The organism is Acinetobacter colistiniresistens (genome assembly GCF_000413935.1).
Lineage (GTDB): Bacteria > Pseudomonadota > Gammaproteobacteria > Pseudomonadales > Moraxellaceae > Acinetobacter > Acinetobacter colistiniresistens.
On sequence record NZ_KE340376.1, the window covers coordinates 4091 to 61761 of the forward strand.

Here is a 57671-nt window from a genome sequence, read left to right on the forward strand (position 1 = left end):
GTCGTGACTGTGCTGCTATTGCCTGCTGCATCTGTAAACTTAACATTGGCATCAATCGTTTTATCTGCATCTGCGACTAAACCACTGCCCGGAACACTGACACTCCAGGTGCCATTGGCCGCATTGACTGTAGCGGTATAACTGACCCCATTAACAACAACGGTCACTACGGTGGTCGCTGCATCAGCAGGTACACCAGTTAATGTCCCAGTCAAAGTGACATTGCCTGTAGATTCTGCTGCATTCAACACGTTGTCCGCAGTGACTGCGTTGATGTTAAATTTTACACCATCTATATTAGGCGGCGTGGTATCCGTATTATTGTCCCTGCCACCTCCGTCACTTCCACCACTTGCCGCAGCAGCAATACCACCAATAGCAAGCACAGGTAAGGCCCACAACCATGGACTAAAACCACTTGCCGCAGCACCTCCTGCATAAAGTAAAGGGTCCACAGCCTGAATTGGTTGTAACGCAGCTGCTTCAACAGGCGCCGCCGCCGCCGCTGGTACAACAGCAGGCGTTTCTTCTAAATAAACAGCCCCTTCATGATCATCATCTGAATCTGAATCTGCGTCAGCATCTGCGTCGGCATCTGCATCACTTTCCGCATCTTTAAAATGTGCCCATACTAATTGATTATCTTCACCTTGGAGCACCAGACTATTATCCGCTACTTCACCATTATTGAAGAAATCCTTAATAATAATTGTTTCTCCATTTTTTAATACTACAACTGCATTTACACCATCTCTCTTAACAACTGAAATATCATTTGCAGAGACCTTAATTAATACAACTGAAGGTTCAGAGGGTAATGTGGCTGTTTTTCCCGTTATATTTACAAGGGTTTGGTGACTTTCCTTGGAAATAATTTGTATTTGAGACATGGTTATATTCCTCATTATAAATTATTAATATTTAATCAGTTCTTAATTACATTATTAACTTAAGTTTAAATTATTGTTTCTAAGTGATAGAGTTCACAGCACCACTTTAATGCAAACAAAATAAATGTTAAATAGAGCACAAAACAAAAAGATAAAATAACATTTAAATATTTTCCCACCAACATAACAAACCAATGATTTAAAAGAACAAAAAAACAAATAATCTCTTATTAAGTTTTTTTAATTTACATTTTTAAACAAATGAAAAGCAGGTAGTAAATAAATTCCAAAAAGGTATTTAAATTAAACTTAATAAAAAATTTAAATAAATTATAAAAATTTAAATAATATTAAAACCACTAAAAACAATTAAAAAAACTAAATAATAATTTTATTATTTTTATGAAATAAAAAAGCCTTTATTTAAAAAGGCTTTTTTAACAACAAACAAAGTATAAGATTAAAAATTATCTGGATTCTCCAATCGCTTCACCTCTTCTCTCTTATTCGGATGATGCATTGTTGCAACACCATCTTCAGTCTTCTGATCCAGTAAAATCTCTGGATTATAGATCGTAATGGTCTCTCTACCCACAGCATCCTCACCTACAATATATTTAAAGCCACGGCGGTTCATCTTATTACACATACGTTGATAGAAGCCTTTCAACCCTTGGGTCTCTTCACTCGGGTTGTAGTAGAACGCATTCATCATAGCAGGTAAGCCTAAACCACAGACTACGCCAGACAGCAATACACTAATAAAGGTATAACCAATCAAGATGCTACTATATTGGCTTAATTCAGGAATATTCGCGACAGCAAGAATTAGAGCAAGTGAAATCCCGCCACGGACTCCACCCCAAGATAAAATTGCTAAACTCCCGTTATAGCTTTTTTTACGGAAAGATGGGAACAAGGCAAAAGCGGCAAAATTTGCAGCAAATCGAGATAAGTGCAGAATAATAAAGGCAATGATTCCCCCAATAATCAGATTCGCACTCAAATCAAGAATAAACAGTTCCAAGCCGATCAAAGTGAATAAGAATGAATTAATGATCCCCTCAACCGTATGCCAAAAATGATTGACCTCACGGATTTCTCGCTGCTCACGAATTTCCTGCCATTTATTCCCGACGATGAGTCCACCAATCACACAGGCAATCGGTGCAGAGGCATGTGCAAATAAAGCCACGAGATATGAACCACTGGCAAGTAAGGCGGTGGTTAAAATCAGAGATTCCATCTCATGTTTACCACGCAGTAAACGTAAGATCGCAAAACCAAATGCAAAACCGATAATTACTGCAACAAAAATCTCGTATAATAGCGTTTCAACTGTTGCCAATAATGAGAAATGCTCTCCTTGTAAAACTTTTAATAAGGTCATAAATAAGGCAATACACATTGCATCATTAAATAATGACTCTCCTTCCAGTTTTACAATAAGATGATGTGGTGCCCGAATAGAACTTAATACCCCTTTAACACCGATTGGATCCGTTGCCCCCAATGCTGCACCTAACAATAACAGCACACCAATAGGTACGGGATAACCAACCAGCCATTGGAATAAATATAACAATCCTGCATAAAATCCGGCACATAGTACCAATGCAATCGTAGCTAAGATACTAATTGGCTTCCAATGATTTCTTAAATCTGAAATTTTAAACTTCAAAGCAGAAGAAGTTAAAATAAAACAAATAACACCATTAATAAGAAAATCATAAAAATCAATATTTCTTACAGCTGCTTCAATATTCTGAATATTAATGGTAATGAATTGATTTCCATTGAGAAGGCTTGCCCCCCACTGTAAAATAAAGACAAAAATAGCAGAAACAATTGGAACACCAATTGCTTGAGGAAAACCTAGTATCCTTTTATTAAAAATTGTAGTGGCAATGGATAAAGCAAAAATCACAGTTAATGCTTGTAAAAGAAAATAATTACCCATACAACCTCTTTATTTATTTCATTTTTAACACAAAGACTTTATTTAAACTTTATAATCCCAATCAATTATAAAATCTAAAAGCGAATTGTTTTGCAATTGAATAAGAAATGAAGGCCTATGCTGCAATTTAACTATCTCATATTTTAATTTTTATTCATAAATGATTTAGATACAGTAATAAACCAATCATCCTCAACTCAGCATAGACCTCATTATTTTACGTTAATTCTTCTTGTGATTCGTATATCTTCCGTATAAAAATCAAGGACAAATATCCACCAACCCTACTTAAAGGTATTACATTGATTGATATCTCCTGATTTGAAACCCGTTTGGAACCACTGCATTCGTTGTTCACTGGTTCCATGGGTAAAACTATCAGGAACGACCTGACCTGTTGCACGACGTTGTAAATAATCATCGCCGATCTTCTCTGCAGCGTCCATCGCTTCCTCAATATCCCCCTGCTCTAAAAACTGAGTTCGTTTTTGGTTTTGATGTGCCCAAATTCCGGCAAAGCAATCCGCTTGTAGCTCTAGCCGAACAGAAAGTTGATTACCTTGAGTCTGGCTCACCTGCGCACGTGCCTGCTGCACTTGCCCAGAAATACCTAATAAGTTCTGGATATGATGTCCCACTTCATGGGCAATCACATAAGCCTGCGCGAAATCCCCAGCCTGATCTTGACGAGAAAGCTCAGTTTGATTCTTCTCACCAGAAATCCCCATTTGCTGACGCATATCTTTAAAGAAAGAAGTATCGATATAAACTTTTTGGTCCGCAGGACAGTAGAAAGGCCCCATAGCAGCCTGTGCTGTACCACAACCTGATCGAACCACACCACTAAACAGCACCAGCCGAGGTGGTTTGTAGGTCATCCCCATTTGTTTAAAAATAGGCGTCCAAGTATCTTCTGTATCTGCCAACACCGTTCCAACAAAATCACTGGCCTCTTTCTGCTCAGCAGTCAAGTTTTGTGGTGCACTGCCCAGTTGAGAAGATTGTGCATTGGTGACCGCCTGTGTTGCTTGATAGGCTTGTTGAGGATCGACCCCAAAAAACTTCCAGGCTACAAAAGCCACCACCAGACCAATAATACTAATCCCACCTGCTTTTGCACCGCCACCGCCGCGACGGTCTTCAACATTGGTACTGACTCGACGATCTTTCCAACGCATAGCTACCTCATATCATATAATGCTGATGATGACGATCTAGGTTTAAGCGGATGCCTTCGGCCAAACTTTCTGAATCAGATTAATAATCATCAAAACCACAATGCCTGCAACTAAGCCAACACCTAAATTAATCAACATTGGTGTTACTGCACCAATAATTGAACCAATATTCGGGATTAACTCTAAATGATCAACCGTTTCTTCAGTAAAGTGATGCAATAAAGGGATGGTATGACTAATAATGCCTCCACCCACTAAAAACATTGCAACCGTTCCGACAATAGACAATATTTTCATTAAAATTGGAGCAAATGCCAGTAAACCTTGACCTATTTTATTTTTGAATTCAGAAGCTTGTTGGGTTAAATATAAACCTAAATCGTCAATTTTCACAATCATTGCAACCAGACCATACACCCCGATCGTCATTATAATTGCAATAATACTTAACACTGTCACTTTAGTCATAAATGCAGCTGTTGCAACCGTACCTAACGAAATCACCACAATTTCAGCCGAAAGAATAAAGTCTGTGCGAATTGCGCCCTTTACTTTTTCTTTTTCAAATTTGGCGAGATCCACCTCGATTTCCTGTAAATTTTCGCTCGCCGCTTCACTGGTATTTGCCTTTTTATGTAGCAACATATGAATGACTTTCTCTGCACCTTCATAACATAGAAACAGGCCACCAATCATTAACAATGGATTAATCAACCAAGGAGCAACCACGCTAATTAATAAGGCCAATGGGACTAGGATCAGCTTATTTACAAATGAACCTTTGGCAACACTCCAGACCACAGGCAATTCCCGATCAGCACGTACACCACTCACCTGTTGAGCATTAAGCGCCAGATCATCGCCCAGTACCCCAGCTGTCTTCTTTGCTGCCATTTTACTCATCAGTGCAACATCATCTAAAATTGTTGCAATATCATCTAATAGTAGTAATAAACCACTCGCCATTTTTATTCCTTAGCTTTGTATTTATACGGCTATTGTAGAATTACATGGTGAAAGCACAATACGATTTTTAGAAAAAGTTAAAATAATCGCTGACGAAAAAAATTTATTTCTCGTACAATAATATCAATCTTATATCTATGAAATAACTGAATCTTGGAACATAGCATGAGTAATATTGATCAACGTCCTATCATTTTGACAGGCGACCGTCCAACCGGACAACTTCATCTGGGACACTTTGTCGGTTCATTACGTTCTCGTGTAGGTCTACAAGACAGTCATCACCAACATCTGTTATTGGCTGATGCACAAGCAATGACAGACAATGCTGATAATCCAGATAAAGTACGCAACAATATTCTTCAAGTAGCGCTCGACTATCTTGCTGTTGGGATTGACCCAACTAAAACCACCATTTGTGTGCAATCATGCTTACCTGCACTGAATGAATTGACCATGCTTTACCTCAACTATGTGACGGTGGCTCGCTTAGAACGTAACCCAACCATTAAATCTGAAATTCAAATGCGTGGTTTTGAACGTGATATCCCTGCAGGCTTCTTATGCTACCCAATTGCACAAGCCGCAGACATTACTGCATTTAAAGCCACTGTCGTACCTGTTGGGGAAGATCAAATCCCAATGATCGAGCAAACCAACGAAGTCGTACGTCGTGTGAATCGTCAAATTGGCCATGATCTCCTCCCAGAATGTAAAGCCCTGTTATCAAATATGGCACGCTTACCAGGTTTTGATGGTAAAGCCAAAATGTCGAAATCATTGGGTAATACCATTGTGCTGAATGCTTCGGATAAAGACATCAAAAAAGCAGTCAATGCGATGTATACCGATCCAAACCATTTACGTATTGAAGATCCAGGTCAGGTTGAAGGCAATATTGTATTTACTTATCTCGATGCCTTCGATCCAAACAAAGAAGAAGTGGAAGAGTTAAAAGTACATTATCGTCGTGGTGGTCTAGGTGATGGTACTGTGAAAAAACGTTTAGAAGGCGTACTTAAAGAATTGATCACGCCGATTCGTGAACGTCGTGCGGAACTAGAAAAAGATCCAGATTACATCATGGATATTTTAAAACATGGTACCGACAAATGCCGTGATATTACGCAACAAACACTGGATGAAGTAAAAGCTGGATTAGGTTTATTTAAATTTTAATTTACGTTACTTTTCTCATAAAAAGCCCATAGTTGGGCTTTTTTTTATTTTAACACTTTGATTTAAGTTTAATTTTGGAACTCTATAAAAAAATGCAAAACTAACAATTTTCGTCACTTATTAACATCAATTAACAGTAGTTAACATGAATACCTATGAACTTAGTCAGGTTTTTTAATAGTATGACCTTGTAGGTTAGCTAACACTAATCTCATGACATTTCTCCTTTCAACCGAAACTGTTTTAAACAGATTCGTTGTTCAACGCAATGACAACCCCAATCATTGCGTTTTTTTTCATCTATAAGAAAATGAATGATTTAGATTGAAATTTAAACAAAATCTCTTTACTCTTATAACTGTTTTATTTTTATAAAAAATTTATTAACTAGCTCTAAAAGAAATAAGAGTAATCGTGATGATCTTGGATCTTTTAACACATCCTTCTAATCTTGTTTTTAGCATTGCTTTAATGCTGTGCCTATTTATCGGTATTCTTGAATTTATACTGCTGTTATTTGGCGGGAGTTCCAGCTTTCTAGAACAGTTCTTACCTGACAGTCTGACCGATGTTGATCATGCAAATGTGTCCTTAGAACAGCCTGAAAATGTACTGACCCAACTTCTGGAATGGCTCTATCTAGGCAAAGTTCCCTTACTGGTCTGGTTAATTATCTTCTTAACCCTTTATGCACTAACGGGCTTAATTATTCAGGATCTTTTTTTCCAGTTCACTGAACAATATCTATCTGCCTGGATCATTGCACCAGCGTGCCTATTCCTCTGTATGCCACTGGTACGTTATAGCGCTGCGCTGATTGCCAAAATTATTCCAAAAGATGAAACCACTGCAATTCGAAGCGATGATTTAATTGGTAGAACAGCACATATCATTCTCGGGGAGGCAAAACCAAACTCCCCTGCACAAGCCAAAGTGAAAGATCAATTTGGCCAGACCCATTACGTCTTGGTTGAGCCTGAATTTGATCTGGTTTTTCATCAAGGCCAAGACGTTATTTTAACGCAAAGAACCAAAATTGGATTCCAAGCGATTGCAGCTTAGTTTTATATCAATTACTACATGAGGGTGTTTACATGTTGAGTTCAGCATTGACTGAAATTTTAATTATTACTGGTGTTATTTTTGCAGCACTTATTTTTATTGGCTTCATCATCGCACGTTTATATACCCGTTCGAGCAAGGAAGTTTCTTTTGTTCGTACAGGTTTTGGCGGTGAAAAGGTCATTTTAAATGGCGGCGCAATTGTTCTCCCCGTGTTGCATGAAATTATTCCAGTCAATATGAATACTTTACGTTTGGAAGTGAAACGTGCTGCAGATCAAGCTTTGATTACCCGTGATCGCATGCGTGTTGACGTCATGGCCGAGTTCTATGTTCGCGTCAAACCGATTGCCGAATCAATTGCAACCGCAGCCCAAACTTTGGGACGTAAAACCATGTCTCCACCCGAATTAAAAGATTTGGTTGAAGGTAAATTTGTCGACTCTCTTCGTGCCGTTGCTGCTGAAATGGCGATGGAAGAGCTACATGAAAAACGCGTCGACTTTGTTCAGAAAGTGCAACAAGTCGTGTCAGAGGATTTATCGAAGAACGGTTTAGAATTAGAAACGGTTTGTTTAACGGGTTTAGACCAAACCAGCTTTAAATTCTTTAATCCACAAAATGCCTTCGATGCCGAGGGTTTAACCAAGCTGACCGAAACCATTGAAGATCGTCGTAAAAAGCGCAATGACATTGAACAGGATGCAGATTTGGCAATCCGCGCCAAGAACTTGGAAGCAGAACGTGCCCGTTTAGGGATTTCTCGCGAAGAGGAATATGCCAAACTAGAACAAGAGCGTGAAATCTCGATTCGTAAAGCGGAACAACTCGCTGAAATTGCTTCACAAGAAGCAGGCAAAAAACGTGAAGCAGAAGAAGCACGTATTGCGGCAGAACGTGAAGTCGAAATTAAACGTATTGCCTCTGCACGTGATGTGGAAAACGAAAATATTCAAAAAGCGCAGTTGATTCAGAAAGCTCAAGTTGAGCAGAAGAAAACCATCGAACTGGCAGAACAAGATCGTGCCATTGCGATTGCTGAAAAATCTCGTGCTGAATCTGAGGCAAAAGCACATGCAGACAAAGCCCGTGCTGAAGCCGTGAAGGCAGAAGAAGAAGTGGTAACTGTCCGCGAAACACAACGCGCTGAGCGTCAAAAAGCAGTTGAACTGGTTGCTGCAAAACAAACGGCTGAAAAAGAAGCGATTGCAATTACGGTTGCTGCTGATGCAGGTAAAAAAGCTGCTGCCGATGAAGCTGAAGCTGTACGTATTGCAGCAGAAGCGGAAGCTGAAAAGATTCGTTTAAAAGCCAAAGGTGAAGCAGATGCAAAAATCTTATTTGCTCAAGCTTTAGAAAAACAATATCAAGTCGATGCTGAGGGTACCCGTGCAGTCAATGAAGCATCGAATGTACTTTCTGCCGAGCAGGTTGAAATGCAAGTCCGTTTGGCCTTGTTAAAGCATTTACCAGAGATCATTCGTGAAAGCGTAAAACCAATGGAAAATATTGATGACATCAAGATTTTACAAGTCAATGGTTTAAATGGCTTTGCAGGTGGTTCTGCCGTTTCAGCTGAAAATGCAGAACATGGCACAACGGCTTCATTATCCGATCAGGTTGTGAATAGTGCCCTACGCTACCGCTCACAAGCGCCATTGATTGATAGCTTAATGAATGAATTAGGCTTACAGGGTGGCGATATCAATGGTTTGACCCAAGGACTTAAACCTAAAAATGAAATCTAAAGCGTAGATTCAAAAGCTTAGGGCTAAAGCGCTGTAAATCATTTCAAAAATCGGTTGCCTTGCAGCCGATTTTTCATTTTTATAAAGCCAATCGGCACTTACGGTTTTATCCAAAAATTCAAATGATGCTGTCATCATTCATTCACTTCGGCTTCTCATACTGCAAAATCTCCACCTCAGCAAATAAATGAGATGTCAATATGTCGCAGTTTATCCAAAGCCGTCGTCGTTTCTTGATTAATAGTGGGAAATTAGCGGTCGGCGTTGCATCCTTCTCAACACTGGCTGCCTGCGGCCTAAGTGACAGCAAAACTCCAGCAATTATTCTTCCAGAACATGCCAGACCTAAGCTGCCTTCTGGGATTCAAATTGGTGATGTCCGCAATGGCAATGCAACCATTTGGGCACAAGCGGATCGAGCTGCGAAACTACGTGTAGAATATGACTTTACTGACCGTTTTAAACAACCCAAAGTTATATCGGGTCCAGTAGTAACCGCAGCCAGTGACTATACAGGGCGAGTGAACCTGACGGGCTTACCCAATGATCAACATATTTTTTTGCGGGTTAGCTTTGAAGATGCGACTCAAAACAATGCCATCAGTGAAACCTATACCGGTAGTTTCCGTACAATGACAACAGGCACCTCCCCCATTCGTTTTGTGTGGGGTGGCGATGTTGCGGGACAAGGTTGGGGCATTAATCCCGATATTGGAGGTATGAGAATCTGGGAAACGATGCGCCTACGTCAGCCAGACTTTTTTATTCATAGTGGCGACACCATTTACGCAGATGGACCGATCCAAAATACCGTGACTTTACAAGCAGGACAATCATTAAAACCAGATGAGCAACGCATCTGGAAAAATATTGTCACAGAAGAAGTTAGTAAAGTCGCCGAAAGCCTGAAAGAATTCCGTGGTCGCTATCGTTATAATTTTATGGATGAAAACTTACGCAGATTCGCTGCCGAAGTCCCCCAAATTTGGCAATGGGATGACCATGAAATTACCAATAACTGGTCTTCAACGAAAGACCTCAGCAAAAATAATGCTTATACCGAAAAAGACATTAATACGCTGAGTTTTCGCGGTAAACAGGCGTTTTTAGAATACTCTCCTATGTCTTGGACAAGCGAGGCTCTCAGCGATCAACGCATTTACCGTAAAATCAGTTATGGCCCATTACTCGATGTGTTTGTACTGGATATGCGCTCGTATCGTGGAGGTAATAGTACCAATTTGCAGACGACTTTAAATGCAGACTCCGCATTTCTAGGTGAAACACAAGTCAACTGGCTGGTAAATGAATTATCAAATTCAAAAGCCGTATGGAAAGTGATTGCAGCGGATATGCCCATCGGCTTAAATGTGCAAGATAATTTTGGCGTCGCTGACGGTATTGCTAAAACCTGGGAGGCAATTGCCAATGGCAACAATGGAACTCCTCTCGGTCGTGAACTGGAAATTGCAGGCTTACTCCGTCGTATTAAAGCAGTAAAAAATATAGTCTGGCTGACTGCAGATGTTCATTATTGCGCCGCACATTATTATGATAATACTCAAGCTCAATTTACTGATTTTTCGCCCTTCTGGGAATTTGTAGCAGGACCACTCAATGCGGGTACTTTTGGCCCTAATGAAATGGATGCAACGTTTGGTGGGCAAGTGATCTTTGAAAAAACCCCACCTGCGGGTAAAGCGAATCTCTCGCCTTTGGATGGTTACCAGTTCTTCGGTGAAGTGAATATTGATCCTCAAAGTAAAGCGTTGAAAGTCGAATTTTTTAATCTGGATGGTATTTCTCAATATACCCAAGAATTAACAGCTGTCTTGGGTTAAAAGAAAGTGCTGTAAAACAAAATTGAATAACCCTACAACTCAATAAAAAAACCCCAATGTTTCCATTGGGGTTTTTTAAAGATTAAAATCTAACGTATTACGCTAAACCTTTCTCTTTTAAAACTTGCAACATAGTAGAACCAAGCTCAGCTGGGCTACGTGTGTAAGCCATTCCCGCACGTTCAAATGCAGCAAATTTCTCTTCAGCAGTACCTTGACCGCCAGAAATGATCGCACCAGCGTGACCCATACGCTTGCCTTTAGGCGCAGTTACACCAGCGATGTAACCGACTACAGGCTTAGTCACGTTTGATTTGATGAATTCAGCAGCTTCTTCTTCCGCTGTACCACCGATCTCACCGATCATGATGATTGCATCAGTATCTGGATCGTCTTGGAACAATTGAAGTGCTTCAATCTGGTTCATACCTGGGATTGGGTCACCACCAATACCGATACAAGTAGACTGACCTAAACCAAGCTTAGTTGTTTGAGCAACAGCTTCATAAGTCAATGTACCTGAACGTGAGATGATACCAATACGACCTGGTTGGTGGATGTGACCAGGCATAATACCAATCTTACATTCACCTGGAGTGATCACGCCTGGGCAGTTAGGACCAACTAAACGAGTACCGTTACCGTTAGTTTCTAAGTAGCGTTTAGCTTTAAGCATGTCGATTGTTGGAACACCTTCAGTGATCACAACGATCAGGCCAACACCTGAATCAACCGCTTCAACGATTGAGTCTAAAACGAATGGAGCTGGTACATAGATAACAGATGCGTCTGCATTTGTTTCACGTACTGCTTCTTTCATTGTGTTGAATACTGGTAGGTCAAGGTGAGTTGTACCACCTTTACCTGGAGTAACACCACCAACAACTTTTGTACCGTAGTCTAAAGCTTGTGCAGAGTGGAAAGTACCGTTTTTACCAGTAAAACCTTGTACCAATACTTTAGTGTCTTTATTAATTAATACGCTCATGATTGATACTCCTTACGCTTTAACTGCAGCTACAACTTTTTCTGCGGCATCAGATAAACCGTTCGCAGAAATTAATTTCAAACCTGATTCATCAAGTAATTTAGCACCTAACTCAGCGTTGTTACCTTCTAAACGAACAACAACTGGTACAGTTACGTTTACTTCTTGAACCGCTGCAATAATTGCTTCAGCAATCATGTCACAACGTACGATACCACCGAAGATGTTGATTAAAACACCTTGTACAGACGTATCAGCAAGGATGATTTTGAACGCTTCGATTACGCGCTCTTTCGTAGCACCGCCACCAACGTCAAGGAAGTTTGCAGGCTGACCACCATAAAGTTTGATGATGTCCATAGTTGCCATTGCAAGACCAGCACCATTCACCATACAACCAATGTTACCTTCTAAAGCAACATAGTTAAGGTCAAATTCAGATGCTTTCAATTCACGCTCATTCTCTTGAGATTTGTCACGTAAAGCAGCAACTTTAGGTAAACGGTAAAGCGCGTTAGAGTCGATACCTACTTTCGCATCTACACATAAAATATCGCCATTTTCACGAACTGAAAGTGGGTTAATTTCAAATAATGCAAAGTCATTTTCAACAAATGCTTGGTAAGCAGCAGCCATAATTTTTACAAATTGACCTACTTGCTTGTCTTTCAAACCTAAAGCAAACGCAACTTCACGTGCTTGGAATGGTTGTAAGCCAACTAAAGGATCAACTTCAACTTTGATAATTTTTTCAGGCGTTTCTTCCGCAACTTTCTCGATTTCTACACCACCTTCGGTAGAAGCCATGAAAGTAATACGACGGCTAGAACGGTCTACAACCGCGCCTAAGTAAAGCTCACGCTCAACTGGGTAAACATCTTCAGCAACGATGATGCTGTTTACTGGCTGACCATTTGCATCTGTTTGATACGTTACAAGACGAGTACCAATGATGTTGTTAGCAAATTCGATGACATCTTCTTTAGATTTTGCAACTTTAACGCCGCCAGCCTTACCACGGCCACCAGCATGAACTTGCGCTTTCATTACTGCGAATTTACCACCAAGCTGTTCAAATGCAGCAACTGCTTCGTCTGCATTTGTTGCCAAGATACCTTCTTGTACTGGCATGCCATATTCTTTCAATAATGCTTTAGCTTGATACTCATGTAAGTTCATTTAGTTACCTACTATGTTGTTTGTGTGATACAGCCCAGATCTTCTTAAAATCAGACTGCTACATATTGAATAAATGATTGCCTGAACCAGACAATCATCATCATTCAAAAAAGTGTGGCGAACCACACTTTATGTTTTATTTACGCTTGCGTTGAATCGCGTGGATTGCACGACCGTCAACAGAAAGCGCTGCTTCATGTACAACTTCAGAGAATGTTGGGTGACCAAAAGTCATCAACTGTAAGTCTTCAACTGAAGAAACAAACTCAAGCGCGATCATACCTTGGTGTACGATATCAGATGCATTAGGACCCACAACGTGCATACCTAAAAGACGATCTGTTTTCGCATCAGCAACGAATTTAACAAAACCAGCAGTATCACCAGCAGCCAACGCACGACCATTCACCGCAAACGGGAATTGACCAGCTTTAACTTCGTGACCTTTTTCAGCGGCTTGTTCTTCAGTTAAACCAACCCAAGCAGCTTCTGGATGTGTATAGATAACGCTGATGATGGTGTCATAGTTCACTTGAGCAGCATGACCGTGGATACGTTCAACTGCCATTACACCCTCTTCCATTGCTTTATGAGCAAGCATTGGACCGCGTACCAAGTCACCAATCGCGTAAACACCTTCAACAGATGTTTGACATTGATCATTAACATCAACCAAACCACGTTCAGTGAGTTTAATGCCTGAATCTTCTGCCAATAAACCTTCTGCATATGCTTTACGGCCTACACAAACGATTAACTTGTCAAAAACTTGTTCTTTGTCTTCGCCAGCTTGGTTATATTTAACCGTTACTTCGCGACCATTGGTTTCAGCACCAGAAACTTTTGCACCGATACGGATATCTAAACCTTGTTTTTTCAAGATTTTTTGATATTCCTTCGCCAACCCTTTGTCGGCCATTGGCAAGAATGCATCTAATGCTTCAAACACAACAACTTCTGAACCAAGACGACGCCATACCGAACCAAGCTCTAGACCAATAACACCCGCACCGATCACACCAAGACGCTTAGGAACTTCTGGGAATTTCAATGCACCAGTAGAGTCAACAATTAAGTCTTCATCAACAGGAGCGACTGGAATATTGACAGGTACAGAACCCGTCGCAAGGATTACGTACTTCGGTTCTAAAACCTGTACATCACCTTCAAATGGTGTGAATTCTACTTTTTTACCTGCAAGTAATTTACCAGTACCTTGTAACCACTCGATACCATTACCTTTTAGTAATTGAGCTACACCACCCGTCAATTGATCTACAACTTTGTCTTTACGTGCCAACAAAGTGTCTAAATCAAATTTAACTTCGCCAGTCGTGATGCCGTGTTCAGCAAGTTCGTGAACAGTAGCTTCATAACGGTGAGAAGAGTCAAGCAATGCTTTAGAAGGGATACAACCCACGTTTAAACAGGTACCACCTAAAGATGGCTTGCCGTTGTGAATACGTTTTTCGATACAAGCGACTTTGAAACCAAGCTGAGCTGCACGAATCGCCGCTTCATAACCACCAGGTCCACCGCCAATGACAACAAGATCAAACTGTTGAGACATTTTTATCTCCAAAATCCCATATAAAGGATCACTTTATATGGGAGGCAATATTTGTAGTATTAAAGATCAAGAATGAGTTTAGCTGGCTCTTCTAACAATTCTTTGATTGTTACCAAGAAACCTACCGCTTCTTTACCATCGATTAAACGGTGGTCATAAGAAAGCGCTAAGTACATCATTGGCAAGATTTCAACTTGACCATTTACCGCCATAGGACGTTCTTGGATTTTATGCATACCCAAGATCGCTGTTTGCGGCGTATTCAAAATCGGCGTAGATAATAATGAACCGAAAGTACCACCATTGGTAATCGTGAACGTACCGCCAGTCATGTCTTCGATACCTAATTTACCGTCACGTGCTTTGAAAGCGTAATCACGGATACCGTTTTCCACTTCTGCATAGTTCATACGGTCAGTATCACGAAGGACTGGTACAACTAAGCCACGCTCACTCGATACAGCAACACCGATGTCATAGAAACCGTGATAAACAATATCATCACCATCAATAGAACCGTTCACTGCTGGGTAGCGTTTCAATGCTTCAGTCGCTGCTTTAACGAAGAAAGACATAAAGCCTAAACGCGCACCATGACGTTTTTCGAAAGCATCTTTATATTGCTTACGCATTTCCATGATTGGCTTCATGTTAACTTCGTTGAACGTTGTTAACATTGCAGTTTGTTGTGTAGCCGCCAATAAACGCTCAGCAACACGCTTACGTAAACGTGTCATTGGAACACGTTTCTCGATACGCTCACCTACAGCAACGCTTAATGGTTGAACTGATGTACCTGGCTTATGATTCGCAACATCTTCTTTCGTGATGCGACCGCCACGGCCTGTACCTTGAACGTCAGCAGCATTAATACCTGTTTCAGATAATGCTTTACGCACTGCAGGCGCTTGGTTTTGGTCAACGGCTTGAGTTGATGCAGCAGCCGCAGGAGCAGATGCAGCAGGCGCCGCTTCTGCTGGTGCAGCAGCTTCAGGAGCAGACGCAGCAACAGCACCAGCTTCGAATTGAGCAATTACTTCGTCAGAAAGAACGGTATCGCCTTCACCTTTGATGATTGCAACTAAGCTACCATCAGCTGGAGCAACCACTTCTAAAACAACTTTATCGGTTTCAATGTCACAGATCACTTCATCACGTGATACAGGTTCACCTACTTTCTTGTGCCAAGTTGCGATCGTACCGTCAGCAACTGACTCTGGAAATACCGGTGCTTTAATTTCGGTTGCCATTATTTAGAATCTCCTGATTGATCAACTTCAATCGCAAGTGCGTCATTGATAAGCTGAGCTTGTTGTTTTGCATGCAAGTATGGCGAGCCACAAGCAGGTGCGGCAGAAGCGTCACGACCAGCATAGCTAATACGGATTTGTTTACCAGATTTAAGAACGTCTTCATACAAACGAGGAACGATGAATAACCAAGCGCCTTGGTTCTTCGGCTCTTCTTGTGCCCAAACAAGTTCTTGAATGTTTGGATACTCAGCCATAACTTCAGCCAAGCGTTGTTCTGGGTATGGATACAATTGTTCGATACGCACGATAGCTACATGGTTTAAACCAAGTTCACGACGTTTTTCGAGTAAATCGTAATAGACCTTACCACCACAAAGCACTAAGCGAGTTACGTCAGCTTTGTTGATTTGATCAATTTCATCGATCACTGTTTGGAATGAACCGTTTGCTAATTCATCTAAAGTTGAAGTCGCAAGTTTATGACGGAGTAATGATTTAGGTGACATTACGATCATCGGTTTACGGATCGGACGAACTGCCTGACGACGTAATGCATGGAAAATCTGTGCAGGCGTCGTTGGTGTCATCACTTGCATATTGTCTTCAGCACAGAGCTGTAAGAAACGCTCTAAACGTGCAGATGAATGCTCTGGACCTTGACCTTCATAGCCGTGTGGCAACAACATGGTTAGACCACACACACGCTCCCACTTGGTTTCACCCGAAGCGATAAACTGGTCAATCACCACTTGCGCACAGTTTGCGAAGTCACCAAATTGTGCTTCCCAAACAATCAAGCTTTTCGGTAATGTGGTTGAGTAGCCATATTCAAATGCAAGCACAGCTTCTTCAGACAATAAAGAGTCATAAATCGCTGTACGCGGTTGATTCTCTTTAATGTGGCAAAGCGGAATGTAAACAGAACCATCAACTTGGTTGTGTAATTTAGCATGACGGTGTGAGAACGTACCACGCCCTACGTCTTCGCCCGTAATACGAACCAAGAAACCATCATCAAGTAAAGTTGCATACGCTAAGGTTTCTGCAGCACCCCAGTTGAGTGGCATTTCACCTGTTTGCATTTTTACGCGATCATCAATGACTTTTTGAACTTGGCGCTGTAATACAAAACCTTCTGGCAATGTATTCATTTTTAAACCAAGTTCTTTCAAGCGATCAGCGCTGAATGTGGTATCCCAAAGATCGGTGTACTCATGGCCCAAATATGGCGTCCAATCGACAAACATCTTTTTGTTTGGTTCACGTACCAAGGCATTGGCAACGTGGTTACCTGCTTCTAGATCAGAACGGTAGCCTTCAACCATCGCATCTGCACTTGAACGATCAAGTACTTTTTCTTGAACCAGTTGATCAGCATACAAGGTACGCGTAGTCGCTTTCTTGTTGATCACTTGATACATCAATGGTTGAGTTGCAGATGGTTCATCCGCTTCGTTATGACCACGACGACGGTAGCAGAACAAGTCTAGGATGACATCTTTACGGAACTCATGACGGAAGTCATGTGCAATTTGAGTCGCGAAAATAACAGCTTCAGGATCATCACCATTGACATGGAAAATCGGTGACTGAATCATTTTTGCAACGTCAGTACAGTATTCTGTAGAACGTGTATCACGTGGATCAGAAGTCGTGAAGCCCACTTGGTTGTTGATCACGATATGAACGGTACCGCCCACTGTGTAACCACGTGTTTGTGACATCTGGAAGGTTTCTTGGTTTACACCTTGACCTGCAAATGCAGCATCACCATGCACGATGACAGGAAGTACATCATCACCGCCAATGTCACGACGACGAACTTGACGTGCACGTACTGAACCTTCGACCACAGGGCCAACGATTTCGAGATGGGATGGGTTAAACGCCAATGCTAAGTGAACTTCGCCACCTGGAGTCATCACGTTTGAAGAGAAACCTTGGTGGTACTTAACGTCGCCAGAACCTTTTTTATGCAGGCTCTTGCCTTCGAATTCACCGAAAAGGTCCGCAGGGTTTTTACCCATAATGTTGACAAGAAGGTTGAGACGACCACGGTGTGGCATACCAATCACAACTTCTTTACAACCGACGCTACCAGCACGCTGAATGATTTCATTCATCATTGGAATAAAAGACTCACCGCCTTCTACACCAAAACGTTTCGCGCCAACGAATTTATTACCAAGATACTTTTCCAAGCCTTCTGCAGCAGTTAAACGCTCTAAGAAGCCTTTTTTCTGGTCGTTGGTATAATTGAATTTACCGCGAACACCTTCTAGACGCTGTTGAATCCAGCGCTTTTCTTTGGTGTCAACGATATGCATGTATTCTGCACCAATTGAACCGCAGTAGGTTGCTTCCATGGCATCAACCATTTCAGACAATGTTGCTTCTGCTTTGCCAATTGCGAGGTTGCCTGTATTAAATACAGTATCAAGATCAGATTTTGTTAAACCGTGAGCAGATAAATCGAGGTCAGGAACGTCTTCACGTTTCGCCAGACCTAATGGATCGAGTTTAGCTTTTTGGTGACCACGGTTACGGTAAGCAGCGATTAATTGTAATACACCAATTTGACGACGCTCATGTTCTGTACTTACAGTGCTTTGAACAACAGGTTGAACTCGGCTTGCATTACGACCCAGAAGGAGGAATTGCTCGCGCACACTGCCGTGTGGTTGATCACCTTTAGGGTATTTATCGAAATATTCACGCCAATCCTCTGACACTGAGGTTGGAGAAGTTAGGTACTGTTCGTATAGCTCTTCAATATACGCTGCACTATCAGCGGAAAGTTCAGTGTCAAGACGCGATGCGTCAGCAACTTCTTGCATTTTTGGACCCATTTCCTATTGCAAAAAATAATACAGGCTGCCTTTTAAGCACACCCATGATTCATAGTGTCAAATTGGTAACACGACACTACTACCCAAGATCATCCAACCTTGAGACATTATCACTACACATCAGGAGTATTCCCTTTGATGTAACAAATGAGTTAGGCATCTTCAATTCAAGACACATAACTCATTCTTCATACTCGATGAAATCGAGCAATTTTTTGCAAATCATTTTAGAAAAATTAAATACGTTTTTAACTTTTCTAAATTGACTTTTTCTGTAAAACCTGTACAAATCGTTGAGGCGTTATCTTTTGATAAACCCAAGAATCTGCTTATTTTTTGATTCCAGTTGTGGCAGAAATCCTAACATGTTCTCAAGCTTGGATTGATTTTTTTGACACATACCATCCATAAAGCAGCGAAATACACATATCAAATTATATTCTAATATACCGCCCTTTTGATAAAAGTTGCACTCCAATCGGTCAAAAATAAACATTCTCTACAAATCTTGCACAAACACTATTCAATTTGATGAAAAATAAACCAATATTTTTAATATATCGGTCCTTATGATTTGTCTTAACAGCAAAATCTATAAATATTTAAGGCCGAATTACTAAAATTCAAGTCTAAAATATTTAAGTAAACACTTTTTAACCAAGCTCATCCTTTAATCAAATCCCAATAAAAAAAGAAGCCCCTTTCGGAGCTCCTTTTTCACATTAGAAAACAGATTAACCTGCTTGATCTAACAACATATTACGAATGTGACCAATTGCCTTTGTCGGGTTTAAGCCTTTAGGACATACAGATACACAGTTCATGATCCCTTTACAACGGAACAAAGAGAACGGGTCATCTAAACGAGCCAAACGTTCTTGTGTTGCCGTATCACGAGAATCGATGATAAAGCGGTATGCATTTAACAATGCAGATGGTCCAAGGAACTTATCAGGGTTCCACCAGAATGATGGGCATGATGTTGAACAACATGCACAAAGAATACATTCATACAGACCATCTAAGTGTTCACGCTCTGCTTGAGACTGTAAACGCTCTTTCGCTGGCGCTGGCTGATTGTTAATCAAGAATGGTTGAATCTTGTCATATTGATCATAGAACTGGTTCATGTCTACAACCAAGTCTTTTACGACTGGTAAACCAGGTAAAGGACGGATCACAATCTTCTCTGGTAAGTCGTTCAAGTTCCACAAGCACGCCAAACCATTTTTACCATTAATGTTCACACCATCCGAACCACAAATACCTTCACGGCAAGAGCGACGAAATGTTAATGATTCATCTTGTATTTTCAACGCAAGTAACGCATCAAGCAACATACGATGCTTATCGGTTAACTCAAGTTTGAACGTTTGCATGTACGGCGCTTTATCCTTATCAGGATCATAGCGGTAGATTTCGAATGTACGAGTGCCTCTACTCATCTTTGTTCTCCCGATTAGAATGTACGTGGCTTAGGTTCAATTGCTTCAACCGTTAATGGGCTGAAACGAACTGGCTTATATTCAAGACGGTTGTCTGACGAATACCATAATGTATGCTTCATCCACTCATCATCACGGCGACCGTAAGAATAAGTTGGGTGATCAGGTGCTAACTCATAGTCAACAACCGTATGCGCACCACGACATTCTTTACGTGCAGCAGCAGAAATCAGAGTCGCCTTCGCAACTTCATACAAGTTTTCAACTTCTAAGGCTTCAACACGTGCCGTGTTAAATACTTTAGATTTGTCTTTCAAATGAATGTTACGAACACGTGGCTCAATCGCAAGAATTTCTTTTACGCCTTTATCAAGCAATGCTTGAGTGCGGAATACACCTGCGTGATCTTGTACGATGTCACGGATTGCATCAGCAACTTCTTGCGCGTTTTCACCTGTGGTTGAATCATCAAGCTTACGAATACGCTCTAAGGTGTTAACCAACACATCTGCTGGAAGCGGTTGGTAATCATCGCCATGATGTTTAGTCACGTAATCAATGATGTGCTCGCCAGCTGCTTTACCAAACACAACAAGGTCAAGCAATGAGTTGGTACCTAAACGGTTTGCACCATGTACAGATACGCAAGAACATTCACCAATTGCATAGAAACCTTTTACAGGCTTCACATAATCACGTGTACCTTTATAAGAATACTCTTTAGTATCTTTATCATAGTGCGCAGAGAATTCACCCTCTTCCACACCATGTGGCACAACCACTTGACCATGAATATTGGTTGGAATACCACCCATTTGATAATGGATTGTTGGTACTACAGGAATTGGCTCTTTGGTACAGTCAACGTTCGCAAACTTCTTACCAATCTCATATACAGATGGAAGACGCTTCATAATCGTTTCAGCACCTAAATGCGTCATATCCAACAAGATATAATCGGCTTTAGGACCACAACCACGACCTTCTTTAATTTCTTGGTCCATAGAGCGTGATACGAAGTCACGTGGTGCCAAATCTTTTAAAGTCGGTGCATAACGTTCCATGAATGGTTCGCCGTCTTTATTACGAAGAATTGCACCTTCGCCACGACAACCTTCAGTTAACAAGACGCCTGCGCCTGCAACACCCGTTGGGTGGAATTGCCAGAATTCCATATCTTGTAATGGAATACCCGCACGAGCAGCCATACCAAGACCGTCACCAGTATTGATATAAGCATTGGTTGATGCACGGTAAACACGACCCGCACCACCAGTAGCAAATAAAGTTGCTTTTGCTTGGAATACCGCAATGTTACCTGTTTCTTGGTCAATTGCAGTCACACCAAGCACATCACCCGCTTCGTTACGGATCAAGTCTAATGCAATCCACTCAACATAAAACTGGGTACCCATTTTTACGTTGCTTTGATACAAGGTATGAAGTAAAGCATGACCTGTACGGTCAGCCGCAGCACACGCACGCGGAACAGCTTTTTCACCGTAGTTTGCAGAGTGACCACCGAATGGACGCTGATAGATCGTACCATCTTGGTTACGGTCAAACGGCATACCTAAGTGTTCAAGCTCGTAAACAACTTTTGGCGCTTCACGCGTCATGAACTCGATTGCGTCCTGATCGCCTAACCAGTCAGAACCTTTAACCGTGTCATAGAAGTGATAGTGCCAGTTATCTTCTTGCATGTTACCTAACGATGCACCGATACCACCTTGAGCAGCAACCGTGTGCGAACGTGTCGGGAATACTTTGGTCAATACCGCAACTTTTAAACCCGCTTGAGCAAGTTGGTAAGCAGCGCGCATACCAGAACCACCACCACCGACAATTACGGCGTCGAAAGTGAGGTTTTGAATATTTGAATAATCTTCTTTAGGGTTAATTGCGCCCATGATCTCTTCCTATCAATTTGCCCAGAAAATCTGGATACCCCAGATTGCGTACACGATCACTGAAATAATGACAGCAGAAGTCAGTACAAGGCGTAAACCTGAAGCTGAAGGGCCCATTTGACGAGTCGTTACATAATCAGTAAAGACTTGCCACATACCAATCCAAGCGTGTGCAACGAGCGCCAATACTGCTAATAAAGAGAAAATCTTCATTGGCAAAGTCAGCATAAAGCCCGCCCATTGTTCATAACCAAATCCGCTATTGCAAAGAATCCAGCCGAACAAAACCACAGTGTATGCAGCTAACACCACAGCACTGACACGTTGGATATACCAATCGCGAGAACCTGAACCTGTTAAACCTGTAGCACTTTTCATCAGAACATAATCCATACGAATGCTGCGACAATACCAATCGCAGACAAGATCAATGAAACTGTAGCAGCAATACGACCGCTTTGAAGTTCTTCAGCAAAACCGAGGTCAGCAAGTAAATGCTTCACGCCTGCGATAAAGTGGAAAATCAAGCCAGCTACAAATACCCATACGATGAAACGTACAATGATATTCCCGAAAACGACATTTTTAACGTAGTCAAATCCTTCTGGTGAAGATAAAGATTTATCCAAAATCCATAAAAGAACTGCGACTAATAAGAATACGATTACACCTGATAGACGGTGTAGAATTGATGCAATAGCCACGGGTGAGCGTAAATTTACCGCTAACACCTGACCCATGGACAAATTGACAGGTCTGTTGCTTTTCACAGCGGGCATCCTGTAGGTAGAAACTCCATCCGGAGTTTGTTTGAATTAATTCAAAGGAAAGCTGGCATTGTTAGGCAAGCACAGCACATGCCTAACCTATAAACGACATCGAATTATAAAACGTGAAATATCAAAATACAAACAATCAACTTTCGCTTTAGTCGAAAAAAACTTTAAATAAGAATCATTCACACGCATAATAGCGACGATAAATACACCAAGTCCAATCAAAAATAACTATCTAATTGTTTTGTAATGATAAAAATAAAATACTATTTTTTATAGATACTTTTTAATTTTATAAATTCTTTTCTTGTTATTTCACAAAAAAGTCCGCTTTTCCGCGTTCAAGCAGCACAATTTTTCGACCTTTATATATAGTCAAAAATAATACTGCTCATTTATATAGTAAATATAATTAATTAATAATCTATTTTTATGATCCAACTGATCAAAATCAATCAGTCATTTTTTAGACAACCAATCACCCTCTAATGCCTCAATTATTACGGTATATATAAAGTTTTTAATTGCTTTCTGAATGAACAGTTCACTCCAAAACACAAGCCATATAGGGCTGCGAAGCGTGATAAGTATTTATTTTATAAGCAGCAACATCCCAGCCAAATAAAAATTTACTTACAATTGGACTGGTGCTTCATTTTTTTTATGCACCTAAAACTTGATTTGACATATTATACTCGACCGGTGCTGTGATTTTACTCAGTTTTTTCTTCGATACTGAATGACTAATTGACTGTAGCAACGTCATTTTTTATCCCTAAGTATAATTGACAAAATTTTAGTAGCCACTAATCTTATAGCAAATTTTGACACCGTCTGATTCGCACATGACAAGATTAGTATTTCGAGTCAGATAATCATTCACCAGGACAGGAGATCTATTGAATGTCTGCAGCAACTGGCAAAAAAGCCGTATTACAGCTTGATGGCAAAGAAATTGAATTACCAATTTACAGCGGCACATTGGGCCCAGATGTAATTGACGTTAAAGATGTATTGGCATCTGGTCACTTTACTTTCGATCCTGGTTTTATGGCGACAGCGGCTTGCGAATCTAAGATCACATTCATTGATGGTGACAAAGGTGTGTTATTACACCGTGGTTATCCAATTGATCAATTAGCGACTCAAGCAGACTACTTAGAAACTTGCTACTTACTTTTAAATGGCGAGCTTCCAAATGCTGAACAAAAAGCAGAATTTGATGCGAAAGTACGCAACCACACCATGGTTCACGATCAAGTTAGCCGTTTCTTCAATGGTTTCCGTCGTGATGCTCACCCGATGGCTATAATGGTTGGTGTTGTTGGTGCGTTATCTGCGTTCTATCACAACGGCTTAGACATCGAAGATGTTAACCACCGCGAAATTACTGCGATTCGTTTAATCGCGAAAATCCCGACACTTGCAGCGTGGAGCTACAAGTACACTGTAGGTCAACCATTCATTTACCCACGTAATGACCTTGGTTATGCAGAAAACTTCTTACACATGATGTTTGCTACTCCTGCTGACCGTGATTACAAAGTGAATCCAGTTCTTGCTCGTGCAATGGACCGTATCTTCACGCTTCATGCTGACCACGAACAAAATGCGTCTACGTCTACAGTTCGTCTTGCTGGTTCTACTGGTGCAAACCCGTATGCATGTATCTCTGCGGGTATCTCTGCACTTTGGGGACCTGCTCACGGCGGTGCAAACGAAGCTGTACTTAAAATGTTAGATGAAATTGGTAGCGTAGAAAACGTTGCTGAATTCATGGAAAAAGTAAAACGTAAAGAAGTTAAACTCATGGGCTTCGGTCACCGTGTTTACAAAAACTTCGACCCACGTGCGAAAGTCATGAAAGAAACCTGTGACGAAGTTCTTGCTGCACTAGGCATCAACGATCCACAATTGCAACTTGCAATGGAACTTGAGCGTATTGCACTGAACGACCCGTACTTCGTTGAACGTAAGCTTTACCCGAACGTAGACTTCTACTCAGGTATCATCTTAAAAGCGATTGGTATCCCAACGGGTATGTTTACCGTGATCTTCGCACTTGCACGTACCGTTGGCTGGATCAGCCACTGGTTAGAAATGCACAGCGGTCCTTACAAGATCGGTCGTCCACGTCAGCTTTACACAGGCTCGACTCAGCGCGATATCAAACGTTAATTTCGATTTACGTTGATAAAAAAGGATGCTTTTGCATCCTTTTTTCGTTTTATCAGTTATGCTCTTCATATAAAACTTAAACAACATTTTTGGCATAACCAATCACTACGCTGATGATAAAAAAATCCTCTGTTTTAATACAGGTCACCCTGCCCATCATTGAAATGAAAATTGCGCCCTTTACGCTATTTTTATTGATGATCATACTGACCTGGGGCGTTTTAATTTATTTTAGTTACGATTTAAGCCTGTATTATTTTTATCAATTCCTCCCTTTCTTCGCTCAACTATTCAGTATTGCGTTGATGTTCAGTTTACTGGTACCCATTCTTTACCTCAATAACCAGCTTTATCTGAAATGGTTTAGACACCCAATCACATTTAAGCTATACCAACAAGGAATCTCAGTAGATCGCTCAAATCAAGCTGATTTTTTCACTTGGCAAGATCTGATTCAGATACAGCTTCGGCAGCAACAGGCTCAAATTCACAGCTTTAATCTTCTGAGCAAAACCGCACCCTATCGACAGTATTTTTATTTTAATTCATGGATATGGCCTGCCACTTTAACCCAACAACATTGTGACTTTTTACAGTTTTGGAAAAAACTGGAATCCTTGGCAAAACAACAACAATTACAACGTATCAGCAAGGCAAATATCTTCAAGAAAACTCATATTGATATTACCTTGATTGTAGACCAACAAGTTCAAACAAAGATCCAACGTAAGCAGAGGTGGATCACTATAGGATTGACTCTTGCAATTTTAGGCAGCCTCAGCCTTTTTATTGCTCAGCTATTGTGGCATAAGTTTGACGATGGTAGTGTCAATTTACCAGATCAGCAAACACAGGCAATCTCTAACACAAATTTTAAGGCTTATCAAAATCAGGTCTATATCTTTAAACAAGGGCAAGGCACATTTTTACTTCCTCAAGCCAAGGCCGATCAATTTACTGATTTAGCCTTGAGTAACCTTCCTGATCGTGCGCCTGAGCTGTATAGCAATGTCGGTAAAACATTGCAGCATGTTTATTGGCAAGAGCATATCCTGCCCCTATTAAATCCAGCGCAAACAGTTTATTTAGGTAATGATTTCAGCAAAGACCAACAACAGGTCTACTTTCAAGATAAGCGCTTAATCAATGCGAATGCGGCTCGCTTTACTGCGGTATTACATCCCACTTTTAATGCATTGGGGTATTTTTACGCAAAGGATGATCAACAGGTCTATTACAAAACGCATGCCTTAACCGGTTTAAACCCTCAACAGAGCCACGCATTTATCAATAGCAGCCAATATATTCACGATCAACAGTTGGTCTATTATCAAGATAAAAGGCTGGACAAGTTAAATGCGCAACAGACGCAGATTTTTAGTGGTAGTAATCGATTTAGCCGAGATCTGAATTTAGCAACCGATGGCCAATCTTTTTATTTAAATGAACATCCACTTCCACGTATTGCCGAGCATAAATTCTGGGGAACAGTATCCGTTGATTTCTCACACCTGCAACTCATTGGTAATCAAAGCAATGAGCCCTTTCCTGGAAATTTCAGTTATATTTTTGCAGACCAGCAATACATTTATATCTATGATGAATTTTACCAACAGCTAAAAGTGCTCTATCGCTTCCCTCAACCAGAACAATTAAAACAAATTGAAAATCAACGCTTTAGTTACGGAAAACATATTTACAGTATCAGTCAAAAACTCTACCGCACTAAAGGAACACGCTCTTCTGGGGCCACTACACATGGCTTCCAAATCAGCCTGATTCGGGAGACCGACCACAAAGTAATAGCTCAATATTTTGCACGAACCCCAAACTCTATACACCTTTCTCGCCTGTTCGATCTCACTAAAACCGACTCACCTTAAAAGATTGACTAAATCTAGTTGAATATTTATCAACATCTTTAATTACTGATGAAATTTTTCGGTGCAATAATATAGAGTTTGTTAAATCTCATCTTCTTCCAGTTCGAGTGCACGCAATAAGGTATTACTAATCCCATCAGCACGTAACCAAGCCAATTCATAGCTCGCCTTTGCCAGAGCCAGTACACGACGCTCAAACGCCTCCCAAATCGGTTTAACCTGTGCATCAGTAATCCCCAGACCACTATCATGTGCCAAATGTTTATTTTTTTCACAAATCTTCAAGGCATGATAGAGCTTACGCCCATTACTGGCATTATCTAATACACGGATCCGCTTATTTTGAATAAAGCCTTCGACATGTTGTAAATTTGCATGTGGCAGTAAAGGGACCAGAATTTGGTCCAGTTGCGCATCTAGGCGCTTCCAAACCATTAGGCGCTGCTCTGGTGTATAGGTATTCCACTGAATCACTTCATGATTAAAGCGGCGACAGCCACGGCAGACCAGATCACCAAACACCGTTGAACAACGCCCTGCACATGGGGTCAATGATGGGATTCGACGGTCATTACTCAAAACCAACTCCTCTAAAACCATATTTATTTTATGGTTTTCTCGCTTATTTTCAGATTTCGCGCTAAAATGTGCGCCTTATTTTTCTATCTTAATACATTTGGAGTTATCCATGAACGCTACTGTAGAACAGCTTGCACCTGTAGAACAGCAAGCGACCAATAATTGGGTTGTTGCGGCACTATATCAATTTAAAGAAGTTTCAGATGCAGCGGATCTGCAACAACGTCTTTTGGACTTAGTGAACAGCATCAATTTATGTGGAACTCTGATTGTAGCGTCTGAAGGTATTAACGGTACCGTTGCAGGCGACCGTGCAGCCATTGATGCTGTGCATCAATTCCTTCTGAATGAAGGTTTTAACGCAATGGAATACAAAGAGTCTGAGAGCTCTGAAAAACCATTCCGTAAAATGAAAATCAAGCTTAAAAATGAAATTGTAACTTTAGGTGTAGAAGTGAAGCCACGTGATCTAGTTGGCCACTATCTTGACCCAAAAGAATGGAATGAACTGATTAGCCGTGATGATGTGATTCTGATCGACACACGTAATGACTATGAATATAAAGCAGGTACTTTCAAAGGTGCCGTTGATCCGAAAACTGAAAGCTTCCGTGAATTCCCAGAATACGTAAAACAAAACCTTGAACAGCATAAAGACAAAAAAATTGCGATGTTCTGTACTGGTGGTATCCGTTGTGAAAAATCAACTTCGTTGCTTTTACAAGAAGGTTTTAACGAGGTCTATCACCTGAAAGGTGGTATTTTAAAATACCTAGAAGAAACCCCTGCTGAAGAAAGTATGTGGGAAGGTGAATGCTTCGTGTTTGATGGCCGTACTGCGGTGACTCATGGGGTTGAAGAAGGCGAAAACATCAAGTGTCATGCGTGTGGTTGGCCACTGACCAAAGTTGAAGCAGAATTACCGAGCTATGAACATGGCGTATCTTGTGTTTACTGTATTGATAAAACCTCAGACAAGCAAAAAGCCGGCTTCCGCATGCGTCAGTCACAAATTGCCGCAGCAAAAAGAAAACGTCTGTAAGCTAAAAAGCAGATTAAAAGCCATAGTTTAACTATGGCTTTTTTATTGTGCGATAAAATCAAGTAACGATTCCACCCTTGAGCATTCATATAACAATCACTATTCTGAAAATAACAATCAAATGAATCAGATAAGGGCGTTATGGGACTTGAAGAATGGGTTCTATCCATCATGGAGAAACTGGGATATTTAGGTATCGCATTTTTAATGTTTCTCGATAATGTTTTTCCACCGATTCCCTCAGAAATCATTATGCCTTCAGCAGGTTATACCGCTTCCAAAGGCGAGCTTACGCTGATTGGCGTGATTATCGCGGGAAGTGGTGGCTCCATTCTGGCCGCAATGCTGCTGTATTGGGTCGGACACAAAGTCCCTCAGCAACAGTTGTTTCATTTTATCGAACGCTATGGCAAATATTTACGCATTCAAGTGCAAGATCTGGAAAAAGCACTGACATGGTTTAACAAACATGGACATCGCATTGTGTTCTTTGGCCGAATGATTCCAGCAGTTCGCTCCTTGATTAGTATCCCTGCAGGGATTAGCCGAATGCCTTTTAGTAAATTTATGCTTTACAGTAGCGCTGGAACCGTGATTTGGACCAGCTTTCTCGCCTATCTTGGTTATCATTTTAGTAAAAATCAGGCTTTGATGATGGCAATTCTACAGCGTGTCAGCTATCTGATCCTTGCCATTGTGGTGCTGTACCTCCTATGGTGGGCAATCAAAAAGTTTTACTTGTCTAAATCAAATCGCAACTCATAGCACCAACAAAACTTAGGCCAGAGATGAAACTGTGTTAAATCCCAATTGGCTTTTATGCATTTCATCTCTTAACCAATCTCTCAGCAATAGTTTACGAATATCCGCTTCAAAAGGCTGGGCAGACAATAAATGATAGGCCGAACCATCAGCATAAGTCGTGGTGAGTTGCTCCAGCATCTGATATTTCATTTCTCGCTCAACCATATAGGCAGAAACCACTGTTGCACCTAAACCCGCCAAGCAAGCCTCAATACAGAGATAAAAATGCTCAAGCGGAGATCGTTTTAAATCACCAAACTGTTCTGGGTGTCGGCGCTTAAACTGTTACCATAGCTGAGGTCTGGATTTAGAAATAAATACTTGCGTTGTTGCCACTCTATCATTCTTCGCCCGTACAGCGAGCATCTGTTCATCTGCGATTTTCTCACTATAAACCTCCTCCCCCCAAACAAAGTCATTTCGTCTTAGAGCCAAGTCAATACCTTGCTGTTGAAAATCAACCTCCCCACCTGCGGTTAACAGGCTGACTTCAAACTCTGGATAAAGTTGCTTAAATTGCGCTAAGCGAGGAATCAACCATTTCATTGCCAGCGTCGGTTCACAGGACAAAATCAAGTTTTTTTGTACTTTGCTATGTTGTTGCAATTGCAATAAGCATTGATCAATCTGTTGAAACACCTGCTGGCAGCATTCAAACAACACTTCACCTTCCGACGTTAAACTTAATTTTCGGGCTTCGCGCACAAACAACACCAAACCCAAAGCTTGTTCCAAGTTTTTAAGCTGTTTGCTCACTGCACTTTGAGTCACAAATAGCTTTTCTGCAGCAACAGTGACACTTTCATAACGCGCTACATAATAAAAAAACTTAAGTGAATTCAAAGACAATCGTTCAATCATTCCAAAAACTCATACATGACAGGAATTAACTTCAATTTTAAATATAGCAAGAATATGAAAAATATAAAAAATCTTTAATGAGGCAATTTAGGAATAGATGAGTGAATGAAATCATTGCTGTGGGTTTGGTTACCCTGCTTGCAGTTATTAGTCCAGGTGCAGACTTTGCCCTTGTCACCCGAAACAGTTATCTCTATGGTCGTCATTTGGGCATCTGTACCGCCTACGGCATTGCGATGGGTGTCTGGGTACATATCAGTTATAGCTTGATTGGACTGAGCTTTTTACAACAATACATTCCCAGTTTAATTCAACTGATTCAATATATCGGTGCAGGCTATTTGATCTATATCGGTTATAAAACCTTTACACTTCCCTCTATTCTGTTTGACGAAAACAACTGTGATATCACGCGCTGGCAGGCTATCAGACATGGCTTCCTCACCAACAGCCTCAACCCCAAAACCACACTGTTTGTCATGAGCATTTATTCGCAGGTAATGACCAGTGGCAACAACCTGCACACATTAATCGGATATGGTGTTTTTATCTCTGGCAGTCATTTGGTTTGGTTTTGCTTGGTTGCATTGTTTTGTTCCACACCGCTTATTCGCAACAGAATTCTCGCCCAACAAGTCAGCATTTATCGAATCATTGGTTGTATCCTAAGTGCTTTAGGCATAGGGCTTTTGTTCACTCATTTTTAAATTTTCCTTCCAGGTGCAACAATCACTGCAAACGATTGGCATAAAAAAAACGCCCTGCTCGGGCGTTTTCATCTTTAACTTGTTCTGCCATGCATGCACTGTGCTCATCGCAGTGCAACATGTCACATCACGCTGGCGTGTGGTACATGAGATAGAGTTCATTTAAATTTTCAGGAATTTCTTCTGCCAATTCGTCCATCAACTGGCCATTACGGCGGAAAGATTCCATTTGTGGATCTTCTTCATCAATTCCGCTAAAGACCATGATTGGCAAAGTTAAATCGATCAGTTGCTCTTCAAATTCAGGCGCAAACCACGCTTCTTCATTAAGGAACATGGCATCAACAAAACCAACACTCCAATCGCCTAAGCTTGATTCAACATCTGCTTCTTCGATTTCAAATGGAAACTCGATTCCATTTTCATTGGCTAAATCCTGACGAATTGACTCCAACCAAAGCTTCACTTGTTCAAGTACTTCAGCAGGAAGCTTCTTTTGATTACTCTCAAAAAGCTCATCTAACCAACGATCAAATTTTGGACCAACGGCAATTGCACACAAAAAGCCATGAGTCGCTGCGAAATCTAGACCGTATTCGTTTTGATCACCGTCAAGATAATTACTTAATAAGTCTAAATCTAACGTGCTCATTCTTTCATCCAATTTTAAAAATACATCGGCAACAGCATAACATTTTCAGACATGAAGTCTCAGCAATTTTGCTTAGTCTTCGTCATCAAGATCATCATCGTCGAAATCATAATCAAAATCTTTTAATTCTCGTTCTAAGCGACGTTGAGCTAACAACTCATCAATCAAACGACGTTTTTCTAATGATTCTTTGGCGCTGATTTTACCCGATGACTCATCAAAACTAACATCATCTTCACCGTAGTTATCATCATCTAATTCAAAATCTGTAGAAGACACTAAGTACCTCTAATGAAAAATATAAATGGGTCTAGCCGCTATTTATCGGTCTTCTGCACCCTTGTCAAGTTTTATTTGATTTTTTTGCTATAAAATCGTGTTTTGTACTTTTTTTCATCAGTTTTTTTGTGTATTTATAATCCAACAACGGCAACAATCAAAAAAAATCTTTAAGTAGGAATTGCTCTTGAAAAAATATGACTTAACCCCATATTCAAGTAACAAACGTGAAAGCAAATCAATTTTTTATTTAAGGCAAACGGATCAAATCCAAAACATTCATCGTGAATTGTGCTATCATGCACGGTTTTTCACCGCCACAGATTCAACAAAAGAGTAAGCAAAGATGAGCGATATGAATTCCCCTACTTCGCAAGTAGCGGCTCTGATTAGCCGAGGCAAAGAACAAGGTTATTTAACTTACGCTGAGGTTAACGATCATCTACCAGACTCAATTACGGAAAGTGAGCAGATTGAAGACATCATCCAGATGCTTCAAGACGTTGGTATTCCAGTGCATGAACGTGCGCCTGAAACTGACGACACCATGTTTGGTGAATCAACTGAAGCAGCTGATGAAGTTGCCGAAGAAGAAGCTGCTGCCGTATTAGCATCGGTTGAAAGTGAGCCTGGTCGTACCACAGACCCTGTACGTATGTATATGCGTGAAATGGGTACGGTTGAACTTCTTACACGTGAAGGCGAAATTAGCATTGCAAAACGTATCGAAGAAGGTATTCGTGACGTTTTACATTCGATTGCTTACTGGCCAAATGCTGTTGAAGTTGTTTTACAAGAATATAATGACTTTTTAACTGGCGAGCGTCGTCTTGCCGATATTCTCTCTGGTTATTTAGACCCAGAAACTGACGAAGATATTCCTGAAGTTCTTGAAGAAGAAGCTGAAATTGAAGAAGAAGATAGTTCTTCTTCTAAAGGCAAAGATGTCAAGCTTGATGATGACGATGAAGAAGAAGAATCTGAAGGTGATGATGATTCTGAAGGTGATTCAGGTCCAGATCCAGAAGTTGCCAAAGTTCGCTTCTCGGAATTGGAAGCAGCTTGGAATGAAACCAAATCTGTTGTAGCAAAACATGGTCGCAATAGCGAAGAAGCAAAAGCTGCCCTTGAAGCACTTGCTGCCGTGTTTATGATGTTCAAATTCACGCCACGTTTATTTGACATCATTTCAGAAATGATTCGTGGTACACATGAGCAAATCCGTTCAAATGAACGTGAAATCATGCGTTATGCAGTGCGTCGTGGCCGTATGGACCGTAACCAGTTCCGTACCACCTTCCCTGAGCAAGAATCAAATCCAGCTTGGTTAGATGAGCAAATCGCGAAAGCACCTGCCGAAACCAAAGCACATTTGGAAAAAGTTCGTCCAGACGTGTTGGCATTCCAGCAAAAGATTGCCGATATCGAAAAAGACCTTGGTTTGAACGTGAAAGATATCAAAGATATCTCTAAACGTATGGCGGTTGGTGAAGCGAAAGCTCGCCGTGCCAAGAAAGAAATGGTTGAAGCGAACTTACGTTTGGTCATTTCGATTGCGAAAAAATATACCAACCGTGGCTTACAGTTCCTTGACTTGATTCAAGAAGGTAACATCGGTTTGATGAAAGCCGTAGACAAGTTTGAATACCGTCGTGGTTATAAATTCTCGACCTATGCAACTTGGTGGATTCGTCAGGCGATCACACGTTCGATTGCGGATCAGGCACGTACCATTCGTATTCCAGTACACATGATTGAGACCATCAACAAGATCAATCGTGTCTCTCGTCAACTTCTTCAAGAAATGGGCCGTGAGCCTACACCTGAAGAATTAGGTGAGCGTCTGGAAATGGACGAAGTTAAAGTTCGTAAAGTACTTAAGATCGCAAAAGAACCGATTTCGATGGAAACACCAATCGGTGATGATGAAGATTCGCATCTTGGTGACTTCATTGAGGACTCAAACATCACATCACCAGTGGATGCTGCGACCTCAGAAGGCTTAAAAGAAGCGACCCGTGAAGTACTTGAAAACTTAACTGAACGTGAAGCGAAAGTATTGAAAATGCGTTTTGGTATTGATATGCCAACCGATCATACTTTAGAAGAAGTAGGTAAACAGTTTGACGTAACGCGTGAGCGTATCCGTCAGATTGAAGCGAAAGCATTACGCAAGCTTCGTCATCCTTCTCGCTCTGAACACTTACGTTCATTCTTGGAAAATGACTAATTTTTTGGGAAATCTTGTAGCTTGAGCAGTGCCATGCATTGCTCTGATGCAAGACTTGAAGTTCAACACTTCATCCCCATCTATGTATTAGATCATAAGCGCCTGCACTGATGCAGGCGTTTCAAATTAAGAGGTTGCTCATGTTAGACCGCACTCCTTCTCGTGAATTACAAGAACATCTTTGGGTTTTCCCAATGGACTATCCAATCAAATTGATTGGTGATGCTGGGGATGAACTTCGAGTAGCTGTTGTTGATATTTTGCAGAAGCACTTCCCTGAATTTGATGGCGGCACAGTAAAAGTTCAGCCTTCACGTACAGGTAAATATCACTCTTTAACTGCGCAATTACGCTTTGAGGAGTTAGAACAAGTTCATGCCTTATATGCTGATCTTGCAGCCTGTCCTTTAATTAAGACAGCGCTTTAATCAAGAAATCCAAAATGCGAAAGTGTTTTGGATTTTTTTTGCAATAAAAAATAAAGCACGTCTTTTCAATCCATCCCTATTTATCTGACTCAAATCATTCCATAATTCAACTATCGATCTATTCAAAGCTGCCAAGGAAATTCTGCTGTAATGAGCGCTGCAAAACCGACTTTAATCATTCGTTGTTTTAAAGATCTACAAGATTACACGACTCGTTTTGAAGCCATGAAAGACTTCACAACCCATCGTGATGAAAACACCCCTGATGAAGTTTGGCTGCTACAACATCAAGATGTCTTGACCCAAGGACAAGCAGGTAAAGCAGAGCATATTCTGATGCACAGTAATTTACCAGTTGTACACACCGATCGTGGTGGACAGGTCACTTGGCATGGCAAAGGTCAATTGGTTGCCTATTTCCTGTTAGACCTGAATCGCTTGAAATGGCATGTCCGTACCTTGGTTAGTTTTGCAGAACAAGCCATGATTGATCTGCTCAAACAATACAACATCCATGCCTATGCCAAACCCGATGCGCCGGGCGTGTATGTGGATGAACGCAAAATCGGCTCCTTAGGTTTTAAAATCCGTCGTGGTCGTAGTTATCATGGCCTTGCCCTGAATATCGACTGTGACCTCACTGGCTTTCAAACTATCAATCCATGTGGTTACGCAGGCTTGGAAATGGTGCGTTTACAAGACTTGCTGCAAGATTACCCAAGCTTTGAACAACTCTGCGCGGATTTTGTGGGTTATTTAAAAAATACCCAGCTCTTTAATGACCCTATAGTCAAATCTGAATAATTTGCTTTTCAATTCTATAAAAATAAATTAGAGTAAATACTCTAAATTAGCTTTTGCATAATTTTAACAAGGGATAAGCAAGTGATTTCAACCAAAGCCGTGAAGCCCACCTTGCAATTTGCCTACGTCAAACTCATGATGGATGTTGTGGGTCGTGGCCTCGTGATGGCAAGCCAAGTGGATGATGAAGTACAACAGGAAGTATCCAAGTTCTCTGTTGGTTTTATCCTTTCAATGAATGTTTTCCCGAATGGCCCCGCATTCGTTGCTCGAGTAACCGAAGAAAAACAATTAGAGCTGTTGTCCAATTACAAAGGCAAGCCTGATTTAACCATTACCTTCAAGCATTTAACCCATGCCTTTTTGGTGTTTTCCTTCCAGGAAAGTACCGCACAAGCCTTTGCCAATGACCGCATGATTGCCGATGGTGATGTCTCAAGTGCCATCCGTCTGGTGCGTTGCTTGAACAAAATGGAAGCCCTGATCTTACCTAAGCTAATCGCTTCACTTGCAGTCAAACGCTACCCTGCTGAATTAACATTAAAAGAAAAATTCACGGGTGCTAAAAATATCTATCTTAAAGTCGCAAAATCATATCTGAAACGGAGCGCATAACATGGCTAAGCCTTATTACGAGTTTTTCTGTCCTGTAAAAGTCATTGCTGGTAACGCTGCCTTAGAGCATATCCCGTTTGAACTTGCGACACTTGGCGCAAAACGCCCCATGATCATTACTGATAAAGGTGTGCGTGCCAATGGTTTACTCAGCCCAATCGAAGCAGCATTCAGCACCACGGATGCGGTGATTGGTGCGATCTTTGATGATGTTCCACCCGATTCAAGCTTGGAAGTGGTTCGCTTAGCCGCAGAACTGTACCGCAAGCAAAAATGTGATGCGATCATTGCAATTGGCGGTGGCTCAGTCATCGATACCTCTAAAGCAACCAATATCTTGGTGTCTGAAGGTGGTGATGATTTATTGCAATATTCAGGTGCACACAATCTACCAAAGCCACTAAAACCATTCTTCGTGATTCCAACCACCTCTGGTACAGGCTCGGAAGTCACTATGGTGGCTGTGGTATCGGATACGCAACGCAATGTCAAACTGGCTTTTGCCTCTTATTACTTGATGCCACATGCGGCGATTCTTGATCCACGCATGACCCAAACTTTACCGCCGCATCTTACGGCCATGACGGGCATGGATGCACTGACGCACTGTGTTGAGGCCTATACCTGCTTAGCTGCCAACCCACTCAGTGATGCCTATGCCAGTGCAGGCATTAAAAAGATCAGTGAAAACCTGTTCAAAGTTCTAGATAATCCAAGCGATGCACAAGGCCGTTTAGAACTTGCGCAAGCATCTACCATGGCTGGGATTGCTTTCTCCAATTCAATGGTGGGCTTAGTTCACTCATTGGGTCATGCACTTGGTGCTGTTGCACACCTGCCCCACGGCCTATGCATGAACTTATTCCTTCCCTACGTGCTGGAATACAACAAAGAAATCAATGGCGACAAGATTGGTGAGTTACTGCTACCACTTGCAGGTGCTGATATTTATGCACAAACGCCAGCCAGCCTACGTGCAGACAAAGCCATTGCCACAATTTTAGCGATGCGTGATCGTTTATTCAGCTTGACCAAACTGCCGCGTACGTTACGTGAAACTGGTAAAGTCACTGAAGCACAACTGGATGAAGTGGCTGACAAGGCACTGAATGATGGTTCCATCATTTACAACCCGAAAGAAGCAAACTTGCAAGACATTCGTGCAATCTTACAAAAAGCATGGTAATACATTGAGTTAAATCAAATATTCCTGCTTAAAAGCCCTGATATTGATTGAATATCGGGGCTTTTTATTTTTAAGTGAATCTTTATTCATCTATTTATTTACCCAATTGGCAAAAAAATTGCTAAAAAAAGCATAAAAGTACTGACAATTTATAGTGTTTTAGGATAGATTGGCGCACTTTCGTTTTTTGTACGGGGGATCGTTTTTGTCTCAAACGATCCTTAACACTATGGCTGATCTTTGATCAACGATTATGAGGATAACGCCGTTGACAAATTTATCTGGGACTCAACCAACAGCGAAGCTGCAAAAGAATCTTGTGCTTTGGCACATCATCATTATTGGCTTAGCTTATATTCAACCATTAACTTTATTTGATACGTTTGGTTTAGTATCTGAAAGAAGTGGTGGTCATGTACCGACTTCCTACATATTTGCCTTAGTTGCAATTCTTTTAACGTCGATCAGTTATGGTCATATGATTCGTCGTTATCCGTCTTCTGGTTCTGCATATACCTATGCCCAAAAGTCGATTCACCCTAATGTTGGTTTTATGGTGGGTTGGTCTTCATGGTTAGATTATTTGCTCTCTCCTCTGGTGAATATCATTCTTGCAGATATTTATTTGAGAGCACTCTTCCCAGAAGTAAATAACTGGATTTGGGTGATTGGTTTAACTGTATTGATGACAGTGATCAACCTGTTTGGTGCACGTTTTGTCGCACGTTTTAACAGCACCATTGTGGTGATCCAGCTCGGTGTGATTTTCTACTTTGTGTATCAGGTCTATATCTTGCTCACACAAGGCGTTTATGCCGATGGCACACTCAATCCAGACAAAGCTGAATTATGGTCACTTGCGCCATTCTGGAATGAAGTGACTTCTGTCGGGGCACTGATTGCAGGTGCAACCGTACTCTGCTTCTCGTTTACAGGTTTTGATGCACTTTCTTCGCTGGCAGAAGAAACCAAAGATGCTGAGAAAACCTTGCCACGTGCTATTTTCACCACAGCATTGCTTGCGGGTATCATCTTCATTGTCAGCACCTACTTTATTCAGCTTTACTTCCCAAGTAATCCGAATACGTATTTCAACCCACTGGATGAATCTCAACCCGTTATGGTTGCAGCCATTGGTAGTCTGGCATTTAAGACCATGGTGCTCTACTTTGCAGTCGTGGCCGTGATGGCATCAGGTATTTCGGCACATGCAGGCGTATCACGTTTAATGTATGTAATGGGTCGTGATGGCGTGATCAATAAGAAATTATTCGGTCATATTAGCCCACGTTTACACACCCCAACTTACAATATCCTGATCGTTGGTGTTGTCGCTTTATCTGCTGGCTTCCTTGATCTTGAGCATATCGTGAACTTGATTAGTTTTGGTGCATTAACTGCATTTAGCTTTGTTAACTTCTCGGTGATTTCTCGCTATGCGTTGAGAGATGGCAAGAACAAGACGCCAAAAGACATTATCAGCTATATCATTATCCCAACACTCGGTTTCGCCAGCGTGTTTATGATGTGGCTGGAAATTGACAAATTGGCGTTACAGATTGGTTTGGCTTGGGCCGTCATTGGTGTCGGTTATCTTGCTTACAAGACCAAAGGCTTCAAATACAATGCACCACAGCATAATGAATTTGATGACAGACACTAATTTAGTGAAGTAATAAAAAAGGCGCTAAATGCGCCTTTTTTATTATTTTAAATGAGAGATTAAAAAGCACTGTATAAAGACTGCGATTGCATCCCGATCAAAATGAAAAAGCTGTTCATAGAGTGAGTTTAAAATAATACAAATTAAAATTATCCAAGATTTCAGAGATAAAAATACTGAATAAAAACATTAAAAACCAATATAACAACCTAATGAGGCCTTTTGTTTATTTCTCTTTTAAAGCTGCATTATGATTAAAAAAATTTAACAAAATTCAAAAATAAAAAATCAATTTGATTTTTTAAACACCGGAAAACAGAGAGATTCAAAATAATGAAAAATATCGTGAAAGGAAGTAGCGTTGCGCTACTTTCTGTAGCACTTAGTGCCTGTTGGCTTGATTCTGGTAGTAGCGGAGGTTCAAGTTCGTCTGAATCTGCACCTACGCCAACGCCAACGCCAACACCAACACCAACACCAACACCAACACCAACACCAACACCAACACCAACACCAACACCAACACCAACACCAACACCAACAAATTGTGCATTAACTTATGATCAATGGTTACAACTAAAAATGGGAGATAGTCTGGCTCAAAGCAATACTAAGCTAGGATGTAATGGAGTATGGAAATCCGATACTGTTGTCGCAAATGGAGTCACCCAAAGTAACTATTTATGGGGTGAACTGACTAAAACTAATAGTGTTTCAGCAAATTTTCAGAATAATCGGATGACAGGTAAAACCTTTGTACCAGAACGACAACCAGAATCTAGCTGCTTCCCAACAGGTACTGCTCTCAATCAAATAAAAACAGGTTTAAACCGTGGTGAAGTAGAACAAATTATTGGCTGTAAAGGTCAAACAGGCAATAGCCTTTCAGTTTCAGATAATACAATACAAACAAGCTATAACTGGGGAACTGCAAGCAAACAATTTCTCGTGTTAAATTTTGACAATAATCGATTAACAGGAATTTCTTATAACAGCTCAAATCAAAACTCTAGCTGTGAACCAAGCCAATCTGCATGGAGCAATATCCGCATCGGCGACAACTATCAAACAGCAATGACTAAAATTGGCTGTGAGGGCATTTTACTGAATATTACGGATGTCGGTAACACACCAAAACTCACCTATCACTGGGGTAATTTAATCAACCAAAACTATGTTCAACTTGGTTTCAGTAATGGACAAGTCACAACCAAATCATTTAAGCCTAAATCTGGTAGTGTCTCAAGTTGTACACCAACAACCGAACAATGGATGAACGTGAATCTTGGTTCCGATTACAATACAGCAAGAAGCCAATTGGGCTGCGAAGGCGTTTTACAAGGCGCTGTGGCTGTGAGTAATAGTGAGTCTAAGCTTACCTATAATTGGGGGCATGTTGGGTCACAATTCACACTATTTAGCTTTGATAATGGTAGTCTTTCTACTAAATCCTATAATAACTCAACACAGCGTTCCAATTGCGAACCTACTCAGCAACAGTTCAATCAAGTACAAATTGGTCAATCTATAAGTCAGGCTACATCTTATTTTTCCTGCACAGGCGCAATGAACAGCATGACACAAGTTTCAGCTAACGTAATCACTCGAAGTTATTCATGGGGACAAATTACAAATACCAACTTTGCTTTAATTAATACAGATAACGATATCGTAACAGCGAAAAGTTTCCATCCTAAATAACTAGATTGCCCTTTGCATCATCTCGATGCAAGGGGCTTGTTTGTTGAGATAAAAATCAACCATGCAATTTTTCAACAATCGACTTCACACGTTTTGCATAAAGTTTCGCTGTTTCCAAGTCCCCTGTCGGAATCTCATCGGTACTCGCATCCGATGGTGACTGAACCAGTAATCCAACCGAGCCACCTAAGTTGTTTACATCTTCACGTTTCGCGTCTTTGGTATTGGCTGGTAATAATCCCAAACTCACCCAAATACCACCATGCTGAGAAGCCAAGGTTTGTAATTGAATCAAGGTCACTTGCTTATCACCATTCAAACTCGCACTGTTTGTAAAACCTGCAAAAACTTTATCTTGCCAGCCACGGGTAAACCAAATTTTTGAAGAAGCATCGGCAAATTTCTTAAACTGCCAAGGGGTTGCCGCCATATACGTCGGTGCGCCAAAAACAATACCCTGTGCATCATTCAAAGTCTGCCAGTCTTGCTCTGTGATCTCACCATTCTGATCAATTTCAATCAAAGCGGCATCAATTGCGCCTGCAAAAGTTTCAGCAACCACTTTGGTATGGCCATAGCCAGAGAAATATACAACCGCAATTTTTGTCATGGGATTATCCAAAATTTTTCAAAAGTTCGATTTAATGATATATTTTAGAAACTAGGTGTCAATTAGTTACCTATTGGTAACTACGGGCATCACATTGTAGAAATGAGGGTTGTCGCTATGAATCAGGCATTAAAATATGATATTTATCAACAACATTGTCCTGCTCGTTTATTTTTTGAAAAAATTGCAGACAAATGGGTTTTGTTGATTATCAATACACTCGCCCGAGATACCCAACACTTCAACTTACTTAAAAAGAGCATTCAAGGCATCTCTCCTAAAGTGCTTTCACAGAAGCTAAAAATGCTGGAACGTGATGGCTTTATTCAAAGACAAGTACAAGACACGGCACCGATTCGGGTGGATTATTCACTCACACCACTCGGTCTGGAAGTTGCAGAAATGGCGTACCAACTCAAAGATTGGGCTGAAAGTAACATCGAACAAGTGATTTACGCTCAACAACGTTTTGATACGATACAGGAACAACAATTCGAATAATTCCGTGAGGTGTGTATGTACCCACAGCCTTTGATTGCGGTGGCCGATGTCGAGAAAACCAGCCTGTGGTATCAAACCGTACTGGGTTTAAAGAGCGGACATGGTGGCAGAGAATATGAACAATTGCTGTTTGAGCAGCGCATGGTGCTGCAACTGCATCAATGGCAAGCCCATGATCACTCACATATCGGAGATCCGAAACGGGTGATGGGTAATGGCATTTTGCTTTGGTTTGAAAGCGCTCAATTTGATGAGATTGTACAGAATTTACAAACCCATCAAGTCGAAATTTTAGAAGGCCCCAAATACAATCCCAATGCACATCACCGAGAGATTTGGTTTAAAGATCTGAATGGTTATACGTTGGTTGTGGCCAACCCGTATGGTGATCTCTAAGCTGCGAAACTAGAGTTGTTTAAAACCCTGTTGTCGCCACGCTTCATAGACAATCACGGCAGTTGCATTCGAAAGGTTTAAGCTTCTTGAATTTTCAGCCATCGGCAAACGAATCCATTGTTCTTGCGGGAACATCAAACGCACCCGCTCTGGCAGACCACGGGTTTCAGGCCCCATTAACAAAGCAACTGGACGATTCAGATCAACCGTATGTGGTGTCGCTGTCCCTTTGGTGGTAAGCGGAAAGACATGCTCGACGCTTTTGGCTTTTAAGTCGGCAAGACAAAGTTCGATATTGTCCCAAATTTGCATTCTCGCCCACTCGTGGTAATCCAAACCTGCACGTTTCAACTTCTTATCATCCAGCTCAAAACCCAATGGTTTAACCAAATGTAGCTGCGCACCTGTATTGGCACATAAACGAATGATATTACCTGTATTCGCTGGAATCTCAGGCTCATATAGAACGACATGAATCACAAATTTTCTCTACTTTTAATAATCCCTCCTAGCCTCCCTTTGAAAAAGGGAGGAACTCCCCTCTTTAAAAAGAGGTGAGGAACGGTTATAGCTCCGCAAGGAGGGATTTTATTGCCATTTTAACTGTTCACGTAGACTCACCACTTCACCAATAATGGTTAAAGTCGGCGCTACGATCTGATGTTCAGATACTTTGGTTGCGATGTCCGCCAATGTACCCACCACCACTTTTTGCTCAGGGGTAGTACCTTTGGAAATTAAAGCCACAGGCATGCTTGGACGCTGGCCATGAGCTATCAATTGCTCACAAATACGTTCCAAACCGACCAGCCCCATATAAAGAACTAAAGTTTGGTTTTCATAGACCAGTTCATTCCAAGGTAACTCAGGTGAGCCTTCTTTTAAATGCCCTGTCAGGAAACGTACACTTTGCGCATAGTCACGATGGGTCAGTGGAATACCCGCATAAGCCGAACAACCTGAAGCTGCGGTAATTCCCGGCACCACTTGGAACGTCACATTGGCTTCCACCAACTCTTGAATTTCTTCTCCACCACGTCCAAAGATAAAGGGGTCGCCGCCTTTTAAGCGACAAACACGTTTACCTTGCTGCGCATAATCTACCAATAAGGCGTTGATACCATCTTGTGGAACAGAGTGATTAGAACGTGCTTTACCCACATAAATCTTTTCAGCATCTCGGCGACACAAATCTAGAATCGGTGCTGACACCAAGCGGTCATAAATCACCACATCGGCTTGTTGCATCAAACGTAAGGCTTTTAAAGTCAGCAATTCTGGATCACCCGGCCCAGCTCCCACCAAATACACCTCACCTTTCGGCGCAGTCCATTCTGTTAAAGCCTGCTCAATCAGATCATTAGCTACATCGATATTGTCATTGAAAACCTGTTCTTTCAGCGGACTGGCATACAGGTTTTCCCAGAAGATACGACGCTCATCTGGATTGACAATTTTGGCTTTGACTTGCTTACGCCACTGGCCTGAAAACTCAGCCAATTTGCCCATGCCATGCGGCACAATGGTTTCAATCTGAGTGCGTAGCTGTCTGGATAACACGGGTGATGCGCCATTAGAAGCCACCGAAATCACCAAGGGTGAGCGATCAATAATCGCAGGCACCATAAAGCGACAATGCGGAATATCATCAACACTATTCACCAGCAGATTACGCTGTTCACATTGTTCAAATACGCTTTTATTGACTTCGGGCTGATCTGTTGCAGCAATCACCAAGCGATAAGGCGTTGCCAAAACGGTTTCAGAAAAAGGCGCTTGAATATATTGCCCTGTCGATTGCTCAACCAGTTGGCGTAATTCAGGAAGGATCTCTGGTGCAATCACATCGACGATTGCACCAGCTTTGACGAGCAGGCTTGCTTTGCGGTAGGCAATATGCCCACCACCCACAATCAGACCACGTTGCTGCTGCAACTTTAAAGAGATTGGGAAAATTTCCACGTGACGCCTCTATATTTTCAATCTGACTGAGCTCAAGCAAAAACTATGCACACATTCGATGCAAAGTTTAGTCGATATAGCTAACACCGCCCATATATGGACGTAAAACTTCTGGAATCTCGATTGAACCATCAGCACGTTGATAGTTTTCCATCACCGCAAGCAAGGTACGACCAACTGCCAAACCTGAACCATTCAAGGTATGCACCATTTCAACCTTCTTCTGATCGACACGGTAGCGTGCTTTCATACGGCGTGCTTGGAAATCGCCCATATTAGAGCAGCTTGAAATTTCACGATAAGTATCTTGGCTCGGCACCCAGACTTCTAGGTCATAAGTTTTAACCGCACCGAAGCCCATATCACCACCACAGAGCAAAATCTTACGGTACGGTAAGCCTAATGCCTGCAAAATACCCTCTGCATGTGCAGTCAATTCTTCAAGTGCCTGCATAGAGTGCTCTGGTTTTACGATTTGCACCATTTCAACCTTGTCGAATTGGTGTTGGCGAATCAAACCACGGGTATCACGACCATAAGAACCCGCTTCACTGCGGAAACATGGCGTATGTGCTGAATATTTCAGTGGTAAACGATCCGCATCAATAATTTCGTCACGAACGAAGTTGGTCACTGGCACTTCAGCCGTTGGAATCAGGTAATACTCTTTTTCACCTTGTAGCTTGAATAAGTCTTCTTCAAACTTAGGCAGTTGACCTGTACCACGTAAGCTGTCTGCATTGACTAAATACGGCACATACGCTTCGGTATAGCCATTTTTAAGCGTATGTGTATCGAGCATGAACTGAGCCAAAGCACGTTGTAAACGCGCCAAAGGACCTTTCAAGACACTGAAACGTGAGCCTGTTAATTTGGTCGCAGTTTCAAACTCCAGACCACCCATCATTTCACCAAGGTCGGTATGATCTTTGATCTCGAAATCAAATTGACGTGGTGTGCCCCATTTTAAGATTTCAAGGTTATCACTTTCATCTTTACCAAAGGGAACAGATTCATCTGGCAAGTTTGGAATCGCCAATGATTTTTGCTCAAGCTCAGCTTGCAACTCAGCCAAAGCCACTTCTGCAGCTTTGATCTCATCACCAATGGCCGCCATACGCGCCATGATCTCAGAAGCATCTCCACCCGACTTTTTGATTTGACCGACTTGTTTCGCACCCGCATTACGCTCAGCTTGCAAGTTTTCAGCTTTGGATTGCAAATCTTTACGGCGAGCTTCTAAATCAGCCCACTCTTGCACATTTAGCTGAATACCACGTTTTGCCAAAGCAGCGTTGACTGCTTCGATATTATTTCTAAGTAATTTTGGGTCGATCATAATCAATCATGAATAGAGAAAAAAACTGGCTATAGTGTAAGGCTTTAACCTAAAAAAATACAGCGATTGGCAACAAAGTCTCAGCATCTACACCTGAGATGTAGATGCTGGAGAAGAACTAGTTTGGATCTTTAGGCAGGCTCGGTAAATATTCCGCCTTCACAAACTGTTTGGCAGCATAATATGGCAACGTCAATTCACTCATGCCTTCAGCATAGGACGCAAGTTCATACAGCGGATAGACAAATACGATACCATTCACACCATAATAATAGTTATCGCTGACCTGTAGTTGCTCTTTCTTAATGCTATGGTCTTCGAGCCAGTTTTGATTGGATGCATACAGCTCATCGCGTAGCTTAGTATTCATATCAGGCTTGAGTAACTCACTGACCGTAATATGTTTTTTATTGCTCAAATCAAAATTCACAAACTCTTGATGTGACATACCATGTGCCGCCCCCGCAGAATAGGAATAAGTCTGGATCGCAAAAGTCGCTAGATTATAGTTTTGCCCAATAAAACGCACATAAGTACTGCTTTCACTCTGCGATGGCTCATCCGCTGGAACTTTTACTTTTTGATCCGCAATATTGGAAAATGCATTCGGCTCGGCCTTTTTCATCCGGTTTACGAAATAGTCATCAATCCATTTCTGATTGGTTTCAACCGTTTGTAAATCATAAGTGGTACAGCCATCCTCCAAACATACTTTTTGTTTTGGCAGTTTAACCGCCACGACTTTTGCATGAATCAATGGAATATCCACTTTTTCCGTTGTCGCTGAACTGTCCTTTTTGGGTTGGCAACCCGCGAGTGCAACAACTGTCAGAATTGGGAGCAGTGGAATCATTTTTGATAATTGTGAAGTCTTCATCGTCATGCAAGTCTCTGATGTTTTTCTTCACTATACAAAGCCTTGTCCAGAGATGAAATTAAAAAATGTATCCAAGATTCGCTCATAAAAAAAAGCCGCAACAGTTGCGACTTTTTTTATGAAGCAATCGATTACTGATCAATAATATCGGTGCCTTTAGGTGGGGTAAAATTAAACACAGAAGCTGGAATCGGCTGATTCACTTTCAGATTGCTAAAACGTACATAAGTGGTTTGACCCAAAGAATCCTGTAATACCATCAAGTTTGGTGCTTTATTCGCCCCGAAACTAATAGTCAGACTTTGGAAAGCCCCATCTTCCTGCTTTGGATATAAGGTGTAATACAACTTGGTGCGGTCCGGCTGAGTCACTCGATATGACTGCATGATCTGATTGGTATTACCTGACAACAACAAGGCAGGCGTATTGGCAATTTGGTCATCTAAGCTTTGACGTACTGCTTGCTGTAAGTCTGGATCATAAATCCACACCACTTTACCCGTAGTCACAATGGTTTGTTTTGCTGGACTCGTGGTCTCCCAATAGAACTTCCCGGGACGTTCAACTTTCATGGTCCCTTTAAAAGCCTGATTCATATGTTGAGCAGTTAAGCCCTTTTTTTGTACTGCTTTATTACTGGTTGCCACTTTTGTGGTTTGTTCAAAATCTGCAGTGAATCGTTGCAAGCCAGATAGCTGTTGAACCAAACTGGTCGTGGCTTGCTGAGCCGATGCAGCGACTGGTGCAGCGAATACCTGACTACTCACAACAGGAGCAAGTGTCATTGCACTTAACGTTGCAGCATAAGCCATTTTTTTTACGAAATTCATAAAAACAACCTTCTATCAGATTTCTACTGGTATGACGACATCTTACTGTTTTTGATCATTAAAAAAATGAAGAAAAGCAATGGTTTTGTGTAATTCGTGTCGCAAAGTTCTGCATTATGTATGAAGTTACAGCCTTTATGTAGAGATTGTAAGAACGAAAATTAACTTTTCGACCATTCACCAACGGCATTCGTCAATGTCCGATCAGGGAAAATTATTGATCAGGTCTCATCTGGACGAACCATCAACATTTGCTAAGCTAAAAGCCAATGATTTTAACCTGTATCATTCATGAAAAGTCTTGCCTTTATTCACCGTAATGACACTCGATTTGCGATTGGTGATTTTTATCCAGCCCTTTCCGTGTTTTCTTATCAAGAGCTGGGCAATACCACCTCCCCCTTTTTATTGCTAGATCACCTAGGGCCAGGACGCTTGGCACCTAAAAGTACTAAAAAAGGCGTGAATGAACATCCACACCGCGGCTTTGAAACCGTGACCTTTGTGTTTGCGGGTGAACTACAACACCAAGACTCAACCGGGCAAGGCGGAATCATCGGACAAGGTGATGTGCAATGGATGACCGCAGCCTCTGGCATTCAGCACACAGAACATTTTAGCCCCGCCTTTCGTGAACGGGGCGGATACTTTGAAATGCTGCAATTGTGGGTCAACCTTCCCGCAAAAGATAAGATGTCTGCACCGCGTTATCAAAGTTTATTGAATAACACCATCCCTAAAGTACCACTCGAACAAGATGCAGGCTATGTGCGGGTTGTGGCGGGACAGTTTCAAAATATTCAGGGCATAGCCCAGACATTTAGCCCGATGCAGGTCTTAGACGTTCATTTAAATAAAGGTCATCCGTTAATACTTCCTGCCCAGCATGGCGACAGCACTTTAATTTATCTCCGTAAAGGTAAGCTTCAATTCACTAAACATGAAGACATCTTGCAAGAACAAGCCTTAGCGGTGATGTCCAGCTTTGATACCAATGTTGCGATTACGGCATTAGAAGATTGTGATCTATTATTTTTATCTGCGCCACCCTTGCAGGAGCCGATCAATGGACATGGCTTTTTTGTGATGAACAGTTATGCGGAAATTTTACAGGCCTATGAGGATTTAAAAAGCGGGGCTTTTGGGAAATCTTAAAACCAATCCATACTGCAAAAATCCAGTACATATAAAAAAACCCGCTAAAAGCGGGTTTTTCGAACTATTAAAACTTAAGCTTCAACAGTTACATAGCGACGGCCAAATTGACCTTTCACTTCAAATTTTACTACGCCGTCAGCAGTAGCAAATAAAGTATGGTCACGGCCCATACCAACATTTGCACCAGCGTGGAATTCTGTACCACGTTGACGAACGATGATGTTACCAGCAGTTACAGTTTGACCACCGTAAACTTTAACACCTAACATCTTAGGATTCGAATCACGACCGTTCTTCGTCGATCCACCGGCTTTTTTAGTTGCCATGTCTATTTACTCCTCGTATTAGCCTGCGATACCAGTAATTTTCAACTCGGTAAACCATTGACGGTGACCTTGTTGCTTACGGTAATGTTTACGACGACGCATTTTGATGATGCGGATTTTGTCGTGACGACCATGGCCAACTACTTCTGCAGTTACTTTTGCGCCAGCTACAACTGGAGCACCGATTTGAATGTTGTCACCGTTAACAACCATTAATACGTCATCAAACGTAATAGTCGCGCCAGTTTCAGCTTTCAATAATTCTACTTTAAGGGTTTCACCCTCAACAACACGGTGCTGTTTACCACCGCTTTGGATTACTGCGTACATAATGTACTCCAACTTGCCCGTGTCGTCGTGCCGATAAAGGGATATACCGATCTTAAGACGAACGCCACTGGGGTTATACAAGGGGACAAATTTTAAGTGAAAATTGATCAAACAACAAGTGATTTTACATAAACATATGGATATTGATAACTTGCTTGGATTTTTCAGCAAAATCAATTAGATTGATGACGAACTGTTTTGATTGCTTCTGATCAAGATTTGAAATACATTTTTAAAAACAAATTGCAACGATAACAAGCTGTGTTTTTACAACGCCATAATTAAAGTGATGGTATTCGGTGGGAAACGCTCTTTTCTGTCTAAATTAAGACCAAAAAACTCACCATCGTGTCTTAAATGACGGATTACACAGTCTGTATAACTGTTAAGTGGTCGATTAATTGATACACTTGGCAACATTACCCACCTATACGAGGTTTTTCTTCATATGGTTATCGATTTTAAGCAAGACATTCTCTCCCCTGTTGCGACAGATTTTGCTGCGATGGATCGCCTCATTAATGAAGGAATTAGCTCTAAAGTCGGTTTAGTGATGAGTGTCAGCAAACATGTCGTAGAAGCAGGCGGTAAACGTATGCGTCCGATCATGTGCCTACTCGCTGCGCGTGCCTGCGGTCTAGCCAATATGCAACAAGCACAACACTTGGCAGCCGTGATTGAAATGCTGCATACCGCAACCTTGGTGCATGACGATGTCGTAGATGAATCGAGCCTACGTCGTGGCCGCCCCACTGCAAATGCAACCTGGAACAACCAGACTGCTGTTTTAGTGGGTGACTTCCTGATTTCAAGAGCTTTTGATTTATTGGTCGATTTAAATAATATGACCTTATTAAAAGACTTTTCAACGGGAACCTGTGAAATTGCAGAAGGTGAAGTCTTACAGCTGCAATCTCAGCACCAGCCAGAAACCACTGAAGAAACCTATTTAAGAATTATCCATGGTAAAACCTCCCGTCTATTTGAGCTCGCCACAGAAGGCGCAGCAATTTTGGCAGGAACGGAAGAATATCGTGAACCTTTGCGTCGCTTCGCAGGTCATTTTGGTAATGCCTTTCAAATTATTGACGATATTTTAGATTACACCTCTGATGCAGAAACATTAGGTAAAAATATTGGTGATGATTTAATGGAAGGCAAACCGACTTTACCGTTAATTTCAGCATTAGCTCATTCAACTGGTGATGATCACGAAATCATTCGTCGTAGTATTGCAACGGGTGGCGTGGAGCATTTAGATAAAGTGATTGAAATTGTTCATCACTCAGGTGGCCTAGATTACTGTCAAAAACGTGCACAACAAGAAACGGATGCCGCTTTAGAGGCGTTAAAAGCGCTACCAGATAATGAATATCGCCAAGCACTGATCAATTTGACTTTAATGGCTTTACATCGACTACAATAATTTTCTGACTGTCTATGCAATTAACTGTATCTGATCTTTTTTTAAAAATGCAGGAACAGCTTGACCAACCTCAAGCTGTTCTTGACGAACAACTGCTGATTGAACTGGTCAATCGGATACGCCCAAAAAATTCCAATGATGCAGATGAAGTCAAACAACGTATTCATGCGTTGATCAAAATATTATTACTGACCCCAACATCGGCAATTCTCGTACAGAATTTTTTGCTTAAACTGATCAGCCAATATAAACAGATTAGTTTATATGCCGATAGCGGCATTCTCTCGCTGGATGGCTTCTGGAATCAGCTAGGACAACGTTTAGGCGCACACTTCCTTCCTTTAGTCGAAGATGGCCAACAGCTCAAAACCTTGATTGGAAAAGTCTTTCATCAGGAAAATGACAGTGAATGGCTTGATCTGATTGAGAATCGGGACTGGATTACGCTCTTTAACCTGTTAGGTGAAAGTCAAAGCAATACCACTGAAAAGCAGATTTCAAAGAATGAGCTAATTAAAGCCATTACTGTATTATCCTATCGAATCAGCGGGATTGGCCTCTATCCTGAATTTATTAATGCACAACCCGACATTACTGAATATGAATCCCCTTTTCTGGTACAAAACCGAGAAATTGTAGAGTTCATTGAAAAATATAAGAAACAGATTGATGACCAAGATGCAGTTGCCGTTTTACCGCCACCAGATGCCTCTCAAGCCTTTGTGATGCTGGATCAATGCCGCGAAGTCGTGCTGAAAATTCGCCGCGCCACCAAGCGGATTGGTGTCAGTATCAGCCTGACTTATTTATTGTCGCTGCTAGAGCAAGCCATTGACCGCATCGAACTGCTACTGACGTTATTAGCCAGTAAAAATGATGCACGCTATACCGCCTTGGGTAAACTCATTACAGACTTAACCAAAGCCCACTATAATGAAAAAAGTGTCCGTCATTTACTCACCTCAACCAGTGAGTTAATTGCCTTACAGGTGACGGAAAATGCCAGTAAAACGGGTGAACATTACGTAAGTACAGACAAATCGGGCTTCTTTGGCATGTACAAAGCAGCGGCTGGTGCCGGTGCGATTATTGCCACCATGGCAACGCTCAAGATTTTAACGGCGCGTTTGGTACTGGCGCCGTTTGGTCATGCTTTTTTATACAGTATGAACTATGCGCTTGGTTTTATGCTGATTCATGTACTGCACTTTACCGTTGCTACCAAGCAGCCTGCCATGACTGCAGCCGCGCTGGCTTCAACCGTACAGCAGCAAAAAGGTAGCAAAACCGCACAAATTGCAGAACTGGCCGCCTTGATTATTAATATTATACGAACCCAGTTTATTGCCATTTTAGGCAATATCTCGATTGCCATACCGACTGCGGCATTAATTACCTATTTATGGCAATACAATTTGGGTGAACCTTTACTCAATCATGCCAAATCAGCCACACTCTTACACAGCCTGAATCCATTCACCTCTTTAGCTGTTCCACATGCAGCAATTGCGGGTGTCTGCTTATTCTTCTCTGGCCTGATTGCAGGTTATTTCGATAACTTGGCGGTCTACCGTAAAGTCGGCCCTCGCTTAAAACAGCATCGAAGCCTAAAACGCTGGATGGGGCAAAAACGTTTAGACAAATTTGCCAATTATATCGAAACCAATCTCGGGGCATTGGCTGGTAACTTCCTGTTCGGGATTATGCTTGGCAGTATGGGAACCATCGGATTCATCTTAGGCTTGCCTTTAGATATTCGTCACATCGCCTTTGCTTCAGCGAACTTCATTCAAGGTTTAATGACCATTGGCAGCCCTGACATCGGTTTAATTTTAGTCTCGTTCCTTGGCGTGATGCTGATTGGTTTAACCAACTTATTTGTTAGCTTTACCCTGACCATTATTGTTGCACTTCGTGCACGACGAGTTCGCTTTGCACAGTGGAAACCTTTAGCAAAATTAGTAACTACGCATTTCCTCACTCGGCCAAGTGATTTTTTCTGGCCTCCAAAACAACCCGTCGAAGTTGAAGAGCAAGGCAAAAACAGCCCGACATCCCACTAAGCTTGTACAGAAAAATCATCAAAGTACAAGTCTAACATTTGAACTATTTTTGCGTATAATCAGCCAACCAAAAATAGTTTAAATGGGTTGGTATTCCCTGCGTCTATTCTTCAATAGACCACTTCTCAGCCATGGTATCGCCTTTGATCAGGAGATACTATGACCTCAACGCATAAGTATCTCAAGCTAAATAGAGAGATCTAAATTATGCCGATTTATTTTCAAATCCCTATGGTCAGCAACTTGAGACTGTCCATGCATAAACAGCACTTCATTTCTAAATGCTGTACTTAAATCCCAAAAGCCGATATAAATCTATATGTTCTGATCTGGCTGAATTACTTTTTTAGAAGGTTCTCTAGAAGACTAACTAGAGTATTCATGATAGAAAATTATGTTGAACAGAAGCTGTTTTAACACATGAAAAGATCAAATTAAAAATGAGATATACATCAAATTTTGTTATGTTTTTTTACTGCCTCTTAAAAAAACATAGAAATGAAATTATCATAAAATTTCAAGACTTGACCAAAAGTGTACTCGCGAGTACACTTTCAAACACTCAACAACCCTGAACATTGGTTAAGCAAAAAATGAGTAGCGGATGCCGTACCTATTGCTTTGTATTGGTTGCTTTTTTTTAGGACTCGGTGTGATTGGATTAATCAATTCCAACGCATCAACTTTAGACCTTTTTAGTGTTCAAGCTTTTTTTGAACACCGTTCATTTACGCTTAATCATGTAACAATTCTGCTTTCTCGACTCGGTGGGATGCCTTTTTTACTATTTTTAACTACATTTTTGTGTCTTTACCAAACTTGGATTAAAAATTATAAGAATGTGATATTTATCTCTTTTAGTGTGAGTGGCAGTATTGTGATTGGTTGGCTTCTGAAATGGGGCATTGATCGACCAAGACCAATGGAGTTTTATCACTTGGTTCAAAGTTATGGCGCATCCTTCCCAAGTGCCCATAGCCTTTATGCTGCAACCCTTGCGAGTTTAGCCATGTTGTTGTGTCAACAATATAAACATCGCAACAGTGTCATTTTAGTATCTACTTTATGGTTTATCTTCATGGGGATATCTAGAGTTTACGCGGGGGTTCACTACCCAACTGACGTACTTGCCGGTTGGGGAATTGGGTTGATTTGGACTTCGTTGCTTTGGTTTTGGCTGTATCAAAGCACTTTCAGCAACAATTTGTTTTTAGATAAAAAATCTAAATTGAGGTGGAATAATGATGTCGGCTAAGCTTTGGGCTCCTGCCCTCACTGCTTGCGCATTAGCAACAAGCATTGCGCTTGTTGGTTGTAGCAAAGACCCTAAAAATGCACAGCAAGCTGCTGCTGCCCAAAAAATGCCGCCTCCAGAAGTGGGTGTCATTGTCGCTCAACCACAAAGTGTTGAACAGAACGTCGAACTGTCAGGGCGAACCTCAGCATACCAAGTCTCGGAAGTTCGTCCACAAACAGGTGGCGTGATCTTAAAACGATTATTTGCTGAAGGTAGTTACGTTCAAGCAGGTCAAGCGCTTTATCAAATTGACGCCAATACTAACCGTGCCACAGCAGACAATGCTCGTGCAACCTTATTGCGTCAACAAGCAAACTTAAATGCATTACGCGTGAAAGAAGGTCGTTATCGTCAACTGGTTGGAACCAATGCGGTTTCTAAACAAGAATATGATGATATCAATGCGCAAGTGAAATTGGCTGAAGCTGATGTTGCAGCATCTGAAGCAGCATTGAAAAATGCAGAAATTACTTTAGGTTACTCAACAGTTCGCGCGCCAATCTCAGGCCAGTCTAGCCGTTCTTCGGTAACACCGGGTGCATTGGTCACTGCCAATCAAGCAGATCCGTTGGTCACGATTCAACAACTTGATCCAATCTATGTTGATATCAACCAATCGAGTGCTGAATTACTGCGTCTACGCCAACAGTTAAGCAAAGGCAGTTTAAACAACAGTAACAATACCCGTGTCAAAATCACGCTTGAAGATGGTTCAGAATATCCAGTTGAAGGTCAATTGGCCTTCTCTGACGCAAGTGTGAACCCTGATACAGGTACAGTGACATTACGTGCAGTGTTCTCGAATCCAAACCACTTGCTCTTACCAGGGATGTATGCAACGGCTAAAATCTCACAAGGAATTTTGCCAAATGCATATCTGATTCCACAGGCAGCCGTATCACGCTTACCGACAGGTCAAGCCGTTGCTTTAGTGGTCAATGCCAAAGGTACGATTGAGACACGTCCAATCACAACCGTAGGTGTAAAAGGTCAAGACTGGATTGTAACTGATGGCTTACAGGCTGGTGATAAGGTTGTTGTTGATGGTGTTGCCAAGGTGAAAGAAGGACAAGAAGTGTCTGCCAAACCTTATCAACCAAAAGCAGCTGAAGGTCAAAATACAGCGCCAAAAGCAGCTGAACAACAAAAACAAGCCAATTCACCAAAAGCTGAACAAAAAGCAACTGCAGAAGCTTAAGGGGTAGATTGCATGGCTCAATTTTTTATCCATCGCCCAATCTTTGCCTGGGTGATTGCACTGGTCATTATGTTGGCGGGTATTATCACGCTTACAAAAATGCCTGTTGCACAATATCCAACAATTGCTCCCCCCACGGTAACAATCTCTGCAACCTACCCTGGGGCATCTGCTCAAACTGTTGAAAATACCGTTACCCAGATCATTGAACAACAAATGAATGGTTTGGATGGTTTACGTTATATTTCTTCAAACAGTGCAGGTAATGGTCAAGCATCGATTAACCTAAACTTCGAACAAGGTGTTGATCCAGATATCGCCCAAGTTCAGGTTCAAAACAAACTGCAATCAGCAACAGCACTTTTACCTGCTGACGTGCAACGTCAAGGGGTCAAGGTAACCAAGTCTGGCGCAAGTTTCTTACAGGTTATTGCATTCTACTCTCCAGACAACAGCCTATCTGCGTCTGACATTAAAGACTATGTGAACTCAAATATTTCTGAGCCACTGAGTCGTGTTGCAGGTGTAGGTGAACTTCAAGTGTTTGGTGGTTCATATGCAATGCGTATCTGGTTAGATCCAGCAAAGCTCACTAGCTTTAACCTAACACCAAATGATGTTGCAACAGCCATTCGTGCCCAAAACTCCCAAGTTGCGGTGGGTCAGCTCGGTGGTGCGCCATCGACTGCGGGTCAAGTACTCAATGCAACCGTGAATGCACAAACCATGTTGCAAACACCAGAACAGTTTAAAAACATCTTCCTGAAAAATACGTCAGGTGGTGCTCAAGTTCGCTTGGGTGATGTTGCGCGTGTAGAATTGGGTTCTGATAACTATCAATTTGACTCGAAGTTTAATGGTAGCCCAGCAGGTGGTGTGGCCATCAAACTGGCAACGGGTGCCAACGCATTGGATACTGCAGCTGCAGTTGAAAAACGTTTATCTGAGTTACGTCATAACTATCCAAGCGGTTTAAAAGACAAGCTGGCCTATGACACCACACCATTTATTCGTCTTTCGATTGAAAGTGTTGTACACACCCTGATCGAAGCGGTGGTCTTGGTATTTATCGTCATGTTCCTGTTCTTGCAGAACTGGCGTGCAACCATTATCCCAACACTTGCTGTCCCTGTCGTTGTATTGGGTACCTTTGCCGTGATCAATATTTTCGGCTTCTCAATCAACACCCTCACCATGTTCGCAATGGTACTTGCTATCGGTCTCTTGGTGGATGATGCCATCGTTGTGGTCGAAAACGTTGAACGAGTGATGCAGGAAGAACATCTGGAACCTGTGCCTGCGACTGAAAAGTCGATGAGTCAGATTTCGGGTGCCTTAGTCGGGATTACCAGTGTGTTAACCGCGGTATTCGTACCGATGGCATTCTTTAGTGGAACCACTGGGGTCATTTACCGTCAATTCTCGATCACGCTGGTTACCGCGATGATCCTGTCTTTGATCGTAGCATTGACCTTTACCCCTGCCCTGTGTGCAACCTTGTTAAAACAACACGATCCAAACAAGCAAGAAAGCAACAACATTTTTGCGCGTTTCTTCCGTTGGTTTAACCGTAGCTTTGAAAAACTTTCAGAGAAATACCAAGGCGGTGTCAATCGTATGACCCACCACAAGTTATTCTCTGGCGTGCTTTATATTGTTGTGATTGCGGCCTTGGTTGGCATCTACAAGATGTTGCCATCTTCGTTCTTGCCAGAAGAAGACCAAGGTGTGGTGATGACATTGGTTCAATTACCGCCGAGCGCCAGCTTGGAACGAACCGATAAAGTCATTGATACCATGACTGGCTATTTCTTGAATAAGGAAAAAGAAAATGTAGAGTCAATCTTTACAGTTGCTGGTTTCTCATTCACAGGGGTAGGTCAAAACGCGGGTCTTGCCTTTATTAAATTAAAAGACTGGAGCGAGCGTACTTCACCTGAATCACAGATCGGTGCCATCATTCAACGTGGTATGGCATTGAACATGATTGTGAAAGATGCGTCTTACATCATGCCTTTACAATTACCAGCAATGCCTGAATTGGGCGTGGCTTCTGGTTTTGATATCCAGTTAAAAGATGTCAGCGGTCAAGGGCATGCAAAACTGATTGCTGCACGTAATGCGGTATTAGGTATGGCATCTCAGGACAAACGTCTTGCAGGTGTACGTCCAAATGGTCAAGAAGATACGCCGCAGTACCAGATCACCATTGACCAAGCGCAAGCAGGTGCAATGGGTGTCAGTATTGCAGATATTAACAGCACCATGAGCATGGCTTGGGGTGGTTCGTATATCAATGACTTCGTTGACCGTGGTCGTGTGAAAAAAGTTTATGTCCAAGGTGAGGCGGATACTCGCATGATGCCTGAAGACTTGAACAAGTGGTATGTTCGTAACAACAAAGGCGAAATGGTGCCGTTCTCTGGCTTTGCCAAAGGTGAATGGACTTATGGTTCACCTCGCCTAGAACGTTATAACGGCGTATCATCTGTCAACATTCAAGGTACTCCAGCACCGGGCGTCAGCTCTGGTGATGCAATGTTGGCGATGGAAGAAATCATTGGCAAGTTACCATCAATGGGCTTAGCAGGTTTCGACTACGAATGGACAGGTTTATCTTTAGAAGAGCGTGATTCTGGTAGCCAAACAGCGCCACTATTGGTTCTTTCACTCTTAATCGTGTTCTTGTGCCTTGCAGCACTCTATGAAAGCTGGTCAGTCCCTGTTTCTGTATTACTGGTTGTACCTTTAGGTATCGTCGGTGCATTTACATTGACATGGTTAGGCATGATTATTAAAGGTGATCCAAACTTATCCTTTAACATTTACTTCCAGGTTGCGATTGTTGCCGTAATTGGTCTATCTGCGAAGAATGCGATCTTGATCGTCGAATTTGCGAAAGAATTACAGGAACAAGGCGAAGAGCTATTTGAAGCAACCTTGCATGCTGCG

At 41.6% G+C, this 57671-nt stretch carries 49 protein-coding genes and 1 pseudogene (1 of these 50 cut by a window edge); 24 read left to right on the forward strand and 26 right to left on the reverse strand.

Annotated elements, in window-relative coordinates; genetic code table 11:
• The 4 genes from F907_RS19150 to F907_RS17365 form a co-directional block, all read right to left on the reverse strand.
• The coding region (locus tag F907_RS19150) for a BapA/Bap/LapF family prefix-like domain-containing protein (protein WP_016651013.1) at positions 1 to 890 on the reverse strand (890 nt) is incomplete at its 3' end.
• A 460-nt stretch (positions 891 to 1350) separates the two neighbouring features.
• Positions 1351 to 2850, reverse strand: a complete 1500-nt coding sequence (locus F907_RS17375) for a cation:proton antiporter (protein ID WP_016651014.1) — start codon at positions 2848 to 2850, stop codon at positions 1351 to 1353.
• Positions 2851 to 3134: 284 nt separating this feature from the next.
• Positions 3135 to 4028: a KPN_02809 family neutral zinc metallopeptidase gene (ypfJ, locus tag F907_RS17370; RefSeq protein ID WP_016651015.1), complete on the reverse strand. Its 894-nt coding sequence runs from the start codon at positions 4026 to 4028 to the stop codon at positions 3135 to 3137.
• A gap of 42 nt (positions 4029 to 4070) precedes the next feature.
• A complete protein-coding gene (locus F907_RS17365; RefSeq protein WP_016651016.1) occupies positions 4071 to 4994 on the reverse strand; it encodes a DUF808 domain-containing protein in 924 nt (307 codons plus the stop codon).
• A 165-nt stretch (positions 4995 to 5159) separates the two neighbouring features.
• On the opposite strand from F907_RS17365, the gene trpS reads away from it, so the two are divergent.
• From trpS to F907_RS17350, 3 genes are all read left to right on the forward strand, one after another.
• Positions 5160 to 6173, forward strand: coding sequence for a tryptophan--tRNA ligase (trpS, locus tag F907_RS17360; RefSeq protein WP_016651017.1), 1014 nt, complete (start codon positions 5160 to 5162; stop codon positions 6171 to 6173).
• Positions 6174 to 6590: 417 nt separating this feature from the next.
• Entirely contained in the window at positions 6591 to 7235 is a 645-nt protein-coding gene (locus F907_RS17355) for a YqiJ family protein (RefSeq protein ID WP_005269654.1), read from the forward strand.
• 32 nt (positions 7236 to 7267) lie between these two features.
• Complete coding sequence (locus tag F907_RS17350; RefSeq protein WP_016651018.1) at positions 7268 to 8983, forward strand: flotillin family protein; 1716 nt, start codon at positions 7268 to 7270, stop codon at positions 8981 to 8983.
• A 9-nt stretch (positions 8984 to 8992) separates the two neighbouring features.
• On the opposite strand, the gene F907_RS19345 is transcribed toward F907_RS17350, so the two are convergent.
• Positions 8993 to 9121 carry a hypothetical protein gene (locus F907_RS19345; RefSeq protein ID WP_258958085.1) on the reverse strand — a complete coding sequence of 43 codons (129 nt, stop codon included), beginning with the start codon at positions 9119 to 9121 and terminating at the stop codon, positions 8993 to 8995.
• A gap of 62 nt (positions 9122 to 9183) precedes the next feature.
• On the opposite strand from F907_RS19345, the gene F907_RS17345 reads away from it, so the two are divergent.
• Positions 9184 to 10824, forward strand: a complete 1641-nt coding sequence (locus F907_RS17345; protein ID WP_016651019.1) for an alkaline phosphatase D family protein — start codon at positions 9184 to 9186, stop codon at positions 10822 to 10824.
• Between the two features lie 97 nt (positions 10825 to 10921).
• Here F907_RS17345 and sucD read toward each other — a convergent pair whose 3' ends face one another.
• The 9 genes from sucD to sdhC all read right to left on the reverse strand — a co-directional run bounded on the left by sucD (position 10922) and on the right by sdhC (position 22797).
• Positions 10922 to 11812 (reverse strand): succinate--CoA ligase subunit alpha, encoded by an 891-nt coding sequence (gene sucD / locus F907_RS17340; protein WP_003655479.1) that lies wholly within the window; start codon positions 11810 to 11812, stop codon positions 10922 to 10924.
• Between the two features lie 12 nt (positions 11813 to 11824).
• Entirely contained in the window at positions 11825 to 12991 is a 1167-nt protein-coding gene (gene sucC / locus F907_RS17335; protein WP_005243777.1) for an ADP-forming succinate--CoA ligase subunit beta, read from the reverse strand.
• Between the two features lie 136 nt (positions 12992 to 13127).
• Positions 13128 to 14561: a dihydrolipoyl dehydrogenase gene (gene lpdA, locus F907_RS17330; protein ID WP_005269651.1), complete on the reverse strand. Its 1434-nt coding sequence runs from the start codon at positions 14559 to 14561 to the stop codon at positions 13128 to 13130.
• 59 nt (positions 14562 to 14620) lie between these two features.
• Positions 14621 to 15811 carry a 2-oxoglutarate dehydrogenase complex dihydrolipoyllysine-residue succinyltransferase gene (odhB, locus tag F907_RS17325; RefSeq protein WP_005269650.1) on the reverse strand — a complete coding sequence of 397 codons (1191 nt, stop codon included), beginning with the start codon at positions 15809 to 15811 and terminating at the stop codon, positions 14621 to 14623.
• Entirely contained in the window at positions 15811 to 18651 is a 2841-nt protein-coding gene (locus tag F907_RS17320; RefSeq protein WP_005269648.1) for a 2-oxoglutarate dehydrogenase E1 component, read from the reverse strand. The genes odhB and F907_RS17320 overlap by 1 nt, the downstream gene beginning before the upstream one ends.
• 746 nt (positions 18652 to 19397) lie before the next feature.
• Entirely contained in the window at positions 19398 to 20108 is a 711-nt protein-coding gene (locus tag F907_RS17315; protein ID WP_016651020.1) for a succinate dehydrogenase iron-sulfur subunit, read from the reverse strand.
• Between the two features lie 14 nt (positions 20109 to 20122).
• Positions 20123 to 22018 (reverse strand): succinate dehydrogenase flavoprotein subunit, encoded by a 1896-nt coding sequence (gene sdhA / locus F907_RS17310; RefSeq protein WP_016651021.1) that lies wholly within the window; start codon positions 22016 to 22018, stop codon positions 20123 to 20125.
• Positions 22019 to 22030: 12 nt separating this feature from the next.
• Positions 22031 to 22396, reverse strand: coding sequence for a succinate dehydrogenase, hydrophobic membrane anchor protein (sdhD, locus tag F907_RS17305; RefSeq protein ID WP_005269646.1), 366 nt, complete (start codon positions 22394 to 22396; stop codon positions 22031 to 22033).
• The gene (gene sdhC, locus F907_RS17300; protein WP_010589984.1) at positions 22396 to 22797 is read right to left on the reverse strand and encodes a succinate dehydrogenase, cytochrome b556 subunit; all 402 of its coding nucleotides are present in this window, start codon (positions 22795 to 22797) and stop codon (positions 22396 to 22398) included. The genes sdhD and sdhC overlap by 1 nt, the downstream gene beginning before the upstream one ends.
• 900 nt (positions 22798 to 23697) lie before the next feature.
• Between sdhC and gltA the strand changes: the two genes are divergently transcribed.
• Together gltA and F907_RS17290 are read left to right on the forward strand one after the other, a co-directional pair.
• Positions 23698 to 24972, forward strand: a complete 1275-nt coding sequence (gene gltA, locus F907_RS17295; RefSeq protein ID WP_004652200.1) for a citrate synthase — start codon at positions 23698 to 23700, stop codon at positions 24970 to 24972.
• A 113-nt stretch (positions 24973 to 25085) separates the two neighbouring features.
• The gene (locus F907_RS17290; protein WP_016651022.1) at positions 25086 to 26855 is read left to right on the forward strand and encodes a DKNYY domain-containing protein; all 1770 of its coding nucleotides are present in this window, start codon (positions 25086 to 25088) and stop codon (positions 26853 to 26855) included.
• Positions 26856 to 26936: 81 nt separating this feature from the next.
• Here the strand turns inward: F907_RS17290 and F907_RS17285 are convergent, their stop codons facing one another.
• Positions 26937 to 27434 carry a DUF1289 domain-containing protein gene (locus F907_RS17285; protein WP_032861682.1) on the reverse strand — a complete coding sequence of 166 codons (498 nt, stop codon included), beginning with the start codon at positions 27432 to 27434 and terminating at the stop codon, positions 26937 to 26939.
• Positions 27435 to 27543: 109 nt separating this feature from the next.
• Here F907_RS17285 and trhO point away from each other — a divergent pair, with 109 nt between their 5' ends.
• On the forward strand, positions 27544 to 28476 hold the full coding sequence (gene trhO / locus F907_RS17280; RefSeq protein ID WP_016651024.1) for an oxygen-dependent tRNA uridine(34) hydroxylase TrhO: 933 nt from the start codon (positions 27544 to 27546) through the stop codon (positions 28474 to 28476).
• Positions 28477 to 28617: 141 nt separating this feature from the next.
• The gene (locus F907_RS17275; RefSeq protein ID WP_016651025.1) at positions 28618 to 29241 is read left to right on the forward strand and encodes a DedA family protein; all 624 of its coding nucleotides are present in this window, start codon (positions 28618 to 28620) and stop codon (positions 29239 to 29241) included.
• Between the two features lie 12 nt (positions 29242 to 29253).
• Here the strand turns inward: F907_RS17275 and F907_RS0117800 are convergent.
• Positions 29254 to 30141: pseudogene (locus F907_RS0117800) on the reverse strand (LysR family transcriptional regulator).
• Positions 30142 to 30242: 101 nt separating this feature from the next.
• Here F907_RS0117800 and F907_RS17270 point away from each other — a divergent pair.
• Complete coding sequence (locus F907_RS17270; RefSeq protein WP_016651028.1) at positions 30243 to 30848, forward strand: LysE family translocator; 606 nt, start codon at positions 30243 to 30245, stop codon at positions 30846 to 30848.
• A 127-nt stretch (positions 30849 to 30975) separates the two neighbouring features.
• Here the strand turns inward: F907_RS17270 and F907_RS17265 are convergent, their stop codons facing one another.
• Positions 30976 to 31500 (reverse strand): YecA/YgfB family protein, encoded by a 525-nt coding sequence (locus F907_RS17265; protein ID WP_005269638.1) that lies wholly within the window; start codon positions 31498 to 31500, stop codon positions 30976 to 30978.
• Positions 31501 to 31572: 72 nt separating this feature from the next.
• Positions 31573 to 31779 carry a PA3496 family putative envelope integrity protein gene (locus F907_RS17260; RefSeq protein WP_005243797.1) on the reverse strand — a complete coding sequence of 69 codons (207 nt, stop codon included), beginning with the start codon at positions 31777 to 31779 and terminating at the stop codon, positions 31573 to 31575.
• A gap of 346 nt (positions 31780 to 32125) precedes the next feature.
• Between F907_RS17260 and rpoD the strand changes: the two genes are divergently transcribed.
• The 7 genes from rpoD (at position 32126) to F907_RS19160 (ending at position 40406) form a co-directional block, all read left to right on the forward strand.
• Positions 32126 to 34009 (forward strand): RNA polymerase sigma factor RpoD, encoded by a 1884-nt coding sequence (rpoD, locus tag F907_RS17255; RefSeq protein ID WP_005243800.1) that lies wholly within the window; start codon positions 32126 to 32128, stop codon positions 34007 to 34009.
• Positions 34010 to 34149: 140 nt separating this feature from the next.
• Positions 34150 to 34437 carry a YbeD family protein gene (locus F907_RS17250; protein WP_005269633.1) on the forward strand — a complete coding sequence of 96 codons (288 nt, stop codon included), beginning with the start codon at positions 34150 to 34152 and terminating at the stop codon, positions 34435 to 34437.
• A gap of 150 nt (positions 34438 to 34587) precedes the next feature.
• A complete protein-coding gene (lipB, locus tag F907_RS17245; RefSeq protein ID WP_005269631.1) occupies positions 34588 to 35241 on the forward strand; it encodes a lipoyl(octanoyl) transferase LipB in 654 nt (217 codons plus the stop codon).
• 81 nt (positions 35242 to 35322) lie between these two features.
• On the forward strand, positions 35323 to 35856 hold the full coding sequence (locus tag F907_RS17240) for a hypothetical protein (protein WP_016651029.1): 534 nt from the start codon (positions 35323 to 35325) through the stop codon (positions 35854 to 35856).
• Position 35857: 1 nt separating this feature from the next.
• Complete coding sequence (locus F907_RS17235; RefSeq protein ID WP_005269629.1) at positions 35858 to 37042, forward strand: iron-containing alcohol dehydrogenase; 1185 nt, start codon at positions 35858 to 35860, stop codon at positions 37040 to 37042.
• A 268-nt stretch (positions 37043 to 37310) separates the two neighbouring features.
• Positions 37311 to 38705, forward strand: a complete 1395-nt coding sequence (locus tag F907_RS17230) for an APC family permease (RefSeq protein WP_016651030.1) — start codon at positions 37311 to 37313, stop codon at positions 38703 to 38705.
• A gap of 333 nt (positions 38706 to 39038) precedes the next feature.
• The gene (locus tag F907_RS19160) at positions 39039 to 40406 is read left to right on the forward strand and encodes a hypothetical protein (protein ID WP_016651031.1); all 1368 of its coding nucleotides are present in this window, start codon (positions 39039 to 39041) and stop codon (positions 40404 to 40406) included.
• 55 nt (positions 40407 to 40461) lie between these two features.
• Here F907_RS19160 and F907_RS17220 read toward each other — a convergent pair whose 3' ends face one another.
• Positions 40462 to 41016, reverse strand: coding sequence for a flavodoxin family protein (locus F907_RS17220; protein WP_005269623.1), 555 nt, complete (start codon positions 41014 to 41016; stop codon positions 40462 to 40464).
• 117 nt (positions 41017 to 41133) lie between these two features.
• Here F907_RS17220 and F907_RS17215 point away from each other — a divergent pair, with 117 nt between their 5' ends.
• Both F907_RS17215 and F907_RS17210 read left to right on the forward strand, forming a co-directional pair.
• Positions 41134 to 41517, forward strand: a complete 384-nt coding sequence (locus tag F907_RS17215) for a winged helix-turn-helix transcriptional regulator (RefSeq protein ID WP_016651032.1) — start codon at positions 41134 to 41136, stop codon at positions 41515 to 41517.
• Positions 41518 to 41532: 15 nt separating this feature from the next.
• A complete protein-coding gene (locus F907_RS17210; RefSeq protein WP_016651033.1) occupies positions 41533 to 41913 on the forward strand; it encodes a VOC family protein in 381 nt (126 codons plus the stop codon).
• A gap of 9 nt (positions 41914 to 41922) precedes the next feature.
• Here F907_RS17210 and F907_RS17205 read toward each other — a convergent pair whose 3' ends face one another.
• The 5 genes from F907_RS17205 to lolA all read right to left on the reverse strand — a co-directional run bounded on the left by F907_RS17205 (position 41923) and on the right by lolA (position 46921).
• Positions 41923 to 42393, reverse strand: coding sequence for a tRNA (cytidine(34)-2'-O)-methyltransferase (locus F907_RS17205; RefSeq protein ID WP_016651034.1), 471 nt, complete (start codon positions 42391 to 42393; stop codon positions 41923 to 41925).
• Between the two features lie 108 nt (positions 42394 to 42501).
• Complete coding sequence (cysG, locus tag F907_RS17200) at positions 42502 to 43875, reverse strand: siroheme synthase CysG (RefSeq protein ID WP_016651035.1); 1374 nt, start codon at positions 43873 to 43875, stop codon at positions 42502 to 42504.
• Between the two features lie 67 nt (positions 43876 to 43942).
• Positions 43943 to 45214: a serine--tRNA ligase gene (gene serS, locus F907_RS17195; RefSeq protein WP_016651036.1), complete on the reverse strand. Its 1272-nt coding sequence runs from the start codon at positions 45212 to 45214 to the stop codon at positions 43943 to 43945.
• 118 nt (positions 45215 to 45332) lie between these two features.
• Positions 45333 to 46097 carry an RsiV family protein gene (locus tag F907_RS17190; protein WP_005243832.1) on the reverse strand — a complete coding sequence of 255 codons (765 nt, stop codon included), beginning with the start codon at positions 46095 to 46097 and terminating at the stop codon, positions 45333 to 45335.
• Positions 46098 to 46222: 125 nt separating this feature from the next.
• Entirely contained in the window at positions 46223 to 46921 is a 699-nt protein-coding gene (gene lolA / locus F907_RS17185; protein WP_016651037.1) for an outer membrane lipoprotein periplasmic chaperone LolA, read from the reverse strand.
• A 291-nt stretch (positions 46922 to 47212) separates the two neighbouring features.
• Between lolA and F907_RS17180 the strand changes: the two genes are divergently transcribed.
• Positions 47213 to 48076, forward strand: coding sequence for a pirin family protein (locus tag F907_RS17180; protein WP_016651038.1), 864 nt, complete (start codon positions 47213 to 47215; stop codon positions 48074 to 48076).
• Positions 48077 to 48150: 74 nt separating this feature from the next.
• On the opposite strand, the gene rpmA is transcribed toward F907_RS17180, so the two are convergent.
• Both rpmA and rplU read right to left on the reverse strand, forming a co-directional pair.
• Positions 48151 to 48405: a 50S ribosomal protein L27 gene (rpmA, locus tag F907_RS17175; protein ID WP_004640422.1), complete on the reverse strand. Its 255-nt coding sequence runs from the start codon at positions 48403 to 48405 to the stop codon at positions 48151 to 48153.
• A gap of 18 nt (positions 48406 to 48423) precedes the next feature.
• Positions 48424 to 48735 (reverse strand): 50S ribosomal protein L21, encoded by a 312-nt coding sequence (rplU, locus tag F907_RS17170; protein ID WP_004652230.1) that lies wholly within the window; start codon positions 48733 to 48735, stop codon positions 48424 to 48426.
• A 448-nt stretch (positions 48736 to 49183) separates the two neighbouring features.
• On the opposite strand from rplU, the gene sdsA reads away from it, so the two are divergent.
• From sdsA to adeJ, 5 genes are all read left to right on the forward strand, one after another.
• On the forward strand, positions 49184 to 50161 hold the full coding sequence (sdsA, locus tag F907_RS17165; protein ID WP_005269593.1) for an All-trans-nonaprenyl-diphosphate synthase: 978 nt from the start codon (positions 49184 to 49186) through the stop codon (positions 50159 to 50161).
• A gap of 14 nt (positions 50162 to 50175) precedes the next feature.
• Positions 50176 to 52224, forward strand: a complete 2049-nt coding sequence (locus F907_RS17160; RefSeq protein WP_016651040.1) for a site-specific recombinase — start codon at positions 50176 to 50178, stop codon at positions 52222 to 52224.
• Positions 52225 to 52828: 604 nt separating this feature from the next.
• Positions 52829 to 53479 (forward strand): phosphatase PAP2 family protein, encoded by a 651-nt coding sequence (locus F907_RS17155; RefSeq protein WP_016651041.1) that lies wholly within the window; start codon positions 52829 to 52831, stop codon positions 53477 to 53479.
• Entirely contained in the window at positions 53466 to 54719 is a 1254-nt protein-coding gene (locus F907_RS17150; protein WP_005269587.1) for an efflux RND transporter periplasmic adaptor subunit, read from the forward strand. Before F907_RS17155 ends, F907_RS17150 begins: the two co-directional genes overlap by 14 nt.
• A gap of 12 nt (positions 54720 to 54731) precedes the next feature.
• On the forward strand, positions 54732 to 57671 hold the 5' portion of the coding sequence (adeJ, locus tag F907_RS17145) for a multidrug efflux RND transporter permease subunit AdeJ (RefSeq protein WP_016651042.1). Its footprint extends 234 nt past the window's final position; only the first 2940 of its 3174 coding nucleotides appear in the window; it begins with the start codon at positions 54732 to 54734; its stop codon lies beyond the right edge, outside the window.

Coding starts and splice junctions, on each gene's coding strand:
- F907_RS17375 (WP_016651014.1), bottom strand. CDS start 2,850: ATGGGTAATTATTTTCTTTTACAAGCATTAACTGTGATTTTTGCTTTA.
- ypfJ (WP_016651015.1), bottom strand. CDS start 4,028: ATGCGTTGGAAAGATCGTCGAGTCAGTACCAATGTTGAAGACCGTCGC.
- F907_RS17365 (WP_016651016.1), bottom strand. CDS start 4,994: ATGGCGAGTGGTTTATTACTACTATTAGATGATATTGCAACAATTTTA.
- trpS (WP_016651017.1), top strand. CDS start 5,160: ATGAGTAATATTGATCAACGTCCTATCATTTTGACAGGCGACCGTCCA.
- F907_RS17355 (WP_005269654.1), top strand. CDS start 6,591: ATGATCTTGGATCTTTTAACACATCCTTCTAATCTTGTTTTTAGCATT.
- F907_RS17350 (WP_016651018.1), top strand. CDS start 7,268: ATGTTGAGTTCAGCATTGACTGAAATTTTAATTATTACTGGTGTTATT.
- F907_RS19345 (WP_258958085.1), bottom strand. CDS start 9,121: ATGATGACAGCATCATTTGAATTTTTGGATAAAACCGTAAGTGCCGAT.
- F907_RS17345 (WP_016651019.1), top strand. CDS start 9,184: ATGTCGCAGTTTATCCAAAGCCGTCGTCGTTTCTTGATTAATAGTGGG.
- sucD (WP_003655479.1), bottom strand. CDS start 11,812: ATGAGCGTATTAATTAATAAAGACACTAAAGTATTGGTACAAGGTTTT.
- sucC (WP_005243777.1), bottom strand. CDS start 12,991: ATGAACTTACATGAGTATCAAGCTAAAGCATTATTGAAAGAATATGGC.
- lpdA (WP_005269651.1), bottom strand. CDS start 14,561: ATGTCTCAACAGTTTGATCTTGTTGTCATTGGCGGTGGACCTGGTGGT.
- odhB (WP_005269650.1), bottom strand. CDS start 15,811: ATGGCAACCGAAATTAAAGCACCGGTATTTCCAGAGTCAGTTGCTGAC.
- F907_RS17320 (WP_005269648.1), bottom strand. CDS start 18,651: ATGCAAGAAGTTGCTGACGCATCGCGTCTTGACACTGAACTTTCCGCT.
- F907_RS17315 (WP_016651020.1), bottom strand. CDS start 20,108: ATGAGTAGAGGCACTCGTACATTCGAAATCTACCGCTATGATCCTGAT.
- sdhA (WP_016651021.1), bottom strand. CDS start 22,018: ATGGGCGCAATTAACCCTAAAGAAGATTATTCAAATATTCAAAACCTC.
- sdhD (WP_005269646.1), bottom strand. CDS start 22,396: ATGAAAAGTGCTACAGGTTTAACAGGTTCAGGTTCTCGCGATTGGTAT.
- sdhC (WP_010589984.1), bottom strand. CDS start 22,797: ATGCCCGCTGTGAAAAGCAACAGACCTGTCAATTTGTCCATGGGTCAG.
- gltA (WP_004652200.1), top strand. CDS start 23,698: ATGTCTGCAGCAACTGGCAAAAAAGCCGTATTACAGCTTGATGGCAAA.
- F907_RS17290 (WP_016651022.1), top strand. CDS start 25,086: ATGATAAAAAAATCCTCTGTTTTAATACAGGTCACCCTGCCCATCATT.
- trhO (WP_016651024.1), top strand. CDS start 27,544: ATGAACGCTACTGTAGAACAGCTTGCACCTGTAGAACAGCAAGCGACC.
- F907_RS17275 (WP_016651025.1), top strand. CDS start 28,618: ATGGGACTTGAAGAATGGGTTCTATCCATCATGGAGAAACTGGGATAT.
- F907_RS17265 (WP_005269638.1), bottom strand. CDS start 31,500: ATGAGCACGTTAGATTTAGACTTATTAAGTAATTATCTTGACGGTGAT.
- rpoD (WP_005243800.1), top strand. CDS start 32,126: ATGAGCGATATGAATTCCCCTACTTCGCAAGTAGCGGCTCTGATTAGC.
- F907_RS17250 (WP_005269633.1), top strand. CDS start 34,150: ATGTTAGACCGCACTCCTTCTCGTGAATTACAAGAACATCTTTGGGTT.
- lipB (WP_005269631.1), top strand. CDS start 34,588: ATGAGCGCTGCAAAACCGACTTTAATCATTCGTTGTTTTAAAGATCTA.
- F907_RS17235 (WP_005269629.1), top strand. CDS start 35,858: ATGGCTAAGCCTTATTACGAGTTTTTCTGTCCTGTAAAAGTCATTGCT.
- F907_RS19160 (WP_016651031.1), top strand. CDS start 39,039: ATGAAAAATATCGTGAAAGGAAGTAGCGTTGCGCTACTTTCTGTAGCA.
- F907_RS17220 (WP_005269623.1), bottom strand. CDS start 41,016: ATGACAAAAATTGCGGTTGTATATTTCTCTGGCTATGGCCATACCAAA.
- F907_RS17215 (WP_016651032.1), top strand. CDS start 41,134: ATGAATCAGGCATTAAAATATGATATTTATCAACAACATTGTCCTGCT.
- F907_RS17210 (WP_016651033.1), top strand. CDS start 41,533: ATGTACCCACAGCCTTTGATTGCGGTGGCCGATGTCGAGAAAACCAGC.
- serS (WP_016651036.1), bottom strand. CDS start 45,214: ATGATCGACCCAAAATTACTTAGAAATAATATCGAAGCAGTCAACGCT.
- F907_RS17190 (WP_005243832.1), bottom strand. CDS start 46,097: ATGACGATGAAGACTTCACAATTATCAAAAATGATTCCACTGCTCCCA.
- lolA (WP_016651037.1), bottom strand. CDS start 46,921: ATGAATTTCGTAAAAAAAATGGCTTATGCTGCAACGTTAAGTGCAATG.
- F907_RS17180 (WP_016651038.1), top strand. CDS start 47,213: ATGAAAAGTCTTGCCTTTATTCACCGTAATGACACTCGATTTGCGATT.
- rpmA (WP_004640422.1), bottom strand. CDS start 48,405: ATGGCAACTAAAAAAGCCGGTGGATCGACGAAGAACGGTCGTGATTCG.
- rplU (WP_004652230.1), bottom strand. CDS start 48,735: ATGTACGCAGTAATCCAAAGCGGTGGTAAACAGCACCGTGTTGTTGAG.
- sdsA (WP_005269593.1), top strand. CDS start 49,184: ATGGTTATCGATTTTAAGCAAGACATTCTCTCCCCTGTTGCGACAGAT.
- F907_RS17160 (WP_016651040.1), top strand. CDS start 50,176: ATGCAATTAACTGTATCTGATCTTTTTTTAAAAATGCAGGAACAGCTT.
- F907_RS17155 (WP_016651041.1), top strand. CDS start 52,829: ATGCCGTACCTATTGCTTTGTATTGGTTGCTTTTTTTTAGGACTCGGT.
- F907_RS17150 (WP_005269587.1), top strand. CDS start 53,466: ATGATGTCGGCTAAGCTTTGGGCTCCTGCCCTCACTGCTTGCGCATTA.